This is a genomic window from Staphylococcus sp. CoH_129_LAB_1 (assembly GCF_058191515.1).
Genome location: NZ_JBXWKZ010000007.1, coordinates 1 through 57671 on the forward strand (window position 1 = coordinate 1; position 57671 = coordinate 57671).

The window sequence follows — 57671 nt, forward strand, 5'->3', positions numbered from 1 at the left end:
ATTCAAAAAATTAAAATTGAACGGTTTAGTTAAGTAATGCTTATTTTATTTGTAAATGCTTGACTAATCGTAGGAAAAAGGGTGGGACAGAATTCTTTTTGAATTCGTTGGCCCACCCTGAGTCTTAAACTTCAATATAGAGACTTTCGTTTTAAAAGTCTTTATATTGAAGCACCAGGACTGAAATTAAAAATGTTTTTTTATAATCTTATTTTTAATTCGATCCTTGACTACTAATATGCTAAAAACCTCTGAGATTTCTATTTTCTTCCTAATCTTTACTAATATTATACATTTAATTTCTTTTGATATCTTACTTGTCTTTTAAGTGGATGATATTTACTTAGTTCAGGTAGTTCAAAGTAATCAAATAATGACATTCCAATTTTTTCCATTACTTTTCTAGAGGCTAAATTCCCCTCAGCAGTAAGGCTGTATACTTCTTCTATTCCTTTTTCTTTTGCGTATTCTAAAACACCCTTAGCACCTTCAGTAGCGATACCATTCCCCCATACTTCAGGAATAAGTCGCCATCCAATTTCATATATAGGTAAATTTTCAAAAGGATATTTACTATCCTGTGGTAAGTAGTTTAATCCTATATATCCTAGCCATGCTCCCGTCTCTTTAAGTTCAACAGCAAACAACCCAATTCCTTTTTCTTTTAAAATACCATCCATTCGCTGCATATCTAATTCAGAACGTCTATAACTTAATAGACTTGGAAAATAGCGTCTTACCTGAGGATTTGCATTCATTTTTTGAAAAGATAATAAGTCTTCTTTCTCCCAATCACGCAATCTCAATCTTTCTGTTTCTATATAAACAACCATTTATCCACACTCCATTATCAAAATACAATTATGAAAAAAGTGTGGCATGGAGATTTAACCATAACACACTTCGTATCATTCATTTTGATTAAAAGGTTATTAAGCTTTTGAAATATAACTTATTAATTCAATATGTACTGGAATTTCTTTTAACTTATTACGTTGATTTTTGGGTGCTACAAATGTTGCATCGATATAATCATTACGATGATTAAGTTTAAAAGTAGCTACAAAAGTATCACTTTCTGATTCAAAATTTGGTAAATGTGCTACAACACGTTTAATGTCTCCAGTTGAATTCGTTACTGTACGTCCAGTAATATTTTCAATCTCTTTACCTAATTCTGGAAGTGTAATGTCACGTCCCTCTAGGATTTGAAAATCATATTCATGCATAGTTATCTCTCCAATACTATAAATTATGTGCTAAATTTCATTATTATATTTTTAAATTTTATTTTCAAATATATGGACATTATATTTAAAATGTATTTAAATACTATTACCCTTCTTATTCTATCACCAAACCTGTAGTCATTTAAAACTCGTATTAGTCACTCTCTGCGGAAGAACTAGAACTTGTAGTGTCACTTGATTGTTCGCTATTTGAGCCACTACTTTGTTTTTCAGTACTACTAGAATTTTCATTTGATGAATTCGCTTGATTTGAGTCATCCTTTTTGGCTTTTTCAGTCTCTTGTTTAACTGATTCTTTTGCAACAGAACTATCTACTTCTTTTTGTAACTTTTCTCGTTGTGTATTGAGCTTTTCTTTTTGTTTCTCTAGATTACCTTTTTCCTTTTTTAAATCTTTATTTTCTTTTTCTAGCTGTTTAATATCATTTTCTAAAGACACTCTTTCTTCACTTTTACCACACGCAGTCAACATTAAAGACATTGATAGTAAAAGTACAATCCACTTCTTCATTTATTTCTCCTTTAAATATATATCAATAACATTTATTTTAACATGAAATGTGGCTTGATTCATTTTATTATTTTAAGTCTTTTTTCATTTTAACATGAGTAACACGATATCCTCGTTCATGGTTGATATGAATCATTTGTTCATTATTCATATCAACTGTGCTTTCGATAGAATGAGCACCTTGTTCTATCGCCCATTGTTCTAATGATAATTTTAGGTTTGTGGCTATTCCACTATTTCGAAAATCAGGGTGTGTATATATCATTTCAATAGTTACTACTTTCGTACTCATTTCAATATGACCCCAAATAAAAGCAGCTAGTTTTCTATAATCATGATTTGATTCAATAACGTAAATAATATCTTGATTCATTTTTAATCTTCTCTCAATTATTTCTTGTCTTAAAGCTATTGAAAGTATTGTAGCATGATAGTTTGATACACTTTTTTCTAAATAGTATTCATGTATACTTGCAATATTTTCAATTAATTGATAATCAGTAATTGAAAGAATTCTCATTTCGTATTCTCCCTATTTATACATTATATTCTTTACATAACTATGATATGATTATCCATATTTAATACGTCATAATCAATTTTAAGGGGATAATAAATGAAATCGACTGCAACATTAGCACGTGAAAACAATGTAAAATCAATGCGCTTAAATAATACTGATCGAGAGATTTTTGAAAACTACATGACTTACATTAGAGCAGATTTACGTGTAAATCCTCATGATAGCGAGTTGATGCTCAATCGTATTTTGAAGGAGTTACTAGCTGCGGAGGATGATGGAACTTTAGCTTTGGAATTTTTTGATCATGATCCAAAAGCACACGCTAAAAAACAACTTAAATCCCTGCCAAATGAAACATTTAAAAATATTGTTAAATCTATTTTTAGAAATTTTATTTTTTTAATAGGTATATTCTTTTTCTTTAAGGGATTTATCGGTTTTTTCGTTCCTGATAATCATAATGAAGTATATTTATACACCTTTCCTGTTACGCTCATCATTGGTTTAGCTATTATATTTCTTTTTATTTTAGTCGTTTTTAAAACGGTTCAATTACAGTGTTTTAATGATTCTCATTGGATATGGTGGTTTAATTACTGTATTATCGCATTACTAGTGGTCGCACTGTTTTATGTGTTTTTTATTCCACAGTCATTTTTGGCATATGGACCTAGTATTCAAATCAATAATTGGGCATTTATTATCATCTCACTAATTATTACACCTATTGCTTTCTATATAGAACATCATTTTGTTGATGAAGATTCAAATACCGTTTTGTAGAAGCAATTAAAATATTAAATAAACGCCTGGACCATAATAATAGAAATTTTTAATATGGTCCAGGCGTTTGTACCCAGCTTTTTTCAATTCTAATGGATTCCAAGCAAAGAGACTTTCATAAAGAACGTTTACGTCAACACAAGTTAATATTCGATGCTTGAGTGGGTGATGAATTCAAAATGAATTCTTTCCCACTCTTTATTTTTGATACTTAATCATTTCAATTAACTACTGTATTTTAATATTTGAAGATGTAAACTTTTGGTCTTTGGTGAAAAATATTAAAATCATGCCAATAAAAATAGATAAGGCAGAAACGTAAAAAACATTTTCTAATCCAACCCAATGACTCATTACGCCCCCTAATAAGTTCCCACATAATTGTCCTATAACCATTGCATTAGCGAATAAAGTTGACGCATAACCAGGAAAATCAGGTAATATATCTTGGAAATAACTAATACCAAGTCCTAATAATATCGCTAAGTAAAACGCTAAAAATACTTGTCCTATCATCATCATATATATATTTTCGAATATACCAATACTAAAATAGAATAAACCGCCACTTATGGCTCCAAATATAAGCAAAGTGCGTGTAGATAATTTTGACGCTAAAATTCCCAATATAACCATAAACGGCACTTCTAAACCGGCACATAAACTTGCTAAAGTGCCTACATAACCTTCTTTTTCTTTCAAATATTCTGTAACAAATAACGGCATATTCATTGTATACATCCATTGACCAATATGTAGAAGGATAAAAGCAATAAAGGGGATAAATAAAGTTTTATCTTTTAACATATTAGGTGCTGTCTTTTCAATACTAGCAGTGTCTTTAACCTGTTCGTTGATAGACAGATTTAAATCTTTATAAAAGAATATTTGTAATAACAGCGTAAATAATAAAATTATAACCGTACCACCAAATAGCCCTGCATAGCCCTTAAATTGAATGAGATATGCACCAATGAGTGGGCCAAACAAAAAGCCAAAAGAGAACATCGATCTTAATACTGTATTAGCAAATTTCGCATTATTCCTTGATGAAGATGCATTAATAGATTCTCTAGCAGATGCATATAGTTGAGGCATTGCAGGTGCGAACAATCCTTGAAATACCGCATATACTATAATAAATAGCCATATGTGATGTATGTAAAAATATATAGAAAAACTAAGTGCTCCCATAAATAGCGCACAAATAATAAGTATTTTTCGATTAATATTATGGGTATCAGAAAATCTAGCAACAATAGCATTCATAGTAAATTGACTTACTGCAGCTAAAGCTAAAAGAACGCCAAACTGATTTGTCGACATTCCTAGTTCTTTTGTTGCAAACAAAACAAAGTATGGCACTGTAATGGCAATACCCATTCCTAAAAGCATCATATTAATAAGAAATAATTTATAGTTTTTAATATGCAATAGTGCTGAAAACATATACTATACCTCTATTCTTCTTTTAAATTGCAATATTACTTAACTATTATTTAATAAAATTAAGCATTAAAGACACAAAAGAATCAACTTGTGGTAGTTGCAACATACTACTATCATAACTCATATAAGTTGGGCGAATGAGCGGAAGGCTATCAATGTTTACTTTTTCAAACTCAAATAAGCGATTATCAATATTCTTCATCATTATTTCTGGAAGAATGGTTACTCCTACGCCACTTACTAACATTTCTTTACATGTTGCCACTTGATCTACTGTAATGGTAGCATGATAATCTTTGCCGAATTTTTCACTATACCAATGCTTAATTTGATTAATGTATATTGGGTCTGCTTGAAACTCAATAAACGGCAATTTTGAAAGATTTTCTTGACGTTCTTTTGGATAAATAAAGTAATGTTCATCATCAAATAAATGGATATTCTTTAAATTCATTACTTTATTCCCTCTAGTAATTAAAACGTGATAATCTCTATGATTTGATTTAATTTGTTCTGTTGAACCCACTTGAACCTGTATTTCTACATTAGGAAATTGTGTATTATATAAACTCAATACTTGGGGTAATATCGTTTGTCCAATTAAAGACGAACATCCTATAGATATGGTTCCATTTACTTCACCTATGTGAGCTTGTATTTTATCGAAAAATATTTTCTCTCTCTTCAACATATCACGCGCATGCTCAATAATCATTGCACCTTCTGTAGTTGTAATTAATTGTTTTTTTGTACGAATAAATATTTCTACTCCAAACGCACGTTCAATTGTTTTCAAACGCTGAGTGACTGCTGGTTGTGATATATATAAAATTTCCGCCGCCTTTCTTAATGTTTTCGTTTCATCTAATGTAATTAATAATTGATAATCTTCAATTTTCATAGCTTCCCCCTTATGTTTATCCACGAATATGGCTATGATAGAAAATAAAATTGATACTATTCATTTCTATTTTAGTACTAATAAAATATAACTACGCTTTCTTTTGCTTATTTAGTTTACCTATCATCTTTTTATAACAATGCATAATTCGATGATGCACATCTGAAAAATTTTCATCAATCTCAATCATTAATTGATGAGCGATAATATAGGCTTCATGGTATTGTTTTTTTGTAATTTGTCCATTTTTCAAAGCTAGTTCTAAATCATATTCATCTACTAATTCATATTCACCAGTAGATGGTAAAACCAACACATCTAAAAATAAATCTAATGTTCTCGCATTCCCTTTTTGAGTAATATTTTTAATGTTAATATCAAAATAATACTCTAATGGATTCCCCTTATCATCAAACATTGCAGTAATACTATAGCGCTTTTTTTCTGGTAAAATTTGTAACCATTTGTAGTTATTATCTACTACAACTACATTTTGATCGACCACCGTCACCTCTAAAGGTTCACGTACCTTTTTCATCGTGACCAAGCCAATAATACCTTTAAACCTATTATTATTCACCTTAACTTCTATGTAATCACGTTCAATTAGGCGACGCCAGTGACGTTTATCTATGTATTTGATTTTCATAAAGCCACCAACTCCTTGTCATTATTATATTAAACTAAGTAAACCATGTCATCTTATGGCACACATTATTACTATTAACATATAAATTTATTAATTTTTCAATTTTTATTTTACTATAACTATTAAATTTTTTCGTAAAATTGACAAAAATACTAAGGTTTGATAGTTTAATTCTATATTATCTGAAAATTCTAAATAAAAAAGGAGTTTTATACATGACAGTTAGACCATTTCGAGCGGACCACGTGGGAAGTTTATTACGTCCTAAGCGCCTAAAAGAAGCTAGATTTAAATATAATAATAATGAAATATCTTTAGATGAATTAACACGTATTGAAGATGAAGAAATCGAGCGTATTATTGAAAAACAAATTGAGATTGGTTTACATAGCATTACAGATGGGGAATTCCGTAGAAGTTGGTGGCACTTTGATTTTTTAGAGAATATTAATGGTGTAGAAGGATACACTCCTGATCATGGATTAGATTTTGAAGGTATAGAAACACGTGCGCATAATGTGAGAATTGTGGACAGAGTATCATTTAACCCTAATCACCCACACTTTGAACACTTTAAGTTTCTATATAAAAAAGTAGCTGGTCGAGCGACCGCTAAAGTATCTATACCTAGTCCAAATCAATTATTCCATCCTAATATTTTAAACGAGACGATTTATCCTAATATTGAAGATTTTGCACATGATATTGCAAAAGTTTATCATGATTCTCTACAATCCTTTTATGATTTAGGGGCTCGTTATATTCAATTAGATGACGTATACTAGGCTGGTTTAACTGACGGTACCCAAAAAGTGAGAGGTCGTCAACGCTCTGAAGATGAAAAAATAAAAGCACGTGACTTAGCCTACAAAGTCATTAATAAAGCTATTGAAGGATTGCCAGATGATTTAATTCTTACGACTCATATTTGTCGTGGTAACTATAAATCGACTTGGGCAATTTCTGGAGGATATGAAGCCATTGCCCCTTATCTATTTAAAGAAAATCTAAATGGTTTCTTCTTAGAGTATGATGATGAACGTTCAGGTGACTTTGAACCGCTTCGCTTTTTTAATAACAATGCCTATGCAGTTCTAGGACTTATCACTTCTAAAACAGGTGAATTGGAAAATAAAAAAACGATTCAAGAAAGAATTAAAAAAGCAGAACAATATATAGATATTGACCATATCTGTATTAGTCCACAATGTGGTTTTGCTTCAACAGAAGAAGGCAACACTCTAACAGAACAAGAACAATGGAACAAGTTAGCCTATGTTGTAGAATTAGCTAAAGAACTCTTTGGAACTGCTGAATAATATCAGTGATTTTGTAATATATCTTTTTTTCAAATAAAATATTTCAAAAAAGACACTTCATCAATTCAGTTACGCATAACTAAATTAATGAAGTGTCTAACTATTAATACTCAATTTTTAAAATGCATATTTTTGAATTATTCGGCGATATTGTGGATAGATTTTCATCAACTCATCTTGTGCGAACAATTCAAAGTACTCAAATTCAAATGCAGGTTGACACATACAACCTACCAAACTATAACCTTCCGAATGTGGTACACTCGAAGCAAAAATGGTTCCTTTAGGCACAACATATTGTAATGCTTCTCCATTGTCTACATTTGGACCTAACAAGATACTACGATACTGGCCATCTTCTGTTAACATATGTATCTCTAATGATACGCCAGCATGATAATACCATACTTCATCAGCATCTATACGATGAAAATGCGAGATTTCATCTGATTTTAATAAGAAAAGTATACTACTAAAAGAGGCACGTTCATCTTTTTTGGTATCCTCAGGTCGAATCATTTCTTTATAATATCCACCTTCTGGATGAGGTTTTAATTCTAACGATTGTATCCAAAAAGAAGCAGTCCGTTCCATTATTTTAAGTCCACATTATGGAAAACATTTTGAACATCTTCCAAATCTTCAAGTGCATCAATAAGCTTTTCAAATGTGGCTTGATCATCTGCTGATAATTCAATATCAGTTTGAGGTAACATTTCAAACTCTGCAACTTTAAAATCTTCTACTCCCGATTGACGCAATGCATCTTGTACCTGGGCAAATTGATCTGGTTCTGCATACACAATTGTTAAACCATCTTCTTCAATCACATCTCTGACATCTACATCTTGTTCCATTAAGATTTCTAAAACATCATCTGCTGATTTGCCTTCAACACCAAATGTTGCAGTATGATCAAACATATAAGCAACTGAACCAGATACACCCATATTACCACCATTTTTACCAAATGCTGCTCTAACATCAGATGCTGTACGATTTACGTTATTAGTTAAGGCATCTACAATAAGCATTGAACCACTTGGACCAAAGCCTTCATAACGTAAGTGATCATAATTTTCATCTCCAGCGCCTTTAGCTTTATCGATGGCTCTATCTATAATATGATTTGGAACAGAATATGTTTTTGCTCTTTCTAACACAAGTCTTAATGCCTGATTGGATTCAGGATTTGGCTCGCCTGATTTAGCTGCTACATAAATTTCTTTACCAAATTTTGCATATATTCTACTAGTATTTTTATCCTTTTGGGCTTTTTTTTCTTTAATATTATTCCATTTACGTCCCATAATGTCATCTCGCTTTCTTACTCAATAATATTTATTATATAGTATTAATAATTTATTGTCTAAATTGAAAAAGTTTGTTCCCTATAAAAATAAAAAATACTGACAAAGCATTCCCCCCTGTCAGTACTCCCCAAATTCTTTTAATTAGTTACTTAAAAATCTTTCTACATCATTAAATAAAGCATGAAATTGATCGATATTTGATTTATTCATATAGATAAAAATTTTTCGTTCATCCTCTGTTGAACGAACCTTACTTAATTTTTCTTTTTCTATAAGTCTACGAATAGAAACGAGTAATTTGGTTCTACTCAATTCTAATTCTTCAATCGCAATTTTTAAAAATTCTTGCATTAAGATTTGATCGTCTGCTGTATACTCATACGCTAATTTTAATAAAGCCAAATCATTTAATGTTAGTTTATATTCTTTATCTATATATTCAGACAACGCTTTATATTGTTTATAGATTTTTAGCAAGTGATTTAATTTATCATTACTCAAACATTTGCACCTCCAATAAAAGCGAACAATTCAACTTTTATTATCCGTTACTTTTGGAGTTCTGTCTTTTGCATTTGTTTTGAATTTTTTGTTAAATTTACTAATAAACTTAAATATTGTTGTAAAAAATATTATTTTTTTAAATTTTTATTATTTATATATTTCAATTACGTATAATCCGTTGTAATCTAGTTTAATTTGTAATGCCTCTTCATTAATATCATGTTCCTTAATTTTAAAAGAAGGATGCAAAAGTCGATTTACTTTCTTCAAGAATTGTTTAGACCATTCATAACGATGACGTATATCATCAGTAATTATATGATTAATATTGCCATTGAACTCATCAATCTTTTGAATTTTTATTAAATTTTTTTTTGTTTTTTTATATTTAAAGTCTATATAAATATCTGTTTTTTCATAACTAGCATTGCGTGATTCACTTTCTAAAACACGCCAATCATATATAAATAGTATAAATTTTTTATCATCTTCCATCATTATATAATGATCTTTAACATATTTTACTTGTTTACTAAGCATCATAATATAAGGAATCATAGTACCTAATATTGTTTGAAATCCTTTTTCATCAAATAAATGTAAAGCGTTAAATTGTTGAATATTCTTTCTAAAATCGAAACCGATACCATCAAAATACTGCGCTGACTTAATATTTGTTTCAACAAGTAAAGGGGCACTACTATTTAAATCATTATATTCACTGTTTAAAAAAGCATGATTTTCTACATTTAAAAATATAATCTTTTGGTTCTCTAAATCAATTTGTTTTAAAATCTCACGTATATTTTGATATTGTAATATATTCTTAACTAATAACCGATTATTATCTTCTATTAAATATGGTGATTTCAGTTTTGCGTTATCTATATATAGAAAATGAAAATTCACTCTTTTAATTTGCGATTCTAACGTTTTAAATAGAACAGGGTTATTTAATAATTTACTTATTTCTAACCCAAAAGAAAATCGATTTGTCTTATGTTGAATTTTTAGTATCATACGATAAATCTCTTTCAAATCATTCATATCTATGTCGAAAACAAGACCTAATTCATGGGTCATATTCAATCCAACTTTATTCAGTTCGAGATAATCTAATACATTCTCATATATCATTTCAAGAAAATTAATTAGGCTTAAATCATCTAATTTAAAACTTACATTCAAATTTCTTTTGATAATATATTCAAATATGTATTGAATGTCTTCCAATTTAAAATGTTTTTTTATTTCTTTCATGCCTATGTTTACATAAATCATTAGTGATGGACGATACACATCAAGTACATCTACATATTTTTCTAGAAATAATAGTTTTATTTCTTCAATCGTATTAATTTGAATAACACACTGATATGGCTTAATTGATGTATCTATTTTTGAATCCACGTATATTTTATGTTCTGTTTTCTTTTGATAATGGTTCTGTTGTTGTTGTATTATATCTTTTATATGTTTTAAACTATCATCAATATGGGGTTCATAATCCATAAAAATCATTTTTTCATATTTGTTACACGATCTATATTCATTCGGTGTCATTCCCATATAAGTTTTAAAAGTTTTAGAATAACTTGAAGAATTACTAAAACCTACTTTTTCACTAATTAAACTAATCGTATCGTCCGTTTTCAATAATAATTCAAATGAATTTGCAATTTTTAAAGTATCGACATATGTTTTAAAACTCATATTTAATAGCTGAATAAATTGAGAAGATAAACTAGATTTAGATGTAAATAAATTAGATGAAATACCTTTTAATGTTAATTTCTTTTCAATATTTTCATTAATATAGTCTAATACTTCACTTAATTCCCCATAATACGAATAATTATATTGATCATTAGCAATACTCTTCTCTACACTACCTTGTTTTCCTATTATTTGAACAATATCAATAATGTGCTTATTATCTTTTGAAACAGAAAAATGGTTAATATGATTCATGGCTATATGTAATAGGGCTTTTTTTATTGTATTTATTGATTTAACTAAATTTGTTGAATATTTATATTCGAAGAAATTAAATCCTTCTTCTTCAAACCAATCACTTGCAATATAAATCATTAATGATTTTTCATTTTTAGATATTGAAAAAATATCTTTATTATTGATGATATATATATCATTATTGATAGTAACTTTTTTGGAAAAATGTTGAATTTCTAATGAACCTTCTATTGGGAATAGCAATATGATACCGTCTTGACAACGTGTCATTTGATATTCATGCTTAGTAAGTACGTGAAAATATCCATTAGACATATACTAACCTCTTTCTATTCATGGTAGTCCTTCTTTTAATATTTTTATATAAAAATGCTTATTTATAGGTGTTTAAATGTAAATCTATCACAACATTAATACTAAAGCAAAAATACATATAATTATAAATTAAGTTTGAATTTTCATTAAATTTATACGTAAATTAGAAAAAGATGTTCTATCATCGCTTTCTTACTTTTAACAAAATAAATAGAAGTTTTATGACATTATTTATTTGAAATATTTTGAAAACAACACGAGAACATCTTTTATGACAATGAATATTTAATTTTTAAAACGATTTGCTAAATTCAATATATCTTTTATGATATTTAATAAATTAAGAAATAAATTAAATCCCATTTCTCTCGGAGTAAATCTTCCACGTTTCATTCGATTAAAGTCGAATAATGTATACAATAGAAATAGAACTAAACTGACCATTGTAATGACAGTATGAAATATTGAATTATGGATAAACAATCCTACTAAGCTAGAAATAATAAGAGCAATTAAAGTTACAAATAAATATTTACCTAAGCTAGAAGCATCATTAATAACAAAATATCCTAACATTCCAAATACAATGAACGCTATAATGGCCAACAATATATTTTTATAAAAAACATCTGCGCCTAAATTTTGCAGATACATCGTAAATGTCGCATAAGATAATAAACCAATAATAATAGCATAGATATGTGAGATAATAAGTCCATATTTTCGTGCTCTTTTAATAAATAAAGTTGCTAATAAAATCACGAATAGTGCAATGGATAAGGGACGTCGCCATTCTGTAGGTAAATATTGTCCTAAATAACATCCAATTCCAAAAATAAGCCAATAATACGTAAAAAATAGCCATACTTTACTATATGCATGATTTTGATGTGAGGTATGCTCTGAATGATCGTGCTGTTGTTCACTATTTACTATATTTGAAAAACTTGCCATTTTAAACTCCTCTTATTAAAATTTATCTCTTGATATTGTACATTATTTATTGGAAAAATTAAAAAATTATAACTTTTTTAATTTAGTGGCTTATTATATTGAAACTATCTAAAAGTTGTACTAAATAAAAGTTATTGAAATTAGTTCACTATTTTCTTCTACTCATACTATGTGTTTAACTTATTTCCATTATAAAATGTTACAAATTTATCGTAATAATTATAATTCTCCTTTTAAAATAAACGATAAAAGACTACTGTATCAGTGCTTTTAATTCATTTACAAAAATTAGAATTATTTTTAATAATATTACAAGATAATAACAATGCCCATAATTACATGTTTTTTTGATAGTATGTATACGTGATATAAAGACGCAAATTATACAAATTTAACAATAATTAATTCAAAAAAATAAAATTCAAGGAGGAATTATAGTTTGAAAAAGTTAGCTTTTACATTATCTGTTGCGTCAGGAGCTGTATCAATTTTTTCTCATCACGCTGAAGCATCAACACAATATACTGTTAAATCTGGAGATTCTTTATGGAGTATTGCAAGTAAATACAATATATCTGTTGGAACACTAAAAAAAAGTAATCAATTAAGTGATAATTTAATTTTTCCAGGACAAGTCTTAACAATCGATGGGTCATCAACTACAACATCTAATACTCATTCATCAAGTGGTTCGCCTACGACTTATACTGTTCAAAATGGAGATTCACTTTCTTTAATTGCTAATAAATATGGAACTTCAGTGACTAACTTAATGAATGCAAACAATCTTTCAAATTATTTAATTCATCCTGGGCAAGTATTAAAAATTCCTAGTAGTTCAAATAGTATACGTCCATCATACACTACTTCTTCTCACGATACTGAGTATACTTCACCAACTTTAAACCATCAAAATCTATATACTGCTGGTCAATGTACATGGTATGTATTTAATCGTCGTGCTCAAGCTGGATTACCTATCAGTACATATTGGTCCGATGCGAAATATTGGGCTGCAAATGCCTCTTCGGATGGTTTTACTGTGAATCATACACCTACTGTCGGAGCAATTATGCAATCGACTTACGGTTATTATGGTCATGTAGCATATGTTGAACGAGTAAATCCAGATGGTAGTATTTTAATTTCAGAAATGAATTATACATATGGACCTTACAACACTGACACACGTGTTATACCTGCTTCATTAGTTTCTAGCTATAGCTATATTCACTAGTATAAAAGCACATAAAAGATATAAATAAAAAACAAGCTTGAGACACGAATTGTCTCAAGCTTATTTTACATTTATATCAATTTAAAGAAAAATGTTTAAAATCCAAAATAGAATTGCAGCTAAAACCGCAGAAATCGGTAATGTAATAATCCATGTAATAATCATGCGTTGCGCTGTATTCCATTTTACACCTTTCGCACGATTCGACGCACCTACACCTAAAATTGATGATGATACAACATGTGTTGTTGATAATGGAAAATGTAATGATGAAGCTACAAAAATCGTTAATGCTGAAGATAAATCAGCAGCTGCCCCATTAGCAGGTCGTATTTTCATTATATTTCCACCTACTGTTTTAATAATTTTCCAACCACCAATTGCAGTTCCTAGACCCATTGCTGTTGCACAAGCAATTTTAACCCATAATACTGGTTCAACATTTGATGGATCTTGTAATTTCGCTACAATTAAAGCAAGTGTGATAATACCCATTGATTTTTGAGCATCATTTGTGCCATGTGAAAATGATTGAAGTGCTGCAGTAAACACTTGGAAAAAGCGGAAATTACGATTTGCTCTAGTAAGATTCGCGTTTTTAAAAATAATTTTAACAATTGTATACATTATAAAACCAACACAAAATGCAATAATTGGTGAAATAATTAATACAATAATAATTTTAGTAAAACCTTGATAATGTAATACTGTAACACCTTGCGCAGCTACTGCAGCACCAGCAATAGCGCCAATTAAAGCATGAGATGAAGAACTTGGTATACCATATAACCAAGTAATCAAATTCCAAACAATAGCAGCAATAATAGCTGCTAATACTACTACTAGACCGTTATGTAACTTAAATGGGTCTACGATATCTTTAGTAATTGTTCCAGCTACCCCTGTAAAAGTAAGTGCACCTATAAAGTTCATAACTGCCGCTAGAAGAATAGCTGTTCTTGGTGTCAATGCACGTGTAGAAACCGCAGTAGCAATTGCATTTGCCGTATCATGAAAGCCATTGATAAAGTCAAAGACTAGAGAAAATGCAACGATAGCTATAGTGATGACTAATACATATTCCATAATTTAAAACTCCCTTAGCTATTTTTCATGATAATTGTTTCAAAGTTGTTAGCAACAGCTTGACATTTATCAGCAATATTTTCTAAGCTTTCGTAAATATCTTTAATTTTAATTAAAGTAATTGGATCTGTTTCGCTATTAAAGATATGTTTAATTGATTGTCTTAATATACCATCACAATTTGTTTCAAATTCTTTAATATTAATTGAATGAATTCTCATGTGAGATAATTTTTTATCAACAAGTAAACCCACTGCTAATTTCATTTCAGCTACTGCTTTTTGAATATTTTCAACAAATTCAGCCATATATTCATCAGTATATTCAATTGAATACATTTCAAACATTCCAGATGTTTCTTCCATTGCGTCAAGTACATCATCAATTGCATTACACAATGATAAAATATCTTCTCGTTCAATAGGAGTAATAAATGTTTGGTTTAAGTCAGTAATGACTTTGTGCATAAGTTCGTCACCATGTGACTCGTATGTTTTAATATTGTCAGAATAAGCTTTTAAATCTAAATGTGTATTAAAATCCATTTTCCCGAATTCTACAGCTGCACGGTCCAGATTAAATACCATTTCTTCTAATTGAACCATAAACTTATCCTTTTTCTTAGTGAACATTATAATGCCTCCATTTTAGCGATTGCTATCAATCACACGTTTATTATTTAATTTTAAGACAATTTAAAATCGAGCTACATTTACAATAGATTAATTTAAAATATTATTTAGAAAGCTTTTGTAAAATTTATGTAAATATAATGTTATATCAATTACGATACACTTCCACTTAACACCTAAGTTGTCTCTAATTGAAAATATCATAAATTTTTCATCTCTACAATAAATTTACAAATTCTTTACAAATTCGAAATATTCTCTTTTAAATTGAATGATTGATTGTTCGCTTAGAATGATTATAGGCAATGAATGCAAACATACTATACACTATTGTATAAACAGTCATAACTGTAAAAATAGACGTCTGATTGGTAAACCCTATAAATTTCATAAATACAAGTGCTGCGAAATACGCATGACACAAAGCAATAACTAAAGGTAGTCCGAAGTTAAAAGCCACTTTCAGTTTTAGACCTCTATCCATGTCTTTTTGAGTAAAGCCTAATTTACGTAATATTGAATAATTTTCTAATTCATCTTCAGTTTCATCAATTTGTTTAATGTAGATAATACACCCAGTGGCTATAAGAAATGCAATACCTAAAAAAGAACTTACAAATAACAAAATTCCTGTTAAACTTGAAATTTCACTTGCTATTTCACTTCTAGTTTTTAAGTTTTGATCCATATGGTCTACAATTTTTTCTAATCTAGGTATATCTTTTTTATGTTTTAAATCAAAGCCATGTTGAGAAATGACGTACTTATTTTTTACATGTTGTTTCATATATTGATAATCTTTGTCATTAAGCACGAGTGTCGGTCCACCTAAATCTATACTTTCTTTAAAATAAACTTTATGAATTACTTTTTGAAGTTGAATTTTAGTATGATGTCGTTTCGTCCCAATCATTGTCGTTCCATGTGGTCGATGTTTAGTTAATTCAGGAATAACATCCTCTGGGATAATCAAATCTGCTTGGCCCTTTTTCAAAGAAATATTCGAAAAGTAGTCTTCACTTGTTATAGTCACCGAGTAAGGTTTAGCTGCATTTACATCAAATAAATGATCTTTATATAAATGCGTATACACTACTTGCTTATAATTATAGTTATATGCAATATGTTGTTGCTCTAATTGATATTTTAACTTTTCGGAAAAGGTATCGCTTTTCGTTGTTACTTCATAGGGTGATTCTAATGCAATTTCTTTACTTAAAGAGCCTCGACTAATCGCTGCAAAACATAAAACAGATACAGTAATAGCAGAAATAATAGAAATGACCGTTAAAGAGAAAGCATTCTTTCTAATTCTAAACATTAATGAGGATGTAAAAATAACATCGTTTACAGTTACATTTCCATTTTTAAATAATTTAATTATTTTTAATATTAAAGACACCGAACTTCTGAAAAAGAAGTAGGCTCCAATAACAGTTAAAAATAAAATAATAAAAGGTAATGCGATATCGTCTAGTAATTCGACGAATCGTATAGATAAATAATATCCTACCAAAATAAAAACAATACCTAAAATTCCTAGAATAATTTCTCCAAGTGTAATCTGTTTACCTGTTTCATCTATATATTCTTCAGACTCCATTAATTGAGTAACAGAATATTTATTCAAGAAAATGATGGCTTGAAGAATAATTAAAATATATGCGCTGATTAAAATAAATAAAGTTTGAATGATAGCGTCTACACTAAAAATAAGTGAAACTGAGGTATGTATACCTAATAATTTCAATATAATCATAAGTAAAATTTTAGATCCAACAATCCCTATAATCACGCCTATAACTGCTGTAATTAAAAAAATAAACAATTGTTCTAGCATAAACATATAAATAATGCTTGCTTTATTTAAACCCATAATCTGTAATAGCCCTAGTTCATAACTTCGTCTTTTAATAAAAAGCATATTAGTATACATAATAAAAACAACAATGATAATAAATAAAAAATAACTTCCTATTTTAGAACCTTCTTTAATAATAGCTAAAGACTCATGTATATGTAGATGATGAACATATTTAATCGTAATAAAACTAAAATATAAAACGGTACTAATGACTAATGAAAAAATATAAATAGCATAGTGCCTAATATTTCTTAGGAAATTTCTCCAAATAATATAGCTAAAACTCATAAATCTTGCCACCTAATATACTTTGTGCTCTTAATATTTCTTCATAAAATAATTGTTTGTTATCTTGTCCTTGATAAATTTCAGTAAATATTAAGCCATCTTTCAACATTATAACTCGATTAGAAAAACTTGCTGCAAGTGGGTCATGAGTAACCATAATAATAGTTACATTATATATTTTATTTATTTTTTCGAAACGCGCTAATAAATCTCTAGTGTTCTTAGAATCTAAAGCGCCTGTTGGTTCATCAGCAAAAATAATTTTAGGGTATGTAATAAATGCACGTGCTGCAGACGTACGTTGACGTTGTCCTCCAGAGATTTCAGAAGGATATTTGTCACTAATATCATATATATTAAGTGCTTCAGTAATTTGTCTATAACGTTTATTCATTTCTTTTTTATTTAATCTAAACACTGACAAAGGCAACATAATATTTTCTTTTACAGTAAGCGTATGTAATAAATTGTATTCTTGAAAAATAAATCCAATATCTTTTTTTCTAATTTCTGATAGTTCTCTATTTGATAACTTTTCCAATTGTTTACAGTCTAGCGTTACAGATCCTTGTGATAAATAATCAATTGAACTTAAAACATTAAGTAATGTTGTTTTACCTGATCCAGAAGGACCCATAATTGAAACGAACTCTCCTGCTTCAATACTTAAATCAATTCCTCTTAACACTTCTTGTATCGTTTGTTTTGTTCCATATGTTTTAACAATTTGTTTTGCTTGTAATATTGTCAATTTAGAATGTACCTCGCTATCATTTATTTGATTATACCGTTTTAACTATTGAATGATATAGATAAACCTGAGACGTCATTAGTCTCAGGTTCCGCTCACTTCATTTACCACTTTAACGACATCTTTATGATAGATTTATTGTCTCTTGTGACATTCTTTCTATAACTTCGTTTTGCATAGGGAACGTTAAAATAAATGTTGTTCCTTCTCCCACCGTTGACTCCACCTCTACATCAATTCCTAATGGATGTCTTACACTTTCAACTAAATATAAACCAATTCCAGAAGAAGTTGTCTCATTGCGATTTGCAGTTGAAGTATACCCTCTTTCAAAAATACGTGGTAAATCTTTAGCACTAATGCCTCGACCATGATCAGTAATTTCCAAAGCGATATGGCCTTTTTTATTAAACGATCGAATAACAATATCTTTCCTTTGAGAATATTTTAAAGAGTTAGATAAAATCTGTCTAATCATCATCCGACACCATTTGACATCTGTAAATACTTCTGGATTCGTGTCGAACTCTAATTCATAACCAATACCTTTAACTTGACTGATATGACGAGTAAGTTGAATTTCCTCTATCACTAAACGTTTTAATGGCACTTTTTCGAAATACATATCCCTATTTTTAGATTCAAGACGTGTTAAATATAGTTGCTTATCTAATAATTCATTTACTCTTGACCATTCATAAAGTAATGCCTTCTTACGTTCTATATCTTCAGATTGATCAATTAATAATTTCATTGCTGTAACAGGCGTTTTAATATCGTGAACGAATTCAGTTAACGATTGTTCGGATTCTTGTATATGAATTTGTTGCTCAGTAACTCTTTCTTTTTGAAACAATAATTTACGATATAAATAGTCCACCATTTCCTGTTGGAATGGATTTTCAGCTAATTCTTTATGTTTAATTTCTTCAATTTCCTTATTATTATAAAAATGTTGATATAATTTTACTTCTCTTAAGAAAGTAAAAATGAGAAATATACACGTTAAACCCATATTTAATGAAACAATATACGCTACACTTTCAATTGCCATATCGTAATCTATATATGCCATTCCTAATAACACAAATTGTAAAAAAACAATCCAAAATAGCCAATTACTTCGTGTTTTAAGAAATAGCCAAAACCATTTCACATTACTCATGTGCCATATACCCTTTACCTACTTTAGTTTCAATTTCTGTTTCCATATCAATTTCAGTTAATTTTTTTCTTAATCGATTTACGTTTACTGTTAATGTATTATCACTAACAAATGCTTCATCATCCCATAAAGCTGTAATTAATGTGTCTCTAGTCACAATTTGATTTTGTTTTTGGATTAACATCTCTAAAATAATCATTTCAGTTTTAGATAAATAGATAACTTTATCACCTTTTTGAATACTATCTTTTGAAAGATCTACTAACGCATCTTGCCAATTCAATGTACGTCTTTCTTCTGCGCCAAATTGATACACACGTCGATAAATTGCTTGTAACTTCGCAATTAATACATTAGTATAAAAAGGCTTTTGCATATAATCATCTGCACCTAATTCCATACTCATCACTTGATCCATAGGATTATCGCGTGATGATAAAAATAAAATAGGGACATTAGATACTTGTCTAATTTGACGACACCAATAGAATCCGTCATATTTAGGTAATTGCACATCCATTATAACGATTTCTGGCTGTACATTATCATATGTTTCCATTATATTACTAAAATCATTTACACCATATACAAAAAAATCCCAATTTTCTAATTCTTTCTTTAGTTCCTGAAAAAGTGTCTGATCATCTTCTACTAATAATATTTGCATAAGTTTTCATCCTATCACTTTGTATATTTCATTTTTTCTCCTGATTGCACGCGTCCATTGAAATGTCTAATACGACAATCAATTTCAAACCCTCTCATAATTAACCCTTGTACAGGCGCTTGGAAAAAATAATAAAGTGGCCATAGCAATTTAGGAATATAATCATATAGTTGAACAATCACTAAACGTGTTCCTTTAATTTGGCGAAATTCTAATTTGCCTTGTTTTTTAGAACTTTTTTTTATGATTGAACCATCTACTAAATTAAATGTAACCAGACCATTATCATTTTTTTCTTTCTCCATTACTAATAGAGGCTTAAACTCATTACGAGCATATATGATATATTGATTTTCTATATGTTTCGTGTGTAAAAATGTACCACGTGTATCATTTAACCATTTAAAAAAATAAGCAACTAGCTGCTCTAAAGTCCATTTCCCAGGTAATATCATTCTTAATGCTGTACGTATATCGTTATATTTAGACACTTGTAACTCTACGTTAATATGAGAGCGCTTGATATAGGTTTCAGTCGTTTCTACAGGGACACCATAGCTTTTTAAACACTGTATGGTCTCGTTATCAAAGCGACTACCACTTACGTACAAAATTTTATTTACATTTTGTTGTGCTGCTGCTCTTGCAAAATTATCCGCTGCAATGATATTTAAATCACGTGCAGTTGCTTGAGTGAGCTTGGCAGAATTTTTATTAGGATCTAAATAAAAGACTGCAATATCCATATCTGACATTGCTGATTTAACATCTTCATAATTATATATATCTTTTTTTAGCCATTCTATATTACGATTAAACTCTTTCTTTGTATTTGGATATTTGGATAAAGCAAACAAATTTGCATCGTTTTTTATTACACTACTAATATTCTTGCCTATATATCCGCTACCACCAGCTAATAATACATTAGGTTTCATCATTTTATTACTCCTTTTTAAAATTCTAAATATGTATATTTTTAAAATAATTGGTATAATATATGTTATATTACTATCTCAGGAGGAAGCCGAATGGCTCATATTATTCGTGAAATTAGTATAAAAGATACCGAAGCTTTTACAACATTATTAACTAAAGTATATGACGAATCTGATTATACCCTTTATAATCCTGGAGAATTTACCCCTAGTGTTTCTTCTATAAGCAAACTACTAGAGCGTATCATCACTTCTCCGAGAAATACAATATATGTAGCTGAAGAAGATAACCAACTCGTTGGATATATACTAGTTACTACTGAAAAATACGAACGCACACAACACGAAGCAGTCATTACACTTGGCGTTACTAAATTGTATCAAAAAAAAGGTATTGGACTTGCTTTAATTAATGCTGTTGAAGCTTGGTCCCTTAACCATGATATTAAACGTCTCCAAGCTTCAGTCGTTCCCGAAAATTCACGCGCAATTATGCTACTTAAAGGCGCTGGATTTAATATTGAAGGGGAACTAAAAAACAAATTACTTATCAATAATCAATATTTCAATAAATATATTATGGCTAAATTACTACTTTAATTACAATATTTATTATACGCTACGTTCAAAAAGCAAAAAAGCAATTCGTGCTATTGATAGCACGAATTGCTTTAGACTGTCTATGAGTTATTTAACTTCGTAGGCAGTTTTTTAATAGATTACCCATTACATTAATTTTAAGCAATATGATCTTTATTATCACTTTTACGTAAATAATATTTAATAAGAACTGCTACAACGATAAATAATCCAACTACGCCCATAATGTTATATAAGAAGTTGATTAAGTCTGCAAAACCAACGAAACTTAAAATAAAGGCTGCAATCATCATAATGATAATAAATATATGATATTTTTTACTGTATGGCTCAGTGAAACGTGCAGCAAACGAATAAGACAATCCTAAAATAGTATTATACATTACTGCCAACATAATCACTGTTAAAATTAATCCAAGCCAAGGATGAATTTCACCCGCCAATTTTAAAGTTGGAATTTGTTCATTTTTAATTTGTGGATATTCTGATTGTAGTGCAAAGTTAATAAGTGCAAGTAAAACAGTATACACTACACCGCCAAATAAAGCACCGGCACCAGATACTTGACGTTTAGATGCATCTCCACCGATTGCAACAACTGTACTAAATCCTACAGCGAAAGCTAATCCACCATACATTAACCCTCTAATGATACCTAAGAATAAACTTGGATGATCTACTGTACTATTAACTTTATTAATAGGAATACTTCCAGCAAATAGATAATATACAGCAATAAGAACTACCATTACAATTAAGAACGGTGTAACTACACCTAATGCTCTTACTATCTTATTAAAGTCTAATAATAATGTTAAATAAATAATGACTGTCATAATTAATGCACCAAGCCATGTAGGTATACCAAAACTCTCTTGGAATGTTGAACCTGAACCTGCAATCATTGTTACAGCAATTCCGAATAAGAAAAAGACTAAAATATAATCAAAAATCTTACTAAATTTTTTACCAAATATATATTGTAATGTTGATTCATGGTTTGTTGCTTCAAAAGCCGTTCCAATCTTAGCAACTTGACGTCCTATAAATCCTAAGATTAGTCCTGATATTAATACGCCAATATATGACCATAAACCATAAGGCGTGAAGAATTGCATTACCTCTTGCCCAGTAGAGAATCCTGCACCTACTACAATTCCCACATAAGCAAAACCTATTTTTATGGATTCCTTATTTAACCCCATTTATTGATTAACCTCCTTATTTTTGACACATTGAGCATTATAACGTACTACTAATAATATGCAATAGTGCATAAACGTTGAGAGACAACACTTATCGCTTCTAAGTACTAGTCTTGATACCTCTACAAACAATTTAAAAATTTAAAATTTTTTTAATTTGTCACAAAAAATTATATTTGAGTTACTAAGTAAATCTTTATAAAAAAAGAGTTAGATAAAAATGAATAACCATCGTTGTCTATTATCTAATTCTTATATGCCACTATATTACTTTGAACTTCCAAATCTTTTTAATTCATCAAAATCTACTATAACATTATCCATACGTTTAGCTGAATCTTTTAATACATTTCTTGCTACACGATTATTAGGATCTAATTTTAAAATTTGTTTAGCTACTTTAAACGCTTCAGAATCAGAAATAACTGGTTCTGGTATAGCATACAATAATAGCATTTGTAGCAAACTTTTTACTTCTTTACCATTTGTTAATTGAATAGAAGCATCTGCGTGATAATACGCCGCTTCTAATGCTCCTTCCACTTCACTCAAAGGATAGACTAATAATAAAAACGCTAAATCATGTAATTCGGCTGTTTCGTTAGATTTCATCATATCTAGTATACAAGTATAAAACATAATGTTTTCTTGCTCATGAGCACATGATATATATGCTTCTTCGAATTCCATAAAATCAGTATTGGACATTATATTTTTAACTTCTTCAAAATTGCCGTTAAGAACGTAAAGTTTAATGTCTTCTTGTAGCATAATGTCCACCTACTTTCATTATCAATATTACGCTATTTATTTTACCATATTTATTTTAAAGAATCATTTTATAATATTTATTTTATATAAAAAATTGTCATAATTTACAATTACTTATTTATTTAAAAGCTGTAGATTTAAATGAAGCTCTATTTACTTCTTGAATTGCTTCATTAACAGTTTTACCAACAGCTAAAGACATTGCTGCTGTAAAGCTCCCTTCTACAATAGGTGCATTTACTTTGTAAATATGATACTTACCTGTATACATATCAATTGCTAAATCTATATTCATTTCTGATGATCCTAAATCATAAAAACATAATGCATCATCATCTAACTGGTTAATTAATTGTTCGATGTCATCATACGACGTTCCAATATCACCGTTTACTCCACCATAAGCAATCACATTTATGCCATTTATCATTTTATTTAATAAACCTTTAGTTCCCTTTGCTATATCTTCACTATGACTAATAATAACTATAGATGTCATCATTTCAACTCCAGTAAATAAATTAAATAACGAACTAAATCTTTCAAACAGTAAGAAGTACTCATCGATTTTTATTAAAGTAAACTTTAATCAGTATTTGTTTTCATTATAAGATAACTGATATGAAAGAGCGAATATTTACGAGCTAAACATAACATTATTAGAATACCATAACAAAATCCATCTGGAACTTAGTCATTGATTGTCTATACATTAAAAATGCCTGAGACAATGCGTCTCAGGGTCATAATAATTGAAGTTATTTTGTTGAATTTATAAGTTAACCTCACTCTTTTTTAATTAAATTATAAGTTACTAAAAGGGGTTTTCCTGTTCTAGGATCTTCTCCTAACACAGCATCTATATTAAACACACTTTCTAATATCTCCTTAGATAATACTTGGTCAGTGGATCCGTTATCAATAATTTGTCCTTCTTTCATGATTAACAAATGGTCTGAAAATCGAATTGCCTGATTAATATCATGTAAGACCATAACGATAGTACACCCTAGTTCTTCGTTCAAATGTTGCACCAATTCTAAAATTTCTAACTGGTGAGAAATGTCTAAGTACGTTGTGGGTTCATCAAGAAAAATAATATCTGTTCTTTGCGCTAAAGCCATTGCTATCCATACACGTTGTCTTTGTCCTCCACTTAAATCATTAATCGATTGATGGCGAAATTCTATAGTACCTGTTACGTTTAATGCCCATTCAATTTCATTTTTATCTTTCTTAGATAATCTTCCAAATCCTTTTTGATGTGGAAAACGTCCATATGAAACTAATTCTTCTACTGTTATACTATCAGTAACTTCTGGAGTCTGCGGTAAAATTGCAATTTTTTTGGCTACTTCTTTGGTAGATTGATGTTGAATGTTTTGATTATCAAGTAACACTTCTCCGTTTTTTACTTCAATCAATCTTGAGAGTGCTTTTAATAATGTAGATTTCCCACAACCGTTCGGTCCAATAATTGATGTGACTTTACCATCAGGTATTTGAACATCTAATTCTTTTATAATTGTCGTATTTCTATATCCTATATCTACGTGTGATGCATTTAAACGATTCATATATAGGCCCTACCTTTGTATAAAAATATTTGCGATTTTTAATGATAATCGTTCTCAATCATTATTTCTAGTATATCATCTATACATATTTTTGCCTATTCTTTTTAACATTATCTGATTATAAAAAACAACTCTAAAAATCCAAAATATAAATAAAATATCTCAAATTTTTAGAGACTTATTTTTATTATTCATCAATTAAAAAACCATTACCATAAACATCACGCACATCATGAATAACTAAGAAAGCATTCTCATCTATTTTTTTTATAATTCGTTTAGCACGTGTCACTTGAGTTTTAGCTACAACGACATATAAAACATCTTTTTCTTCTTTACTATAGTAACCGTGCCCATCTAATATCGTAAGACCTCTTCCAACTTGTTCATCAATAGCCTTAGCTACTTCTTCAGGCTTGCTCGAAATAATTGTCATTGCTTTTTTAGTGTTAAGCCCTTCAATAACATAATCCATCACTTTCGTTCCAATATATAAAGAAATCACAGTCATTAATGCTTTACTTAATGGCAAAACAGTTAGAGAAATTGCTACTACAATAAGATCAAAAAATAATAGTGCATACGCTGTACTAACATCTAAATATTTATTAGCTATTCTTGCTAATATGGTTGTTCCAGCTGTAGTGCCGCCTGCTAAAACAATAATTCCAATACCTAAACCAACACATATTCCTCCAAAAATGGCATTGACTATGATATTTTCAGTATTTACATGCCATGATTCAGTAAGACTTAAAAATACTGAAATAAGTACAGTAGCAATGATAGTTAGTACCGTGCTTTTCTTACTTAAAAATTTATATCCAATAACAATAAGTATCGCATTGGTAACAAAATTTGTAAGGGCCGGTGAAATATGGAAAGCATAATATAAAACAATAGCAATACCAGTCACACCACCCTCACCTAAATTCCCTGAGATAGTAAACGCATTTACACCAGCTGAAAATATAAATGATCCAAGTATAACTAGAAGTATATTTTTTATGTTTTTATTCAATAATACCTACCCCTTTTACAATTATGATTATTAAAATGTTAGCATACTCTCTTAATTCACTACAATATGCATTTTAAAAATAAATATATTAATAAATTTTAAATAAATTAAAATATAAGGAAATAATTTAATTATGATATACATAGACAGCTGATAGTTATGTATATCAAAAAATAAGTTCAAATTTTCTGAATTTTTCGTTTACTTATACACTTTAATTTGCTATACTATGTATAACTTCTTAATTACAAGAAGTTATCTCCTTTGTGTTGTTTATAGTAACAAAACAAATTTTGCTCGAAGTACTGTGACAGTACCTAGTCCTTACCGTTACAAGTACATTAATATTCATTTCCCATAAAAACCAAGTATATAAAGTGTTTCCTCACTTTGCATACTTGGTTTTTATTCCTACAATATAATAAATAATAAAATTAGGAGTGACCTAGAATTCATTTCAAATTCAATCGTCACTCCTAATTATTTATTATAAAATGCTTTAAGATTTTACCATGCAAATAAACCAACAAATGCTGCAGTAAGTAGTGAAACTAAAATACCTGATAATAACATCATTGGTACATATTTTGAAACAAAGTCTGATGTCTTCTTATCAACAATTCCTTTTAACGTACCTACAATCATTCCAATTGTAGAGAAGTTTGCAAATGAAACCAAGAATGTTGATATGATTGCACGACGATGTGCGCTATATGTGTCAATTACTTTTGTAATTTCTCCCATAACTACAAATTCGTTTGTGACGATTTTTTTGGACATCTGTTGTGCCACGATCCATGCCTCACCCCATGGTAAGCCAAGCAATAAAGCAAATGGATACATAAAGACGCCTAAGATTTGGTTTAAACCAAAACTACCTTTCAGACCCATCCAACTGCCTACTAATCCAGTAATTAAATTAATAAAGCGATCTAATAAATCAGCTAAAGCTACAAAACTAATAACGAATGCAATAATAATTAATACTAATTTACCCGCATTTAATACTGAATCTCCTAGGAAAGAGAAGAACGGTTGACGTTCAACTTTCTCTCCATTATTAATACTATAAATAACATCCTCTTTTTCTTCAACAGTAACAGGATTTAGAATTGAAGCCACAATAATTGCGTTGATAATATTTAAAGGAATAGCAGTTAGTACTAATTCACCAGGAATCATTTGAACGTAAGCACCTACAATAGCACCAGAGATAGAACTCATTGACATCATTGCAACTGTTAATACACGCATTTCATTCATACGTTTAAGTTGTTCGTTAGAAACTGCAAGTGCTTCTGTGTTTCCTAAAAACATCATTTCAATACCAAAGAATGATTCAAACTTAGGTTGACGTGTAATTTTTGCTAGTACGAAACCAATTCCACCAATAATTTTAGGAAGAATATTAAAATACATAAGAATATCAAATAGTGGAACAACTAATAAAATTGGGAATAAAGCACTTACTGCCATATCCATTTGTTTACCACTTGTAAAACTGCTGAATGCAAAGCCTGTTCCAGTGTGAGCTGATTGAATGACCCAAGCAATAGCAGCCGCTAAACCTTCAACAATTGATCTTCCAATTTGGAAATATACAAAGAACCATGCTAAGAATAGATTCAAAAGAACGAGAATTAATACAGATTTCCATTGAATATGTTTGCGATTTCTAGAAAATAAAACTGCCATTCCTAAAAATACAAGTAATCCAATGATATTTATTAGTAAAAACATAAGACACCTACCCACATTTTAAAATTAATATGTATCATATCATCTTTAAATAGAACCGTACTATTTTTACGAAAAAGCACCTAATGTTCTGTAAAAAGTATATTAAACATTATACCATGAGAAAATGTTCGTTAAAATATCATATTAAATAAAAGAGTTATCTATTTTTCTTTTTTAATATGATTCATTATAACTACTATTTAAATCTAATACTTTTATACAAAAAAGAATGGGAGAAAATGAATTTAAAGTAAATTCCCTCCCACTCTTTATATCATTGATTTTATGATTCATGTTTATGAATATCGTTATTGATATAGTCTGCTATAAATTTAGAAGATTGGCCTTTTTCAATTGAACAAAAATTATTATAGAATGCTTCAATTTTATCTTTATATTTTTCTTTATGCATATCTAAGTGTTTTAATTCTTCTGCAAGTTTATATTCATCTGTAATAATTTCCCCCGGTAAATCTTCCATATAATTCATATAGAAGCCACGAAGACCTTTATCATATTTTTCAATATCATAAGCAAAGAAAAATTGAGGACGTTTCAAAATACCATAATCAAACATAACAGACGAATAGTCAGTAATGAGAGCATCAGATATTAAGTATAATTCTGAAATATCATTATAATTTGAAACATCAATAGCAAAGTCATCATATCCAGTTAAATCTAATGCATTTGCAATAAGATAATGCATTCTTAGTAAAATGACATAGTCATCTCCAATTTGCTCTTTTAAATTAGCTAAATTTATTTTCAAATCAAATAAATATTGGCCTTTTTTAACAAATTCATCATCTCTCCAAGTTGGCGCATACATAATAACCTTTTTATCTTTCGGTAAATTTAAATCTTTTTTAATTTGTTCTATATATTCTGTGTCATTTTGTCTTGTAACTAAAACATCATTTCTCGGATAACCAATTTCCCAAATTCTCTCTTCATCCATCCAAAATGCTGATTTAAATATATTTGTAGAATATCGGTTTGGAGATACTAAATAATTCCAACGAGATGATTCACTATAAAAATTCTTTTTATAATTTGCTGTTGTCGTTCCTGGCATTCTTACCACTTTCATGTCATTTGCTAAACGTTTTAATGGTGTGCCATGCCAAGTTTGAATATACACTTGATTGTCTTTTTTATTTAAATACAACGGTAATCGAGCATTTGAAATCCAATATTTTGCTTTAGCATAAGCTTCATAGTATTCTTTGGAACCTTTTTTTACTTTAGTTGCATTTCCAGGAATAATGTTGTTATCGGGTTTAGAAAAGACCCAAATATAATTATATTGTGGATAGTGTTGTTGCATATATTCATATATATACTTTGGACTATCACTGTAATTTTTGCCACCAAACGACTCAAATACAATCGTATGTGGATCTACCATATTTTCATTATCTGTAAGTTGATATTTAGCACGTTCTTTCATCTTACTATTTGTAAGAATACTTTTAAATAAACGTGTTTTTTTACGTAATTCATTCACATATCTTGCATTTTCAATATCATCCATAGATAAAAATATGATTTCAAGATTATATAACAACTTACCATCTTTAATAATATTCCATTTTAGTGCTTTTACTACTTTAACTAGAGTGTGCTCTAAAGCAATATATCTTGCTTTAATATCTCTAAGTGAGGGATCAAAACCTTTTTTAATTTCATTTTTCATTCTTTGAACTAAAAATTTCTTAACTTCTTTATTTGTAGTTCTTTGCATAGCATCAAAGAAACTATTTGTGTAATCTTCAAATTTATAAATAAAATCTTGATCACTTAATGTATTACCATTAAATGGATCATATACTTCACCGCGATAATAAAATGGGAAATTAACTATTCTAACAAAATTTTCAGCATATTTTAGATAATCTAATACAAAAGAAGTATCAATGAAAATATTTAACTCTTCATTAAATTTAATGTTATGTGCTTTAATAATTGCATTTCTAAATAAAATATTACATGCAGTTTCTTTTCTTAAAATTGAATTAGGATTTGAATGATGTGAACGGTATTGCAAACGTATTTTATCTTTGTCTACATATTGAGGACGTTGCATTGTAAATTTGTGTATTGGCGCAATCAATGTATCTAAACCATTAATATGATTTAAATAATATTCAATAGCATATGAAGCTAATTGATCATCCGCATCTAAAAACATCACATATTGACCTTCTGCTGAGTCTAAAGCTATATTTCTAGCATGTGCATGACCAGTATTTGTCTCAAGTTGAATAAACGTCACATTTTTATCATAAGATGCTAACGTTGTATTTAAGATTTGTGTTGAATTATCCGTAGAACCATCATCTACAATAATGACATCAAAATCTTGATTCCTTTGATTTTTTAAGCTATTAATACAGTCTTCAATATATTCTTCACTATTAAAATACGTAATAATTACTGATAGTTTATTCAATATCATTCTCTCCAATTTTATTTATGTTTATTCAATTAGTTTTTAAGTAATGTATTTGTGTACTAACTATATCTTATTCACTTAAGATTTTATTCTAATCTACTTCTACAAAGTAAAGTTTCATATTAATATATCATCAAAAAGTTTAGATGTTCAATATTCATTATTTATTTAAATTTTGTGTAGTCACAAACTGATGATATTTTTCATGATGATGCATTAATTCATCATGTGTACCTTCACCAGTCACTTGTCCTTGATCAATAAAAATAATTTGACCAGCCTTCTTAATAGTAGATAGACGGTGGGCAATCACTATCGTTGTTCTACCTTTCATCAATACTTCTAAAGCTTCTTGAATTTTTTGTTCACTTTCACTATCAAGATTCGCTGTAGCTTCATCAAGTAATAATATATCTGGATTTTTTACAAAACTTCTAGCAATATCAATACGTTGGCGTTGACCACCGGACAATTTTAATCCACGTTCACCTACTAATGTATCGTATCCTTCCTCAAATTGCATAATAAAATCGTGACAATTCGCTAGTTTTGCATATTTGATTAACTCTTTATCTGACACCTTACGATTAATACCATATAAAATATTGTCTCGGATAGTTCCAGTCATCATAGAATTTGACTGCATGACATATCCAATTTTGCTACGCCAATTTGTAATTGGAATATCATAAATACTTTCATTACCATATGTAATATCCCCATTATCGATATCATACATACGTTCAATTAAATTAAAAATGGTACTTTTTCCGGAACCAGAAGGGCCAACAAAAGCACTAATGTCGCCTTGAGGTATACGAAATGATACGTTATCAAGAATTGTTTTTACATCATACTTAAATTCTACGTTGTTAAATTCAAGTGCTCCATTCTCAATATGTCTATTAGCAATAGGTTCTAACTGTTCCATTGGTTCAATAGGCTCTTGCAAAATTTCATAAATACGCTGACTTGCGCCTACCGCTTTTTTATAATCAGTCATAAGTGTGGACAAATTCATAAGAGGCATAGATAATTGCATCACATAAAAAATCATAGCAATTAAAGTACCTGCTGTGATAGCACCCGTAGCGATTCTAATTGCTCCAAAACCTAAGATGACTGCTATCATTAATAACATAATGACACTTGAAATAGGTTGAATAATTGCTGTGATTTTTGCTTGTCGTAAACCCAATTTATAAATTTCATTTAAGTTATAATGTGCATTATTTAATTCTTTTTGTTCAGTATTTGAAACTTTTACTAGACGCATTTCTGTCAAAACACGACCTAATAATCCACTAAAATTAGCAATTTCTGATTGTGTATGTCTTGAAATTTTTTGCATACGTCTTCCAAGAGGAATCATAATGCCCATAAATATTGGAATAGCTATAAAAGTTAGCAGAGTCATTTGCCAATCCATTATAAATAACATAATAATAGATCCAATCAATGTAATAATAGCTGGCAATAATTGGGGTAATTTTTGAGAAATAAAATCATTGATTACTTTCGTATCATCAGTAAGACGACTCATCAACTGACCGCTTTCATTTTTGTCAAAAAATGGCATTTTCAGTTTAATAATATGTTCCCATAATAATGAACGGATACCAAAAATCATTTTCTCCCCAATTTTACTCAGTAGATAAATACCTAAACCACTAAGTAACGCATTCACAATAAATATACCAGCAAATAAAACAACAATATTCCAATTAATATTATTAGTAGAAAACTTGTCTACTAAACGCCCCGTAAAGAGAGGAATTAATAGACCGCTAAGACTTCCTAAAGAAGAAATAATAACAGCAGCTACAATTAAACCGTATGGCCAAGACAATCGTTTAAATAGAAAAAATAAAGGATTTTCTTCTTTCATATATATACCTCTTTAGTTGTCAATTTACATTTTAATATCTTATTTTATGCTTATTTTAATTTTAAAAATAGTTAAGCATAATTTAACTATTATGGTGCTAATTAGTGTTTAGTATAACATGTTATCTCAATTATTTTGTCACATGAAAATAGGAGTGTCCCAGAATTCACTTTGAATTCGTTGTTCACTCCCATAAAAATCCATAAAGAAACGATAATTCAAATCAAATTCATTATCCTTTCATTTTCAATTCAGTCAATTATTGATACATAGATCAATTAAAACATCTCATACATATCTTTGACCATCAAATTATTTAGCATCTTTTCCGTATAACTCTTGTTTAATTTTAGTGGTTGAAATCCCTTCAGTACGTTTGAGATATACGACTTCACATTTATCTTTTAGGAAATCAAACTCACCTTCCCAGTCATGGCCCATGACAAAAACATCAACATCATAACGATCAACATCTGTTTCTTTCTGACCCCATCCATCTTCTGGAATTACTAAATCTACGTAACGAATAGATTCTAGCATCATTTTACGTTGTTCAAAATCATAATACGATTTTTTATTTTTTATTTGATTAAATTCATCTGTTGATAAAGCTACAATTAAGTAATCGCCCATTTCACGAGCTCTTCTCAACAATTCTATATGACCATAATGTAATAAATCATATGTACCATATGTAATGACTCTTCTCATAATCTCTATCTCCTTTACAATTTTTTAACATTTATTAATAATCTTAATTTAGCATAAATATATTTTACATACCATTAATTTTATTATTTAAATTATACTTTATCATTTACTTATTTATCATACGTTTCAAAGATTGCTTTCCACTGAATGCTAATTTCTTAGGCATCACTTGTGCTTGAAAACGTAAAAAGCCAGGACGCCCAATTCCTACATCAATAAGTGTACGTCTCCATAACTCATATGTTTCACGTGTCCAATGCTTCGCACTTTGCTCTACAGCTTGTATGATTCTAAACAAAGCTTCTCCAGAATAGTTTGTATGTTGCATATCTCTGATATATTGAGTTATTTTTTCTATAATTTGATATGTTACTTTACTGTATTTAATTAAATATGCTTGAATGAGATAACTTACAATTAAGTCATCCATTCTATAACTATAATATGCCTTTTCGTTTACAAGTAATAACATATCCATTACTTCACGTCGAACTTTTCTAGCATCTTCTAAATAAGATGTAAACGTATCTGCACGTTGATCTGTAATGGAACCTTCTCGTTCATTGTACCCATACACTATAAAAGGAAGTAACTGGATATCCCTTGCCATCAAATAAGCGCGAGTGACAAATGTATGTTCTTCGCAAAATACTACATCTTCATCAAATCTTAATGTATTAAATTTGGCTTTAAATAGCTTTCCGCCTGGTCCAATAGATTGAAGTATTTCTGGTGCTTCTGCTAAAGAAACAGTTGCTTCACGATGAATGTCTTCATGCGTTGAAATGACTTTCCAGTCACCATTTACTCCTCTACCTATTTGCCCAATCACGATATCTAGATGGTTATTTTTCTCATAATATTGAATCATTTGATCCATTTTCCCAGGTAAAAATTGATCATCTGCATCTAAGAACATAAAAGCATCGATATCATCAGACATTGCAGAAAGACCTATATTTCTACTTTTGGCCGCTCCTTGATTGTCTTGGTGATAAACAATAAGATGTTTAACTTCTTTTTGCAATTCAGTTAACACTTGTTTTGTATGATCTGTTGATCCATCGTTAATACAAATAATTTCTACATCATGTGTTGTATCAATCGATTTAATTGCTTTTCGAATTGTATTTTCAGCATTGTATACTGGAATAATAACCGCTAATTTCATTATTTCACCAACTTTTCAATAAATTTCAATACGTTTTCTAAGCTTTTTTCATCGTTATATTTATGCCAATTTTTAAATAATGGTTTTATTTCTTCTTCGTTATATTTAATCTTAGTCATTAATTCATCTATATGTCTCGTTTTATAAAATGATGGGATATCACGATAAAATTGGTTCAACCCACGAATCTCTTCATACTCATTTTCGTCAAACACATAAAATAATGTTGGTTTATTGAGTAAGCTAGCTTCTATTGGTAGTGAGCTATAATCACTAATAATTATATCAGCCATCATCATTAACTCTGATGTTGTCGCAATATGTTCACTATTAGGAATCGATGGATGAAGTTGATTGATTAGAGTATAGTTAGGTAATTGCTTTTCAAAATATGCTTTATCAATTTGACGATTATCCGCTTGATTTTCACGATAAGTAGGAACATATAATGCTAATTTATTAGGAATATTATAATATTTTTTTAATTTTTTTTGCTCCGTCTTAAGGTCTAATGTAAAGTATTTGGTTAATCGTGGTAAACCAAATTTAAGCATTTGAGTTTTTTTTGCATCAAAAGCACTTTCAAAACATCTGCTCATTTCTTCTCCGCCAACTAAATAATAATCTGTAGCTTTATAAACGCTTTTATATTGTTGAACCATTTTTTTATTATTCAAATCTACTTGATGATCCGTTAAACCAAAATTTTTCAAAGCACCGGAGGCATGCCACGTTTGGATAATCGTCTGTTCTTTTTTCTTACGATACCCACCGAGCATAAGATAATACGTATCAATCACAATCACTTTTGCTGTACTTATCGTCTTGATATGTTTCACTATATATTTATTTCCAGCTGGGACAAAAGATACATTTTTAAATTGCTTTAGCTTTGTCCATTCTTTTTCTTTAGCAATTACTGTTAGTTCATAACCTTTCTGACTTAATTGCTCAATTATTGGCATAACGTCCTCGGGAAATGTCATTAAAACAGCAATATGATTAGATTTTAGTCGTTTAAATCGAAAAATCTGGTTTACGATAGTAATAAGTATCATATAAATATTTTTTATCACTACTCTTATCATCATTTAATCCCCTTACTCGTTAATAAAATAAATTTTAACATTTATAAAGAAAGAGTAGGACAGAAATACATTGATTTTGTCTCTACTCCTTATCATTTTCACATACATCTTTGTCGAATCAGTCTATATTTTACCTTTATTTTTGATATATATGCTAAAGAGCTTGAAATGCAATCTAATACATTTCAGGCTCTCTACTAAACAACGTAAGTGTTAATTTATCAAGCTCTTATTTTATAAGAAATCTGCAAAATGATCTCGATATCTACGATGTAATATAGATCCTAATACAAAAAATACTATAATAATAACAATATTATAAAGAAGCAATCTCCAGTGCTCAATAAAGTACCATTGATGAAACAAAATGGCTGCACGGTAAGATTCAGCTAAAAAGTATACAGGATTAAATTTCATAATATCATTAATAACGCTACTAATCCCAGTATCTTTTGGTATCCATAAAATAGGAGACATATAGAATAAAATTCTTAATAATGCTTGCATAATCATTTGTGTATCACGAACAATAATTCCAAGCGTTGATGTAAAAAGTGCTACAGAAGCCACAAAGAAAAATGTTAGCGGCACGTAAATTAATAATTGTACAATATGAATAGAGGGCATGATGCCATTTCCCATACAAATTGCAATAATCAGTGCTAACAAGCCAATATGACCGTAAAATTTACTTGTTACAATATACGTTGGAATAATCGATAAAGGAAAATTCATTTTCGCTACTTGATTAAACTTCGTAGATACTGATTTCGTACCTTCAAGAATTCCTTGATTAACAAAGAACCACATACTAATTCCTACTAGTAACCATAAAATAAATGGAATGCCGTGTATCGGTTGATTGCTACGAATTCCCATACCAAAAACAAACCAATACACCATAATTTGAAGTGCCGGGTTAAGTAATTCCCAAGCCATACCTAAGTAATTATTTGTATTTACTATTTTTATTTGAAATTGTGCAAGTCGTTGCACTAAATAAAAGTTTTTTATATGCTCTTTAAAAACAGTTCCTACTGCCGACATTGAAATAAACCACACTTTCAATTGTAGATTCATAATGGCTTTTAATTTCTTTAACTATTGAATAAAATCGTTTTGTTATAAAATTTCTAAAGCAACGTTTAAAATGATTCAAATGTATTCATTGTATATTCACTTAACTTATTAGTCAAAAATTTTATTAGGATAGACTTAATATAGAAAAGAAAGTAAAATTAATATATTGTTTACAAAAAAGATACAAAATCTCATATACACTTTACACTAGGTTAATAAATTTAACAACTATTGAGTGATGTATTATAATCTATATAATAAATTATAAGAAAGGAAAAATCATGAGCGTATCTGTTAACATAAATCATGTAACAAAAGAATATCGAATATATCGTAATAATAAAGAACGTATCAAAGATGCATTAATTCCTAAAAATAAAAATAAAACTTTCTTTGCTTTAGATGATGTATCCATCACTGCTTATGAAGGCGATGTTATTGGTTTAGTAGGTATCAATGGTTCAGGAAAATCCACATTAAGTAATATGATTGGTGGCTCATTATCTCCAAGTTCTGGAAGTATAGATCGTCATGGTGAAGTAAGTGTAATCGCGATTAATGCCGGGTTAAACGGAAGACTTACTGGCATTGAAAATATCGAATTTAAAATGCTTTGTATGGGGTTTAAAAAGAAGGAAATTAAAAGACTTATGCCTCAAGTTATCGAATTTAGTGAGCTTGGCGAATTTATCTATCAACCCGTTAAAAATTATTCAAGCGGTATGCGTGCGAAACTCGGCTTCTCCATCAATGTAACTATTAATCCTGACATTTTAGTTATCGATGAAGCACTATCTGTTGGTGACCAAACGTTTACTCAGAAATGTTTAGATAAAATATATGAGTTTAAAGAAGCAAATAAAACTATTTTCTTTGTAAGCCATAATATCAGACAAGTGCGTGAATTCTGTACTAAAATCGCTTGGATTGAGGGCGGAAAGCTAAAAGAATTCGGTGAATTAGATACAGTCTTGCCTAAATACGAACAATTTTTAAAAGATTTTAAGAAAAAATCTAAAAAAGATCAAAAAGCATTTAGAAAACAACTTGATGAAAAACGTTTTGTTGTAAAGTAAAAGAGGTAAAGACCTAAGCCATTCGTGTGCTTAAGTCTTAGCCTCTTTTATTTTCCTTCTTATTTTGCAATCTCCAAACTTTAAACATAAATTTAGGAATATTCTTTATACGACCGATCCGCTTCCAGTCGATAAGTAATCGATATACCCATTCAATATTTAAATTTCTAAAAATTCGAGGTGCTCTTTTTTTAGTACCACTAAATACTTCTAACGATCCACCTACCCCCATCATTACCGTATGCTTAAAATGACTTAGGTTTTTTTGAATCCACTCTTCTTGCTTTGGAAAACCCATTCCAACAAACAAATAATCAGGATTAAAACGTTGAATTCTTTTCACCACGGTTTCATCAGACAAATCAATATACCCATGATGATACTCAAAAGTAACATTAGGATATTTACGTTGTAAATTGTCTTGTGCTTGGGCAACAATTTCATTTTTTGAGCCTAATAAATATACTTTTTGACTTTGTTGGTGTGCAAGTTTAATACATTCTTCCATAAGTTCAATGCCTGGTACACGCCGTTTTAATGGTTGCTTCAACCTATTTGAAGCTTTAACTACACCTGTACCATCCGCAATGATATAATTTGCACTGTTTATAAGCTTTCGATAGGTTACATGTTCAGAAGCATACACTACGATTTCAGGATTAGCAGTTACAATAAACAAATTATCATTTGTATTATTTTTAAGAAAATGTTTAACATTTTCAATCATATCCAACATTGTCACATTATCAAATTGCACGCCTAATATATCTACTTTATTATTTTTTTTCTTTTTTGGACTATACATTTACGTTAACTCCTTGTTTTCTTACTCTCTTTATATGCAGTAATTCGTAATAATTTCAACTAATTAATCGTATATTATTTTTGCCATTTTATTAAAAAATACATCTAAAGTCTAAACGACCAATTCACCTTAATGTTTTATAATAGAAGTTATACTATTAACGTGAGGTTGATTATGGATTATTTGCAACAATTTTTAACTACGAATATTATCTTAAATATTTATTTAATCATTATTATAGCAATATTCTATATAATTATTCATCAAAATCGACACCGTTCTTTTAATCAATATTTAGATATTTATCTAAATTATATTCCAGTACTGACTCACGAAATGGGTCATATTCTATTTAATAAGTTAAGTGGAGGGCATGCTAAAGATATTGTCATTATTGTACGCCCTAGTGAACGTAAAGAAACGTCACAACAAGGTTATGCCATTACACAATCTAAATCAGTTATCGGACAAGCTTTTACTACATTAGGTGGATATGTCATGCCACCAATCATGTTAATAATAGGGTTTGGTACAATTCATTTTAATTACCCAAGCTTATTTTTAATAATATATAGTTTGATATTTATATATTATCTTATTTTAACGTCTCGAAAATTGTCTCCCATTATTGTTTTAATGATTTTTATTTCGCTATTGTATTTTTTATTGCACGCCAATAATCAATTCGTTATTATTTATATCGTTATCACCTTATACCATCTCATCTTAGGAGTACTATTAGGAGAAGTTCTACAATCTAGTTGGACAATAATATCATTAACATTACAAAAAAGAAAAACACGTTGGGATGGTAATGCTTTAGCTGAATTGACACATTTACCGACGTTATTTTATAGTCTATTTTGGATTATGATTAACGGTATCTCATTATATTTAATATACAAATTTATGATTTAAGAACGGTTCATCAGATTCAAAATGAATAGATGACCGTTCTTCTTTAATTTTTTTCTACAAACATATTCATTGCATTATCATAACTTAGAATTGTCATAGCCGTATTACTTTTTATAATAATGACTTTATTGGTTTTATCTTTGGATACTATTTCAATATTGTCTTCAATTGAAATATGCTTACTTGATAGATAAACAAGTAAGTCCGTTTTATCACGGACACGTTTAATTTTTACTATGTCTCCCGCATCATATTCAAGTAATGAATGATTATATTTTTCTTTATAAATATGATTTCTGGGAATGGTTCCCCCATGTGGACAAGTTTCAGGGTAATTTAAAAGTTTATCTATCCTTTGTACAAATAAGTCAGAAATTTTATGCTCTAAAATCTCTGCTTCTTGATGTACTTCTTCCCAATTGTAATGTAGCACTTCAATTAAAAATTGTTCTAATAAGCGATGTCTTTTTATAATATCGAGTGTATGAGAGAGACCTTCTTCAGAGAGCTTTACCCCTTTATAACGTTTAGTTTCAACAAACCCAGCTTTTTCTAAACGACTTACCATTTCACTCACAGAAGGTGGTTTTATATCTAAATATTGAGACAGTATTTTATTTGAGACAAAAGAGCTATCGCCACCATTAGTTAGAATTGCTTTGAGATAATCCTCTTTTTCTTCAGTTAACATGATTTCACCTCATAAACAGTTTCATCTTATTGTATCACGAATGATTAAGTAATGTGATTGTCTTCCATTAACTTAAAAGAAGTAGGATAAATCTTAAATTTTAATTTCAAATCTTCCACTGATATTCAAAAAACCTGAGACATAGTAAGTTGTCTCAGGTTTTGTATTCATCATTATGAACAATTAAATTAATCAGTTAAACTGTCTACAATGACCATTTCATCATAGTTAATTGATTCACGTAATTTTAAAGCTGTTGCTTCTGTAATCTCTTCATTAGTAATAAGTTCAGTTAAAATACGTCGTTGTTCTCTTAATGCATTCAACTTAATTTTGGTGATTGAATCTTCAGAACGTGTGTTAAAGAAGTTAGAGGGCGATAAGTTATCTATTCTCATCAAATATCCATCACATATCATACCTACTTCTAATTTATTGTCTTCATTTGCTTCTTTAACAAGTCGGCTTACTACATTATAGTGAACTCTTTTATTAATTTTAGAAAGTTCCATTAAGTTTTCAGTCACACTTAATGATGAAGCAGCATTTATACGTGTACGAATATGACGTTTTAAAAGTAATCCTCTGATTCCAACAATAATACGACGAATGAGTGAAGCTTGTCTATAAACTTGTGTTCGTTCAGCAAAACGCATGTAGTTTTCTAACATACTTTCAGTAATTTCGCCTTCATTTGCTAATTTTTCGAGCGTTTTTGTTTCTACATTAAAAGCAATTCGTTGTAATCGTTCAAGTTCTTTTGAGTTCTCATCATCTTTTTCTACCGATTTTAGGAAAGTCAATTTATCATGATACTCTTTAATGACATTTCCATAACGATAGCTTGTCTCATATGATGATCGTTTATTTAAGTAGTCAATCACATGTTCTAAAATGTAAATTCTTGCTTCTTTAAAATTCATACTTCCTATTTTAGGTTTAGGTGCATTTTCCGTTAAAAATGGTAACACAACTTGTGCAATCACTAAACTTAAAATTACCATGCCCGAAGAAATAAATAGTAAATCATTACGATATTTGAACGCTTCATGGTTTGCAAGATAATAAGGTAAAGTCAAAGCTATAGCAAGGGAAATGGTTCCGTGTACTCCGCAAAATGTCATAATCAGTGCATACTTACTACGTTTAGGTGGTTTTTCTTTTGTACTATGACCGTCGTCATTCATAAGTTTTTGGAAAGGACTGACTGACAAATAGAATAAAGGATACAATACATAAACCCATATAAATCTAAATAGATAAACTGCCAACGCTACTAATAAAGTAATACCCACTAAGAAAAGTAAGTTATGTGGCTCACTTTTAATAATCTTTTCAATTACTTCAGGTACTAAAAATCCAAGTATAGAGAAAACGAACCCATTTAGTGCATAGCCTAAAATATTCCATGTGTGGTTATAACTCATTTGCAGACGTGTACGTGTTTGCGCAATACGATCACGTTCAAAACCATGAACAAGACCTGCAACTACAGCAGCTATAATACCTGAAGCATGGAATAGCTCCGCTACAAGATATGTTACAAAAGGAGTTAATAACTGTAAGAAAGTAAACATATTAATATTTTCAATACCGCGTCTTGTTAAAGTTAAACGGAAACGAACAAGTAAGACTCCTATTAATAATCCAACAATTGCTCCTCCTAATGAAGCGATTAAGAATTGTTGAATTGCTTCAAATAATGAGAAAACACCAGTCACTAATATACCTACTGCTATTTTAAATGAAATGATACCTGCAGCATCATTTAATAACGATTCACCTTCTAAAATCGTCATTGCACCTTTAGGTAAGACTTTACCTTGAGTAATAGCTTGAACTGCTGGTGCATCAGTAGGACAAAGAATTGCGGCAATCGCAAATGCTGCACCAATCGGTAAATCAGGCCATACTAAATGAATAAATAACCCCACCCCTATAACCGTAGTGATTACTAAACCTAATGCCATTAACATGACGGGTTTAATATATCTACGTAAATGTACCCTAGAAACATGGACGCCTTCCACAAATAATAGCGGCGCTATTGTTGCTAGCATAAAGAGTTCTGAATCAAAATTGAATTCTACTGGTACGGGTAGTATAAAGAGGATCATGCCTAATATAATTTGAATAAATGCAAGAGGCACCTTAGGAATAAAAGTATGAACAAAGGAGCTAATAATTACAATAGCTAGAAATATGAGAATGGTTTCAAATATTTCCAAACTTTCACCCCATCATTTCATATTTAATTTGAGAAATAAGATATCGATACACTAATTAACAATAAAAACAACATTTACCATTCTTATAATCTCAATTTAATATTTATTTTACCATTAATAAATATTCATATTAACTAACTTGCACTTTCAAAATAATTCACTTAAAAATTACTAAGATATGCAGTTATTCTTCTAAATCTTCGATATTTTTATCACCTTGTTGTTTTCTTTTTTCAGCTCTATGGTTCTTAATATCATAATACAGTTTTTCTCGTTGTTCTTCTCTTTTTTTAGCACGACTTTTTAACTCATCTGTTGTATTAAATTCTTTTGAACTTAATAAAATGGAAGATTGTCTTGGTGCATCATCTTTTCTATACATGTATGCTCCAGTTCGATAAGCTGCTCTAGCAACAAGGTGCATACCAACAGGAGATGTTAAATTAATAAAGACAATGGATAGTAATAAACGAACACTAAAGAAACTTTGCACCGTCGTAAAGTATATTAATACCCCGATTAAAGTAAGTAATACAGAAAGCGTTGAGCTTTTCGTAGAAGCATGACTACGTAAAAAAACATCTTGAAATTTTACAATGCCTATTGCACTAATCACTGCAATAATACTTCCTAGAAAAATAAGAATAGACGCAATCAACTCAGTGACGCTTTTTATGAGTTCCATTGAATACCCGACCTCCTCCAATAAATCTAGAAATAGATACAGAGCTTACAAATGAAATAATCGCAATTAACATAATTGAATCTAAGTACGCATCAGTATCATAAATCACGCTAACCACCCCAACAATGCACATAATTACAGCACTGGCTGCATCAAATGCTACGACTCTGTCTGCCGTTGTAGGACCTTTAATCAAACGAAACAATCCAATAATAAATGCAATACCAAATAATATTAAAGCTCCTGTACTAAAAAAGTTAGTCATTGCTTGGATCATCGTGACACCTCCATAATTAAACGTTCATATTGTTTAATACTTTTTAACAAATTAGCTTTTTCATTTTCAGAAATGTCTATACTATGAATAAAAAATTTATTGGTTACTTTTGAAATTCTAATCACTGTAGATCCAGGCGTAATAATAATTAAAATGGTTAAAAATGTAATGGCCCAATCACTTTTTAACTCTGTTTCATATGTGAGAAGGCCAGGATTCATATCTTTTGTTTTAAATAAAATATATTTAATGATACTAAGACTTGAAGTAATTAACTGATACAAATATACGGCTAAAAACTTAATAGCTACCCATATTTTTACTAAATAAAATTCTTGACCAAAGAATCGGTGAAGTATATAAATAACAATTAATCCTATAAGATAGCCAGCTACAAAGGTAGAGAATAAAAAAGAACTTTGGTCTTGAAAGAGTACCCATAGAAAAGCAATTAAGATATTCAATACAATTTGTCTCATTTATTCTCCTCCTTTAAATGCGGATTAACTAAGTGATGGAAGTAAGCATCATTTGTATTTAACTCTGTTGCATTTTTAGTAACATTCATAACAATGGGTGCCGCAAGACCCATAACTAGTACAACTACAGTTAGTATGCCAATCATACCTTTTCGATGAGCAGGTAATGGGTTGTAATCAACTTGCTCGCCATCTGTATCTCCAAAGTACATAATAAATAGTATTCTAAATAGACTATACATTGCTAAAAGACTTGTTAAAATCATTAGTGCTAATCCAATATAATTACCATTTTGAACCGCACCTTGGAAAATAAGCACTTTACCAGGGAACCCACTAAATGGAGGAACCCCGCCAATTGCGAAAATCATAACGATAAATGCTACGCCAAAGAAAGGCTCTCTCTTTGCCAAACCATATAAATACTTATATTCTCTATAACCAGACATATAAACTAAACTACCAATAATAAAGAATAATAATGTCTTTACTACAATATCGTTTGTTAGATAAAAAATAGCACCATGAATTCCAGCAAATGTATTTGATCCTAAGCCTAAAATAATAAAACCAATTGATAAAATAACTTGATATGCTGCAATTTTCTTTATGTCTTTAAATGCAATAACTCCAAAAGCACCAATAATCATTGTAATACAAGACATAAATACAAGTATTGGGTGTGTAATATTTGGATGTTGATCAAATAATAAAGTAAAGAAACGAATTAAAGCATACGCTCCCACTTTCGTCATTAAAGCTGCAAATAAAGCTGCGAGCTCAGTATTTAATACTGCATAAGCTTTAGGTAACCACATAAATAAAACTAATGATGCTTTTGAACCAAATGCAATCATAAATACAATTGCAATGACAACTACCATTTCATTATTGTGAACATCGTCTAAGCGTAATGCAACTTGAGAAAAGTTTAATGTCCCTACTAATTTGTAAAGTAAACCAATACCTAATAAAAATAACCACGAACCAATAATATTTAAAACAACATAGATAATGGCTGCTCTTAATTGTTCTACTGATTGTCCTAATGTTACAAGCACAAATGATGCAAGTAACATAATTTCGAACATAACATAGAGATTAAATAAATCAGAAGTTAAAAAAGCACCAATCACACCGATAGTTAAAAATAAAATAAATGTTGGTAAGTAATAGCGATTCACACGTTTTTCAGCAGGTCCAAATCCATATGCCATAATTAAAGTCACTACAAAAGAAGCGACTGTTACCATAAGTAAACTTAAAGTATCACCTAAAAATTGAATACCAAATGGTGCTTTCCAACCACCAAAATCTAAAGTGATCGGTTTATGATTCATCACATAAATCAATAAAGCTAGTGAAATAAGCGTATTAACCGTCATTGTTCCAATATATAAAATCTTCGAAACTCTATTTTTATTCTTCGTAAATACAAGTAATAATGCACAAAGAAGTGGTAAGAGAATCGGAAGGATTAATAAGTTACTGTTCATCATCTTCATCCTCCCTAAGCACATCAATTTCTGATTCTTTTGTAACACGATATGTTCGATAAACTAATACAAGTAAGAAAGCTGTCATACCAAATCCAATAACAATTGCAGTTAAAACAAGTGCTTGCAATAATGGATCGACATAGTTGGTATTTGAACCACGAATAAGCGGTTCTGTTACGTGGTCACTATAATGACCCATACTCATAATAATCAAATTACCAGCATGCGTATAAATCGAAATCCCTACAATAATACGAATTAAATTTAAAGATAATATCATGTATGTCGCTAAGAATACGAGAAATCCTATGATAAGTAATAAAATAAGATTCATGATTTACCCCCACTCAATGCCAACATAATTGTGACAATTACACCCACTACTGAAAGTACTATGCCTAATTCGAAAATCGTCACTGTAGTAATATGCATTTCATTAAATATTGGTAAATGAAGTGTAAATTCACTTTGATATAAAAATGATTTGCCAAAAAAGGTGGGCGCAATTGCTGTGATTAAAGAAATAAGCGCTCCAATAATCATTAATTTTCTAAAGTCGATAGGTAAACTATCCAATACTTTTTTTACATCGAAAGCTAAAAACATCAAGATAAAAGCTGAGCTAAAGACGAGACCACCAATAAATCCCCCTCCTGGATTATTATGACCCGCTAAATAAATATAAAAACCAAAAGTAAGTAAAATGAATACAACAATTTTAGTTACTGTTTTTAAGACTACGTCATTTTCTTTCATCTTGACCCCTCCGATCTTTGTAATTTAATAATGTATAAATACCTAAACCAGCAATAATTAATACCAAGCCTTCAAACATAGTATCAAGCGCTCTAAAATCACCTAAAATAGCATTCACAATATTTTTACCACCTGTGAGTTCTTTTGCATTCATATAATATTTAGAAATTGTTTCTAAACCATCACCTTGTTGTGCCATAAACACAAGTGTTACCACTGCGCCTGCAAAAATGAATGCCACAACAATTTTCATAATTTCTTTTTTCTTATCTGCTTTCTTACGTGAAATATTTGGTAAGCGTGAAAAACTAACAATGAATAATATTGTAGTCATCGTCTCTACCACAAGTTGTGTTAAAGCTAAATCAGGTGCTCTCATGATTAAATAAAATAATGCAACTGAATAGCCAATAATTCCATTTAATATTACCATCGTTAAACGTTGTCTTATAAAGACAAGTGCTATACCAACAACACTGATTGAAATAGCAAGCAGTACTTCTAAAGGTCCAAAGTCAGTAACATGCATTAGATGTAGTTTAGGAAACCCTACTCTTAAAAAGCCATACGCTACAAATAGTGAAAACACTAAAAGCGTAATCACATTGTAGTAGTTTAATCGGTTAGTCATTACACCACGAATACTACAGCCAGCATAATGTTCAAATACGCTATAAGCTTTACGATAGGAATTTGTAATAGATGCTGTTTTGATTAAGCGATGCGTTAATACTTTCCAATTTACTTTTGTTGCTAAAATAATTCCTAAAATAATAACAATGATACTAAAAATAAGCGGTAAATTAATGCCATGCCACTGGGATACATGTGGCGCTATCTTATCAACTTGGATACCTAAATTTGTGACATTTCTTAATGCAGGCAAAACAATAGGATGCGTAAAGGTATTTGGAATAAAGAAGATAACAGGTAGCATCACAGCAAAGATTATTGCTGGTAAACTGAACAACCACGGCTCATGAATATGCTTTTTAGGAACTTCTTTTTCATTAAATTCTCCCCAATATGTTTCTTTTAGCATGTAAACTGCATAGACAAAAGTGAATATACTTGCAATCACGCCTAATGCCACAATTATGATTGTTAAAGTTAAACTAAATTGCTCTAACTCAATAGATTTAACTAAAGAATCAAAAAACATTTCTTTACTTAAAAAACCATTTAAAAATGGTACTCCCGCCATTGATAATGCTGCAAGCGTCATACTCACATGCATTTTAGGAAAGAATTTTCTCATACCATTTAATTTTCTAATATCTCTTGTGCCCGCTTCATGATCAATAATACCTACGCCCATAAATAACGTACATTTAAATAATGCATGATTCATGACATGGAACAACCCTGCAAATAAAATTAATGTGTAAATTTTAGCCATTGGTCCGCTTGGATGTTGCGCAATGCCTCCACCTAAACCTACCATTGTCATAATCATACCAAGTTGACTAATCGTTGAATATGCTAAAATTCCTTTCAAATCATATTGTCTCAATGCTGTTAGAGAACCAAATATCATTGTAATTAACCCAACGAAAGTCACAATATAAATATAACTATTACTTAAACCTAAAACTGGTGTAAATCTAAAAAGTAAGAATATTCCTGCTTTAACCATTGTAGCTGAATGTAAATAAGCACTTACCGGTGTAGGCGCAGCCATAGCCTTAGGTAACCAAATGTGAAATGGGAACTGAGCAGATTTTGTAAAAGCACCAATAAGCATCATTATAATCATCGGCATAAATAATGGGTGCGTGCTAATACGTTGGCTTTGCGATAGAATCTCAGTAATTGTATTTGTACCAGTTATGATATATAACATGATGAAACCTATTAATAATGCTAATCCTCCAAATACTGTAATCATAAAGGATTGTATTGCACCTAACTGACTGTTCGCATTACTATACCAATAAGAAATTAATAAGAAAGAAGCTACACTTGTGAGTTCCCAGAAGATATACATCAGAATAGTATTATTAGAAACGACTATACCTAACATGCTAAACATAAATAAAAGTAAGTAAGTAAAAAATCTAGGTAAGTTATCTCCATTAGGAGTTAGATATTGTGTTGCATAGAAGAAAACAGCAATACCTACAATAGAAATTATTAAAGCAAACATTAGCCCAAGTCCGTCTAGCCTTAAATCTAAATTCAAGTCAATTGCTGGCATCCAAACTAGTTTAAAAGAAATAATTTTCTGATGAAGTACATTAGGAATTTGGGACAAAAAGTAAATCGAAGCAATCACTGGAGCGAATAGTGAAATATATCCTGCATAACGTCTTAAAGGTTTAATAAATAAGGTAATTAGAACAATTCCTATTATTAGTAAGAGTGCCCCTAATATATAAATTAAACTCATCAAAACCCTCCTTTTTATAAATTTAAAGCAATAATTGTATGCTGTTCTTCCTTAGGTGATAAACCAATAAATTTCAAAGTTTCATGTGTTGTTTGGTGTCCTAAATACTTTTGAATAATAGCTATAGACACACCTGATTTATAGGCATGATATGCAAAAGTTTTCCGAAGAGTAGTCAACCCAATATGTAAAAGGCCTAATTCTTCGGCTGCGTGGTGAATAATTCGATAAGCTTGTTGACGTGAAAGTTCTTTATGTGTGCGAAGGGACTGAAATAAAAAATGATGATCTTTCAACTGGTTTTCATAAATATATGTATCAATTTCATTTCTAAGATCAGAAGGAATCATAATTTTGATAAATGGGACGCCTTGTTGAATCCACGCTATCTTTATTTCTTTATTTTCTTCATTCTTTACATCTTCAACTTTAAGATGTAACAAGTCAGCGAGTCGCATACCTGTATGTATAGCCAATTTAAACAAAAGATAATCTCTAACAGATTTCGTTTTTAACACTTGATACATCTTTTTAATATCATTCTTTTTCTTAATAGGTTCTACATAATTCATTTCTCCACCTCAAAAAAGTTTCTTATTTAATGATATATCATATTTTAGTAACATTAAAACATTCTGCTCAATTATTTTTAATTTTAAGTTACTTTTTTAAAAAATAATTTCGATATATATAGTGTAAGGAGGTGAAAATAAGATGAACGAAATTACTCAGTTATCAGTTATTTGTACTCACATTACACATGATACAAATGGAAAAGCCAAGGAAATTAAACGTCGATTTAATAATATTAATACACATGCTTCTGAAGCAGATATCAAATCATTTGTATCAACAATTTCCAATTTAATTGAAGAAACTTTCGATAAAGTTGAAATTGTAAAAACACAAGGCTTAGTATAATGAATTTTTAAGCAACTCAGTAAAAAGGAGGTATGAACAATGTCCAAAACTTTAGAACTTATATTTAAAACAAATCTAAACAAAACAGCTAAATTACAATTACCACAAATTTCATCATCAATAACGGAAGCTAATGTACAATCAGCGATGGAAAATATCATTAAGTTGAATGTTTTAAGTTTTAACAGTGGCGTTCCAAGTAAGGCAGCTTCAGCTCAAATTGTAGATAAAACAACAACTGTTTTATTTAATTTAATTAATTAACTTAGAAGACATACATTACAGTTTTGAATTTTACATCATGTCTTCTAAACAGTATATTGAGAATGGATGAAGAGTTCTAAAAGAATTCTATCCATTCTCTTTTTTAATATAGAATTTTTTTATAAATATACGTATAATAATCGTATTTGATAGTAAAAATACTGGAGGAATTAAATTTGCTTTTTCTATTTGCACTTGGAATTATTGCTGGTATGATGGTACCTATTCAAACCTCGATAAATTCTAGATTAGGTCGATTTACAGAATCATCTTTTTATGCCTCTACGATTTCTTTTTTTGTAGGAACTTTATTTTTATTAACACTTAATATTATTTTTAATATCCAAATGTTCTCAAACTCGTTTTATGCTGGTCAATCTATTGATTATCATTGGTGGGTTGGTGGCTTACTCGGCGTATGTTTCTTAACAGGTAATTTATTACTTCTTCCAAAATTGGGTGCTGCTCTTACGGTTGTAATGACAGTTGCAGGTCAAATCATAATGGGCGTTATTATTGACACATTGGGGTTACTTGGAGCCAGTCAAACCTCTTTTACTTTTTTTAAAGGTATAGGAATCATTGTTTTATTATTTGGAATTCTTCTTATGAACCACATACCTAAAAATAAACTTAAAGATAAAAGAAATATCTCACTTTACATTTGGTTATTAATTGGATTTATCTTTGGATTTGCCCCCCCGCTACAGACCACAATCAATAGCGGTCTTTCAAAGCAAATGCATTCTTCTTTATTTGCTGCTCTAGTGTCTTTTACAGTTGGAACAATTGCATTGTTTATTCTAACAATCGTCTTTAATAGAAGTTTGAAAATTAAATTAACACAACCTCATCTTGGTCGTATTAAGCCTCTTTATTTTATTGGAGGGATTTTAGGGGTCGTATTTGTTACATCTAATATTATTTTAATGCCTTATTTAGGTGCTGCTCTTACAACCATTGTTGCAATGCTTGGTCAAATGTTAATGGGTGTCATTATTGATCACTTTGGCATTGGTGTACCTAAAAATAAAATGACTTTCCGCAAATTTCTAGGATTAATCTCTATAGCAATTGGTATTATCTTATTACGTTTATTTTAATTGTTGCTAAAATTAAACTTTTATTTAAAATTTCGTCTTCTTAATGAATAATTGAGAAGACTTTTTTGATATCATCATTTAATTATGTTCTATCTAATTCCAAACTTGTATAATAAATGTATATTATTTTTAGAGGTGATGATATTTGAAAAAGTTTTTATCCCCCTTACCGATAATGGTAATCTTCCTTCTTCTCCTTATTTTTTTGTTTGGAATTTATATTTATACTAAGTTGCCTAAAACTACTCATTTAAACAAAATAGAAACGATGACTGTAAAACCACATTACTCTTTTTCTTTTCAAGGCGTTCAACAAGCAAAACAAAGTTACACACTTTATTATGATCCATCATTAGGTATTAGTTCAGATATTTTAATAAAAAATAACGAAACTATATCTAAAGACACGCCGATATTTAAGTACTATAATTTACAAATTGAAAAATATATTATTTCAAAAAAGAAACTTTTATCTTCAATACAACACTCAAATAAAATATCCTCCGATAACTTAAATCAACAATTTCAATTATCTAATGACATACTCAATTTACAACAACACCTTCAAACATACATTTATGCCCCTATTAAAGGCAGAGTTACTATACTTCATTCTTTTCCTTCAAAACCTCATACTGAAATCTTGCAAATTAATAGTGATGAACGAATCATTCGTGCTACAATCAATGAATCTCAACTTAAACAAATTAAAAATAATCAACTTGTTCAAGTTGCTATTAAACATTCTAAACAATTTGAAGGGAAAGTTTTATCTATTTCCTCTATTCCCTATAAAACAGAGCCTTCTTCCTCTTATTATTATGTAGATATTTCTACAGATTCTTCTTACCCTATTGGATATCATTTTGACCTTCATTTAGGAGCAACAGAATATGAATTACCCGATAAAGTTATTTACAATAAAAATTATGTTCTAGTTATACATAATAAAAAAATTATAAAAAGAAACATTAAATATATTAAAAGTAAAAAAAATGGGTATATTATGGTATCCAATGGATTGAATATTGGAGATAAAATTGTTACGCACCCGTCTTCATCATTATTAGAAAGCACCGAATAATCTTTTGTTTTAGTATATTAAACTTTAATTTTATATTATGGGGTGTAATAATAATTGTTCTTAATTAAATCATTTATAAAATTTCCTTATTTTTGCAAAAAAAGTATTAACTAATCAAAACATTGTTTTATTAAGTACATTTTCATTTACTTTCTAATTTTATTTAGTTATAATTAAATAAATAATATAGAATTAAATTAATTTATTTAATCTAAATTATTAATAGCTTTTTTAAACTAATAAATATCGTTATATATAAATAGATTTAACGGATGCAAAAAATAGAGAGAATATTAGTTGGGGAGGTCTTAAAATGGCTATTTCAAAAATTAGTGACTGCTTTGAATTATTAGCAATGATTACTTATGCTGATAAATTAAAAAGTATAATAAAAAAAGAATTTTCAATTAGCTTTGAAGAATTTGCTGTTTTAACTTATATTAGTCAAAGTAAAGAAGAAGAATATTATTTAAAAGATATTATTAATCACTTAAACTACAAGCAACCTCAAGTAGTAAAAGCAGTGAAAAATTTATCTCAAGAAGATTACTTCGATAAAAAACGTAATGAGCATGATGAAAGAACAGTATTAATTCTTGTAAATGAAACACAACGTACAAAAATTAATGAGCTACTGAATAGAGTTAACGAACGAATTGAAGAAGCAAATAAGAAAACAGAATTATAATAGAAAACCCTAAAGAGACTAGGAATCAAACCCTAGAATAATCGAGTCCAAGACATAATTCCTAGCAAAATAGCCAGTAAATGAGTTTATTATAAATTCATTTACTGGCTTCTTTATTTACCATACTACGTATTGTTGGCTCGCTTTCTTAGATGATAGATTCAGCCTGTAGTCTTCAGCTTGTTCTGTTCCCACAAGAGTCTCACCAAAATACTTTGTGTTTATATGTAATTTTACATTGAAATACTTAAAAAATAAGATCCTTTCGTATAATTTAATAAATATCACTCAATTAAATTAACAAGGTTCCTTATATATAAAGAATATCACATGACTCAGCTTACTCTACTAATAGCACTCAATATAAGAAAACGAGCAATCCAACGAGTTGAAAATAATCAAAAATTTATAAAAAAGACAAGTTCTATATTATTTCAATAGAATTTGTCTTTTTTCACTTATCCAAAAACTTTATGTCACAGCCTCTTCTTTTATAGCCATAATTCATATTGTATGATTTTATTTTCTATGGGACAATTTCAACCTAACACTTACTGTATTGGTGAAAACTGTTAACTAGTTTCATGTCTAGAGTCCTTAGCTTTAGCTTATTCTGTTTTCTCAAGTGTTCTATTGTAAATACTTTTTACTCTGTGTTTCCAATTTTAAACCAACAGATTTGTAGTATTAGACGAATCATTTTTTTCTAAAAAGTTTAAATATAATGTCAAAAATTTCTCTTCTTCTTCTATATGAGGTGCATGACCTGACTCATTAAATAAGACATATTTTATATTCTTAAATTGATTTTCACTCTGTTGATTCTCTTTATTAATAATAATTGGGTCATAACGTCCATCTACTATCATTGTTGGGACATTAATAGTATGTGTGACTGTTTTTGAATGATTTTCTGTATCTAATAAAGCTCTAGAAGCTACTGCACTATCTTCATCATCTTGTTTATTATATAAGTGTTGACGTTGCAACCATTTCATCGCAACATCGCTTTTCTTATAAATATATGGAAATAATATAAGTAACGCTTCAGATTTATTAAACCCGGCAATTTCATCTTGGTGCTCAATCATTAATTTTGTAAAACCATGAACAATGTCTTCAGATTTAGAAGATATAATTGTTAAAGATAGTACTTTATCTTTATATTTTTCGGTAAAGGCTTGTGCAATAATTCCACCCATATCATGCCCTAATAAATGCGCATTTTTAATATCTAATTGTTGCATTAACATATTTAAATCATTGATGTGATCGTTTAAATTATAACTAATAGGGCGTGTAGATTTTCCATGACCTCTCACATCATAAACAATGACTCTATAGTATTTTCTCAACTCTTTTTTTAATGAGTAAAACGCAGCTAAATTACCATCTAAACCATGGATTAAAATAATGGGAATGCCAGTACCTACATCTTGATAAGCTATCTTTATTTGATTAGACGTTTCAATTTTTTTCATATCGGCACCTCCCTTAATATTTACTATACCCACTAAAAAATATTTAACGCTATAAATATGTATACAATTAATTATTTTTTTATTTTAAAATTTTTATATATTTTGAATATAAAAACTCAACCATATTTGATTATGGCTGAGTTGAAATAATATATTTGATTAAATACTTTTTCTAGATGATAGTCGTATAGTATACGTAACAATTAGTACGACAATAATAATCCAAATGATAAGTGAAACAGTTTGAGCGACATTTGAATTTACAATAACAGCATCAATCGTCTTTTGAGAGAATAATAAACCTACTGCTGTGTATTCTAGTCTTTTGAAAATAACCCCACATAAACTCATCACAAGTCCCATAAAGAAAACAAATTGATGACTGTACATGGTAATAGGTACAATGCCTACAGTTAGATTAAACGCGCGCATGATAATAAGAATTAAGGCAATAATTGCAATCATATAACCTATAATTATTTCTGTGCGATTACTATATAAATATTTTTTCCGAGCAATTTGTATATTAATAAAAATAGTAATCGGAAAAATAACAATACAATAAAACAAAGACAATATGGTTGCAGCTTGGAATGGAACGTATTGCTTATCATACAAATATGAAATTAAAATAAAATTAATAATAAAAAATATAATTGGATTTAATTGTAAACCAAATAAGTTTCGTTGAATAATCAGAATAATTTGAGCCGTTGCTTTTTCCCTAAAATCTAGATAATCTTTCTTTTTTTCTTCAGATTTTTTAAAGTCGTTACGTATATTTTCTTTAATGTCATCGATAAGTTTAGGGGGCATACCTTTATGAGTAAAATAATCATTCACATTTTCAAGTAATATTTTATCGTTTGATCGCATATGTTGCTCCTTTATCGAATGTAAGTTTTAAAATACACTCAATTTATTCATTTCAACATTTTATCATAGATTTCACTTGATTTCTTATAATAAAAAAGTGGGATAATGAATTCAATCTTGAATTCATTATCCCATTTCTATATATTTTTATTTCTTAAGTAAAGTAAATCGTAACTCCGACTGATTATTTAACTACATTATTTATTAATATCAATACGATATAATCTTAATACTTTGTCTTTAGGTGAGCTTGAGCCAAATTGATAGCTTGTTTTACCATTTTGAATATAAGCAAAATTACCACTTACACTGTTATATTGAACACGTTTAATAGCGTTTTTACCTACACCTTGTGCCACTTGTTGATAAGTTGGGCCATTTGCTTGATTATACGTCATTGACACTCTAGTTACATAACCAGTATTTTTTTTACCAATTGCAGTAACAACTAATACACCTTTATTTGTATGAAATTCATAGTATTTTTCTTGATTATTTGGATTATAAGAATAAATAGGGGTACCATGTTGTTTTATAACATTTTTAATTGATTGACCTATTGTCACATTTTCTAATGTTTTTTGACCTTGAGTTAATTGTTGTACAGTTTGAATTGAATTACCACTAGCTGCTTCGGCATGATTATAGCCTACTCCTGTCATTACTAATCCTGAAACTAATAGGGCTGTTGCTAACTTTTTCATAAGCACTCGCTCCTTTTCTTTTTCTGCTTAATTAAAGTATACTCCATTTATTACCAAAATAACAGGATTATTACAAAAATATTACAAAGATTTTTATTTTATATAACAAGTTAATATTTATACATCCATATATTTAGTGTTGAGGCATGTATCTTTTTATAAAAGGGGTCACTTCATGGATAAACTTCTCTTGTTCCTCTTCAAAAGGATACATACTTGACTGTGAATACACTTCGAAATGTACCTCTCCTATTAAATCGGCTACTTCTTTAGATTCAATAGAGGTTACTCTTTCTCCATACTCACTCGCAACTATAAATGTAGGTTTAGTGATATATTCGAACACTTCTGCAATTCCTCTTTGTTTAAACACTTCATCTACCGCTTCTGTTTCTTCTTTAGTAGAAATTGAATTAGTATCTTCAACATTTTTTAAGAATTTATTAACTTTACGGGGTTTATAATAGCGATGTTTATCTAAAAACTTCTCTTGTTTATCTTCATTCCAATTACGAATTTTATGAGCATATTTTCTAAACAAACGTTCTTCTGGTAATTCTCCTTCAATTGATGTTGGATTGATCATTGTTAAAGAAGATACATATTCTGGATATTGCTTTGATAAATGAGCAATAATTGTAGCACCCATTTCATGACCAATAAAAGCCGCTTGATCTATATAGAGATAATCTAATAATAAGATAATATCATCTGCAAATTCATTAAATTTAATATATCGTGGTTTATCTGAATAACCATGTCCACGTAAATCCAATAATACGACTTGGAATGTTTTTGAGAGCGCGTGAGCTAAATTTTGAAAAATCGAAGCATTTTCAAACGCAGTATGTACAAGCACTACTGGATATCCTTGCCCCATAGTACTATAATTTAATGTCAATCCACCTTTTCTAGTAAATAATTCCATTTAATTATCTCCTTTTTCTTTTTTATTTATGGGTAAAATCGTTAAGAGTTCTTCAATTGTTGTAATGATAAAATCCACTTCTTCTTCTAAAGGTTCTAATTCGGCGTTTTCTTGTTTATACCAGACACTTACCATTCCCATAGCACGCGCAGGAGCCACATCATTTAACGCATCATCTCCAACATACATAATTTCTTCTGGTAATACACCTAGTTGATCAATCATATCTTCAAAAATACGTGGATGTGGTTTGCGATAACCTACAGTTTCAGAAGTTGACAAATAATTAATCACGTGTTCTATTCCTAATGAATAAATTCGAAATTGTTTAATCTTTGACTTTCCATTTGCAATAACACCTAATAAATAATCATGCTCCGATAACTTTTCAAGTGTGTATAAAGTATCATAGTATGGAAATACATATCGATAGAAATGCATTTCAAAATCATGAAATAAATCTTTCCATTTCAATCTATCTATGTGAAATTGTTTTATTATCTCTTTATATACATAAGGTTTATCATTATCTTCATCATCATCTAATTCTATAAATTTATGTTTAAAATCAGCAAGTTGTATATGTACAAAATAATCATGAAAACGCTCATATTGTTCTTCTATAAATTTATCTCGAGACTTAGTTCTATCCAGTAATGTCCCCTCTAAATCGAACACAACTGCTTTTATTTGGCTTAAGTCCATTTTTATTTACCTCTTATCAATATAATTATTCTTATTATTTTAATAATTTTTATTCACTAACGAGTTGCATTAGACTGAGTAACTAAAATATAAAATAATATGGGTATTCCAACAAGCGATAAAATAATACTTGCTGGAATTTGTACTGGATTGATAACAATCCTTCCTATAAAATCAGCGAATAGCATCGTTAATGCACCTATCATTATATTTAATGTCATTTGTATAGCAAGACCATATTGAAAATAATATCGTCTAATTAATTGAGGTACAATGATACCAATAAAACCTATAACACCTACAAATGCGACTGCTGTGGCTGTCATAATAGATGTTAATGATAATACAATGAATGTCATCCATTGCACATTTAACCCTAGAGATTTGCCTTTAATTTCTCCTAATTGCATGAGCTTTATAGGTGTAACTAAACTATATATCACAATGATAATCGGTACAGAAACAATTGTAATATAAATGAGTTCATTCATTTCGGCATTCGCAAAGCCTCCGAAATAATATGCTAACATACGATTCATACGTTCTGGTTTAATTAGTGTAAGTATATATATTAATGCATTGAAAAATGCGCCTACCATGAGTCCAGATATAATGAGCACTTTAGTAGGAAAACCTCTAGACAATACAACTGTCATTATAACAACAATCAAAAGTGTCATGATACTAAAAATGATAGAAAAAATAGGTATAAATAAAAAAGATACACCTAA

58 protein-coding genes and 1 pseudogene (1 of these 59 running past the window's edge) are annotated in these 57671 nt (G+C 29.4%); 11 read left to right on the forward strand and 48 right to left on the reverse strand.

Features of this window, described 5'->3' with window-relative positions; genetic code table 11:
• Nucleotides 1-287: 287 nt before the first annotated feature.
• The 4 genes from AC2FB1_RS03515 to AC2FB1_RS03530 form a co-directional block, all read right to left on the reverse strand.
• A complete protein-coding gene (locus AC2FB1_RS03515; protein WP_490673901.1) occupies nt 288-833 on the reverse strand; it encodes a GNAT family N-acetyltransferase in 546 nt (181 codons plus the stop codon).
• Between the two features lie 99 nt (nt 834-932).
• Nucleotides 933-1229, reverse strand: a complete 297-nt coding sequence (locus AC2FB1_RS03520) for a hypothetical protein (protein WP_490673902.1) — start codon at nt 1227-1229, stop codon at nt 933-935.
• A 154-nt stretch (nt 1230-1383) separates the two neighbouring features.
• Nucleotides 1384-1761 carry an SA0632 family lipoprotein gene (locus AC2FB1_RS03525; RefSeq protein WP_490673903.1) on the reverse strand — a complete coding sequence of 126 codons (378 nt, stop codon included), beginning with the start codon at nt 1759-1761 and terminating at the stop codon, nt 1384-1386.
• A gap of 67 nt (nt 1762-1828) precedes the next feature.
• Complete coding sequence (locus AC2FB1_RS03530; RefSeq protein ID WP_490673904.1) at nt 1829-2281, reverse strand: GNAT family N-acetyltransferase; 453 nt, start codon at nt 2279-2281, stop codon at nt 1829-1831.
• 96 nt (nt 2282-2377) lie between these two features.
• Here AC2FB1_RS03530 and AC2FB1_RS03535 point away from each other — a divergent pair, with 96 nt between their 5' ends.
• The gene (locus AC2FB1_RS03535; RefSeq protein WP_490673905.1) at nt 2378-3067 is read left to right on the forward strand and encodes a DUF1129 family protein; all 690 of its coding nucleotides are present in this window, start codon (nt 2378-2380) and stop codon (nt 3065-3067) included.
• 228 nt (nt 3068-3295) lie between these two features.
• Here AC2FB1_RS03535 and AC2FB1_RS03540 read toward each other — a convergent pair whose 3' ends face one another.
• From AC2FB1_RS03540 to AC2FB1_RS03550, 3 genes are all read right to left on the reverse strand, one after another.
• The gene (locus AC2FB1_RS03540; RefSeq protein ID WP_490673906.1) at nt 3296-4516 is read right to left on the reverse strand and encodes a sugar efflux transporter; all 1221 of its coding nucleotides are present in this window, start codon (nt 4514-4516) and stop codon (nt 3296-3298) included.
• Between the two features lie 46 nt (nt 4517-4562).
• Complete coding sequence (locus tag AC2FB1_RS03545; RefSeq protein WP_490673907.1) at nt 4563-5417, reverse strand: LysR family transcriptional regulator; 855 nt, start codon at nt 5415-5417, stop codon at nt 4563-4565.
• 91 nt (nt 5418-5508) lie between these two features.
• Nucleotides 5509-6066, reverse strand: a complete 558-nt coding sequence (locus AC2FB1_RS03550; RefSeq protein WP_490673909.1) for a ribonuclease FAU-1 family protein — start codon at nt 6064-6066, stop codon at nt 5509-5511.
• 215 nt (nt 6067-6281) lie between these two features.
• Here AC2FB1_RS03550 and AC2FB1_RS03555 point away from each other — a divergent pair.
• A pseudogene (locus AC2FB1_RS03555) lies at nt 6282-7385 on the forward strand (5-methyltetrahydropteroyltriglutamate--homocysteine S-methyltransferase).
• Between the two features lie 117 nt (nt 7386-7502).
• On the opposite strand, the gene AC2FB1_RS03560 reads toward AC2FB1_RS03555, so the two are convergent.
• The 5 genes from AC2FB1_RS03560 to AC2FB1_RS03580 all read right to left on the reverse strand — a co-directional run bounded on the left by AC2FB1_RS03560 (nt 7503) and on the right by AC2FB1_RS03580 (nt 12445).
• Nucleotides 7503-7979 (reverse strand): cupin domain-containing protein, encoded by a 477-nt coding sequence (locus AC2FB1_RS03560; protein ID WP_490673910.1) that lies wholly within the window; start codon nt 7977-7979, stop codon nt 7503-7505.
• Complete coding sequence (locus tag AC2FB1_RS03565) at nt 7979-8695, reverse strand: YebC/PmpR family DNA-binding transcriptional regulator (protein ID WP_490673912.1); 717 nt, start codon at nt 8693-8695, stop codon at nt 7979-7981. The genes AC2FB1_RS03560 and AC2FB1_RS03565 overlap by 1 nt, the downstream gene beginning before the upstream one ends.
• Nucleotides 8696-8839: 144 nt before the next feature.
• Complete coding sequence (locus AC2FB1_RS03570; protein ID WP_490673913.1) at nt 8840-9199, reverse strand: transcriptional regulator, SarA/Rot family; 360 nt, start codon at nt 9197-9199, stop codon at nt 8840-8842.
• 150 nt (nt 9200-9349) lie between these two features.
• Nucleotides 9350-11491: a helix-turn-helix transcriptional regulator gene (locus AC2FB1_RS03575; protein ID WP_490673914.1), complete on the reverse strand. Its 2142-nt coding sequence runs from the start codon at nt 11489-11491 to the stop codon at nt 9350-9352.
• A gap of 285 nt (nt 11492-11776) precedes the next feature.
• Entirely contained in the window at nt 11777-12445 is a 669-nt protein-coding gene (locus tag AC2FB1_RS03580) for a Bax inhibitor-1/YccA family protein (protein ID WP_490673915.1), read from the reverse strand.
• A gap of 439 nt (nt 12446-12884) precedes the next feature.
• Between AC2FB1_RS03580 and AC2FB1_RS03585 the strand changes: the two genes are divergently transcribed.
• Nucleotides 12885-13682, forward strand: a complete 798-nt coding sequence (locus AC2FB1_RS03585; RefSeq protein ID WP_490673916.1) for a LysM peptidoglycan-binding domain-containing protein — start codon at nt 12885-12887, stop codon at nt 13680-13682.
• Between the two features lie 81 nt (nt 13683-13763).
• On the opposite strand, the gene AC2FB1_RS03590 is transcribed toward AC2FB1_RS03585, so the two are convergent.
• The 7 genes from AC2FB1_RS03590 to AC2FB1_RS03620 form a co-directional block, all read right to left on the reverse strand.
• Nucleotides 13764-14768: an inorganic phosphate transporter gene (locus AC2FB1_RS03590; RefSeq protein WP_490673917.1), complete on the reverse strand. Its 1005-nt coding sequence runs from the start codon at nt 14766-14768 to the stop codon at nt 13764-13766.
• 14 nt (nt 14769-14782) lie between these two features.
• The gene (locus tag AC2FB1_RS03595; RefSeq protein WP_490673918.1) at nt 14783-15400 is read right to left on the reverse strand and encodes a DUF47 domain-containing protein; all 618 of its coding nucleotides are present in this window, start codon (nt 15398-15400) and stop codon (nt 14783-14785) included.
• 262 nt (nt 15401-15662) lie between these two features.
• Nucleotides 15663-17552: an FtsX-like permease family protein gene (locus tag AC2FB1_RS03600; RefSeq protein WP_490673919.1), complete on the reverse strand. Its 1890-nt coding sequence runs from the start codon at nt 17550-17552 to the stop codon at nt 15663-15665.
• Nucleotides 17542-18303: an ABC transporter ATP-binding protein gene (locus AC2FB1_RS03605; RefSeq protein WP_490673920.1), complete on the reverse strand. Its 762-nt coding sequence runs from the start codon at nt 18301-18303 to the stop codon at nt 17542-17544. Before AC2FB1_RS03605 ends, AC2FB1_RS03600 begins: the two co-directional genes overlap by 11 nt.
• Nucleotides 18304-18427: 124 nt before the next feature.
• A complete protein-coding gene (locus tag AC2FB1_RS03610; RefSeq protein ID WP_490673921.1) occupies nt 18428-19468 on the reverse strand; it encodes a sensor histidine kinase in 1041 nt (346 codons plus the stop codon).
• A complete protein-coding gene (gene graR / locus AC2FB1_RS03615; RefSeq protein ID WP_490673923.1) occupies nt 19461-20135 on the reverse strand; it encodes a response regulator transcription factor GraR/ApsR in 675 nt (224 codons plus the stop codon). The genes AC2FB1_RS03610 and graR overlap by 8 nt, the downstream gene beginning before the upstream one ends.
• 14 nt (nt 20136-20149) lie before the next feature.
• Nucleotides 20150-21073, reverse strand: coding sequence for an NAD(P)H-binding protein (locus AC2FB1_RS03620; protein WP_490673964.1), 924 nt, complete (start codon nt 21071-21073; stop codon nt 20150-20152).
• 93 nt (nt 21074-21166) lie between these two features.
• On the opposite strand from AC2FB1_RS03620, the gene AC2FB1_RS03625 reads away from it, so the two are divergent.
• On the forward strand, nt 21167-21673 hold the full coding sequence (locus AC2FB1_RS03625; RefSeq protein ID WP_490673924.1) for a GNAT family N-acetyltransferase: 507 nt from the start codon (nt 21167-21169) through the stop codon (nt 21671-21673).
• 137 nt (nt 21674-21810) lie between these two features.
• Here AC2FB1_RS03625 and AC2FB1_RS03630 read toward each other — a convergent pair whose 3' ends face one another.
• The 12 genes from AC2FB1_RS03630 to AC2FB1_RS03685 all read right to left on the reverse strand — a co-directional run bounded on the left by AC2FB1_RS03630 (nt 21811) and on the right by AC2FB1_RS03685 (nt 36350).
• Nucleotides 21811-22878, reverse strand: a complete 1068-nt coding sequence (locus AC2FB1_RS03630) for a YkvI family membrane protein (protein WP_490673925.1) — start codon at nt 22876-22878, stop codon at nt 21811-21813.
• Between the two features lie 267 nt (nt 22879-23145).
• Nucleotides 23146-23649 (reverse strand): hypothetical protein, encoded by a 504-nt coding sequence (locus AC2FB1_RS03635; protein ID WP_490673926.1) that lies wholly within the window; start codon nt 23647-23649, stop codon nt 23146-23148.
• Between the two features lie 118 nt (nt 23650-23767).
• A complete protein-coding gene (gene dhaM / locus AC2FB1_RS03640) occupies nt 23768-24148 on the reverse strand; it encodes a dihydroxyacetone kinase phosphoryl donor subunit DhaM (protein ID WP_490673927.1) in 381 nt (126 codons plus the stop codon).
• Between the two features lie 286 nt (nt 24149-24434).
• Nucleotides 24435-25226, reverse strand: a complete 792-nt coding sequence (locus AC2FB1_RS03645) for an ABC transporter ATP-binding protein (RefSeq protein WP_490673928.1) — start codon at nt 25224-25226, stop codon at nt 24435-24437.
• A gap of 187 nt (nt 25227-25413) precedes the next feature.
• On the reverse strand, nt 25414-26247 hold the full coding sequence (locus AC2FB1_RS03650; protein WP_490673929.1) for a YitT family protein: 834 nt from the start codon (nt 26245-26247) through the stop codon (nt 25414-25416).
• A gap of 507 nt (nt 26248-26754) precedes the next feature.
• Nucleotides 26755-27987 carry a NupC/NupG family nucleoside CNT transporter gene (locus AC2FB1_RS03655; RefSeq protein ID WP_490673930.1) on the reverse strand — a complete coding sequence of 411 codons (1233 nt, stop codon included), beginning with the start codon at nt 27985-27987 and terminating at the stop codon, nt 26755-26757.
• 283 nt (nt 27988-28270) lie between these two features.
• On the reverse strand, nt 28271-30442 hold the full coding sequence (locus tag AC2FB1_RS03660; RefSeq protein ID WP_490673931.1) for a bifunctional glycosyltransferase/CDP-glycerol:glycerophosphate glycerophosphotransferase: 2172 nt from the start codon (nt 30440-30442) through the stop codon (nt 28271-28273).
• A gap of 163 nt (nt 30443-30605) precedes the next feature.
• On the reverse strand, nt 30606-32333 hold the full coding sequence (locus AC2FB1_RS03665) for an ABC transporter ATP-binding protein (protein ID WP_490673932.1): 1728 nt from the start codon (nt 32331-32333) through the stop codon (nt 30606-30608).
• 312 nt (nt 32334-32645) lie between these two features.
• A complete protein-coding gene (gene tagD, locus AC2FB1_RS03670) occupies nt 32646-33044 on the reverse strand; it encodes a glycerol-3-phosphate cytidylyltransferase (protein ID WP_490673933.1) in 399 nt (132 codons plus the stop codon).
• Nucleotides 33045-33150: 106 nt separating this feature from the next.
• Nucleotides 33151-34215, reverse strand: a complete 1065-nt coding sequence (locus tag AC2FB1_RS03675; RefSeq protein ID WP_490673934.1) for a glycosyltransferase family 2 protein — start codon at nt 34213-34215, stop codon at nt 33151-33153.
• Nucleotides 34215-35300: a teichoic acid glycerol-phosphate primase TarB gene (tarB, locus tag AC2FB1_RS03680; protein WP_490673965.1), complete on the reverse strand. Its 1086-nt coding sequence runs from the start codon at nt 35298-35300 to the stop codon at nt 34215-34217. The genes AC2FB1_RS03675 and tarB overlap by 1 nt, the downstream gene beginning before the upstream one ends.
• Nucleotides 35301-35537: 237 nt before the next feature.
• Entirely contained in the window at nt 35538-36350 is an 813-nt protein-coding gene (locus AC2FB1_RS03685; protein WP_490673967.1) for an ABC transporter permease, read from the reverse strand.
• Between the two features lie 314 nt (nt 36351-36664).
• On the opposite strand from AC2FB1_RS03685, the gene tagH reads away from it, so the two are divergent.
• Nucleotides 36665-37459 (forward strand): teichoic acids export ABC transporter ATP-binding subunit TagH, encoded by a 795-nt coding sequence (gene tagH, locus AC2FB1_RS03690; RefSeq protein ID WP_490673935.1) that lies wholly within the window; start codon nt 36665-36667, stop codon nt 37457-37459.
• A gap of 37 nt (nt 37460-37496) precedes the next feature.
• On the opposite strand, the gene tarA is transcribed toward tagH, so the two are convergent.
• Nucleotides 37497-38264, reverse strand: coding sequence for an N-acetylglucosaminyldiphosphoundecaprenol N-acetyl-beta-D-mannosaminyltransferase TarA (tarA, locus tag AC2FB1_RS03695; protein ID WP_490673936.1), 768 nt, complete (start codon nt 38262-38264; stop codon nt 37497-37499).
• Nucleotides 38265-38438: 174 nt separating this feature from the next.
• Between tarA and AC2FB1_RS03700 the strand changes: the two genes are divergently transcribed.
• Nucleotides 38439-39182: a M50 family metallopeptidase gene (locus AC2FB1_RS03700; RefSeq protein ID WP_490673937.1), complete on the forward strand. Its 744-nt coding sequence runs from the start codon at nt 38439-38441 to the stop codon at nt 39180-39182.
• A gap of 43 nt (nt 39183-39225) precedes the next feature.
• Here AC2FB1_RS03700 and AC2FB1_RS03705 read toward each other — a convergent pair whose 3' ends face one another.
• The 10 genes from AC2FB1_RS03705 to AC2FB1_RS03750 all read right to left on the reverse strand — a co-directional run bounded on the left by AC2FB1_RS03705 (nt 39226) and on the right by AC2FB1_RS03750 (nt 48758).
• Nucleotides 39226-39873, reverse strand: coding sequence for a metal-dependent transcriptional regulator (locus AC2FB1_RS03705; RefSeq protein ID WP_490673938.1), 648 nt, complete (start codon nt 39871-39873; stop codon nt 39226-39228).
• Between the two features lie 188 nt (nt 39874-40061).
• Nucleotides 40062-42101, reverse strand: coding sequence for a cation:proton antiporter (locus AC2FB1_RS03710; RefSeq protein ID WP_490673940.1), 2040 nt, complete (start codon nt 42099-42101; stop codon nt 40062-40064).
• 184 nt (nt 42102-42285) lie between these two features.
• Nucleotides 42286-42786 carry a Na+/H+ antiporter subunit G gene (locus AC2FB1_RS03715; RefSeq protein WP_490673941.1) on the reverse strand — a complete coding sequence of 167 codons (501 nt, stop codon included), beginning with the start codon at nt 42784-42786 and terminating at the stop codon, nt 42286-42288.
• A complete protein-coding gene (mnhF2, locus tag AC2FB1_RS03720; protein ID WP_017176022.1) occupies nt 42761-43063 on the reverse strand; it encodes a Na+/H+ antiporter Mnh2 subunit F in 303 nt (100 codons plus the stop codon). The genes AC2FB1_RS03715 and mnhF2 overlap by 26 nt, the downstream gene beginning before the upstream one ends.
• Nucleotides 43060-43542, reverse strand: a complete 483-nt coding sequence (gene mnhE2 / locus AC2FB1_RS03725) for a Na+/H+ antiporter Mnh2 subunit E (protein WP_490673942.1) — start codon at nt 43540-43542, stop codon at nt 43060-43062. Before mnhE2 ends, mnhF2 begins: the two co-directional genes overlap by 4 nt.
• Nucleotides 43539-45038 carry a Na+/H+ antiporter Mnh2 subunit D gene (gene mnhD2 / locus AC2FB1_RS03730; RefSeq protein ID WP_490673968.1) on the reverse strand — a complete coding sequence of 500 codons (1500 nt, stop codon included), beginning with the start codon at nt 45036-45038 and terminating at the stop codon, nt 43539-43541. Before mnhD2 ends, mnhE2 begins: the two co-directional genes overlap by 4 nt.
• Nucleotides 45028-45375: a Na+/H+ antiporter Mnh2 subunit C gene (mnhC2, locus tag AC2FB1_RS03735; protein WP_002448875.1), complete on the reverse strand. Its 348-nt coding sequence runs from the start codon at nt 45373-45375 to the stop codon at nt 45028-45030. The genes mnhD2 and mnhC2 overlap by 11 nt, the downstream gene beginning before the upstream one ends.
• Nucleotides 45372-45797: a Na+/H+ antiporter Mnh2 subunit B gene (gene mnhB2 / locus AC2FB1_RS03740; RefSeq protein ID WP_002455676.1), complete on the reverse strand. Its 426-nt coding sequence runs from the start codon at nt 45795-45797 to the stop codon at nt 45372-45374. Before mnhB2 ends, mnhC2 begins: the two co-directional genes overlap by 4 nt.
• Nucleotides 45784-48186, reverse strand: a complete 2403-nt coding sequence (locus AC2FB1_RS03745; RefSeq protein WP_490673943.1) for a DUF4040 family protein — start codon at nt 48184-48186, stop codon at nt 45784-45786. Before AC2FB1_RS03745 ends, mnhB2 begins: the two co-directional genes overlap by 14 nt.
• Before the next feature lie 14 nt (nt 48187-48200).
• Nucleotides 48201-48758: a tyrosine-type recombinase/integrase gene (locus AC2FB1_RS03750; RefSeq protein ID WP_490673944.1), complete on the reverse strand. Its 558-nt coding sequence runs from the start codon at nt 48756-48758 to the stop codon at nt 48201-48203.
• 142 nt (nt 48759-48900) lie between these two features.
• Here AC2FB1_RS03750 and sroA point away from each other — a divergent pair, with 142 nt between their 5' ends.
• From sroA to sarA, 5 genes are all read left to right on the forward strand, one after another.
• Nucleotides 48901-49107 (forward strand): sigS mRNA-stabilizing protein SroA, encoded by a 207-nt coding sequence (gene sroA, locus AC2FB1_RS03755; protein WP_490673945.1) that lies wholly within the window; start codon nt 48901-48903, stop codon nt 49105-49107.
• Between the two features lie 39 nt (nt 49108-49146).
• A complete protein-coding gene (locus tag AC2FB1_RS03760; RefSeq protein WP_490673946.1) occupies nt 49147-49371 on the forward strand; it encodes a DUF2922 domain-containing protein in 225 nt (74 codons plus the stop codon).
• A gap of 176 nt (nt 49372-49547) precedes the next feature.
• Nucleotides 49548-50474, forward strand: a complete 927-nt coding sequence (locus AC2FB1_RS03765; protein WP_490673947.1) for a DMT family transporter — start codon at nt 49548-49550, stop codon at nt 50472-50474.
• A gap of 268 nt (nt 50475-50742) precedes the next feature.
• Nucleotides 50743-51558 carry an efflux RND transporter periplasmic adaptor subunit gene (locus tag AC2FB1_RS03770; protein WP_490673948.1) on the forward strand — a complete coding sequence of 272 codons (816 nt, stop codon included), beginning with the start codon at nt 50743-50745 and terminating at the stop codon, nt 51556-51558.
• Nucleotides 51559-51871: 313 nt separating this feature from the next.
• Complete coding sequence (gene sarA / locus AC2FB1_RS03775; protein ID WP_490673949.1) at nt 51872-52246, forward strand: global transcriptional regulator SarA; 375 nt, start codon at nt 51872-51874, stop codon at nt 52244-52246.
• A gap of 665 nt (nt 52247-52911) precedes the next feature.
• Here sarA and AC2FB1_RS03780 read toward each other — a convergent pair.
• From AC2FB1_RS03780 to AC2FB1_RS03805, 6 genes are all read right to left on the reverse strand, one after another.
• The gene (locus AC2FB1_RS03780) at nt 52912-53727 is read right to left on the reverse strand and encodes an alpha/beta fold hydrolase (RefSeq protein WP_490673950.1); all 816 of its coding nucleotides are present in this window, start codon (nt 53725-53727) and stop codon (nt 52912-52914) included.
• 159 nt (nt 53728-53886) lie between these two features.
• On the reverse strand, nt 53887-54603 hold the full coding sequence (locus AC2FB1_RS03785; protein WP_490673951.1) for a hypothetical protein: 717 nt from the start codon (nt 54601-54603) through the stop codon (nt 53887-53889).
• Between the two features lie 197 nt (nt 54604-54800).
• Nucleotides 54801-55307 (reverse strand): SA0570 family protein, encoded by a 507-nt coding sequence (locus AC2FB1_RS03790; protein ID WP_490673952.1) that lies wholly within the window; start codon nt 55305-55307, stop codon nt 54801-54803.
• A 133-nt stretch (nt 55308-55440) separates the two neighbouring features.
• Nucleotides 55441-56235, reverse strand: coding sequence for an alpha/beta fold hydrolase (locus AC2FB1_RS03795; protein WP_490673953.1), 795 nt, complete (start codon nt 56233-56235; stop codon nt 55441-55443).
• Entirely contained in the window at nt 56236-56940 is a 705-nt protein-coding gene (locus tag AC2FB1_RS03800; protein WP_490673954.1) for an HAD family hydrolase, read from the reverse strand.
• A gap of 56 nt (nt 56941-56996) precedes the next feature.
• A protein-coding gene (locus AC2FB1_RS03805; RefSeq protein WP_490673955.1) for a FecCD family ABC transporter permease crosses the window boundary here: on the reverse strand, nt 56997-57671 show its 3' portion. 282 nt of this gene lie beyond the right edge of the window; the window shows 675 of its 957 coding nt (coding positions 283-957); the start codon falls outside the window, past its right edge — the gene reads right to left on this strand; it ends in the stop codon at nt 56997-56999.

Excerpts from the sequence above, each read along its gene's own strand:
- AC2FB1_RS03515 (WP_490673901.1), bottom strand. The coding sequence starts at position 833 with ATGGTTGTTTATATAGAAACAGAAAGATTGAGATTGCGTGATTGGGAG.
- AC2FB1_RS03520 (WP_490673902.1), bottom strand. The coding sequence starts at position 1,229 with ATGCATGAATATGATTTTCAAATCCTAGAGGGACGTGACATTACACTT.
- AC2FB1_RS03525 (WP_490673903.1), bottom strand. The coding sequence starts at position 1,761 with ATGAAGAAGTGGATTGTACTTTTACTATCAATGTCTTTAATGTTGACT.
- AC2FB1_RS03530 (WP_490673904.1), bottom strand. The coding sequence starts at position 2,281 with ATGAGAATTCTTTCAATTACTGATTATCAATTAATTGAAAATATTGCA.
- AC2FB1_RS03535 (WP_490673905.1), top strand. The coding sequence starts at position 2,378 with ATGAAATCGACTGCAACATTAGCACGTGAAAACAATGTAAAATCAATG.
- AC2FB1_RS03540 (WP_490673906.1), bottom strand. The coding sequence starts at position 4,516 with ATGTTTTCAGCACTATTGCATATTAAAAACTATAAATTATTTCTTATT.
- AC2FB1_RS03545 (WP_490673907.1), bottom strand. The coding sequence starts at position 5,417 with ATGAAAATTGAAGATTATCAATTATTAATTACATTAGATGAAACGAAA.
- AC2FB1_RS03550 (WP_490673909.1), bottom strand. The coding sequence starts at position 6,066 with ATGAAAATCAAATACATAGATAAACGTCACTGGCGTCGCCTAATTGAA.
- AC2FB1_RS03560 (WP_490673910.1), bottom strand. The coding sequence starts at position 7,979 with ATGGAACGGACTGCTTCTTTTTGGATACAATCGTTAGAATTAAAACCT.
- AC2FB1_RS03565 (WP_490673912.1), bottom strand. The coding sequence starts at position 8,695 with ATGGGACGTAAATGGAATAATATTAAAGAAAAAAAAGCCCAAAAGGAT.
- AC2FB1_RS03575 (WP_490673914.1), bottom strand. The coding sequence starts at position 11,491 with ATGTCTAATGGATATTTTCACGTACTTACTAAGCATGAATATCAAATG.
- AC2FB1_RS03580 (WP_490673915.1), bottom strand. The coding sequence starts at position 12,445 with ATGGCAAGTTTTTCAAATATAGTAAATAGTGAACAACAGCACGATCAT.
- AC2FB1_RS03590 (WP_490673917.1), bottom strand. The coding sequence starts at position 14,768 with ATGGAATATGTATTAGTCATCACTATAGCTATCGTTGCATTTTCTCTA.
- AC2FB1_RS03595 (WP_490673918.1), bottom strand. The coding sequence starts at position 15,400 with ATGTTCACTAAGAAAAAGGATAAGTTTATGGTTCAATTAGAAGAAATG.
- AC2FB1_RS03600 (WP_490673919.1), bottom strand. The coding sequence starts at position 17,552 with ATGAGTTTTAGCTATATTATTTGGAGAAATTTCCTAAGAAATATTAGG.
- AC2FB1_RS03610 (WP_490673921.1), bottom strand. The coding sequence starts at position 19,468 with ATGAGTAATGTGAAATGGTTTTGGCTATTTCTTAAAACACGAAGTAAT.
- graR (WP_490673923.1), bottom strand. The coding sequence starts at position 20,135 with ATGCAAATATTATTAGTAGAAGATGATCAGACACTTTTTCAGGAACTA.
- AC2FB1_RS03620 (WP_490673964.1), bottom strand. The coding sequence starts at position 21,073 with ATGAAACCTAATGTATTATTAGCTGGTGGTAGCGGATATATAGGCAAG.
- AC2FB1_RS03625 (WP_490673924.1), top strand. The coding sequence starts at position 21,167 with ATGGCTCATATTATTCGTGAAATTAGTATAAAAGATACCGAAGCTTTT.
- AC2FB1_RS03630 (WP_490673925.1), bottom strand. The coding sequence starts at position 22,878 with ATGGGGTTAAATAAGGAATCCATAAAAATAGGTTTTGCTTATGTGGGA.
- AC2FB1_RS03635 (WP_490673926.1), bottom strand. The coding sequence starts at position 23,649 with ATGCTACAAGAAGACATTAAACTTTACGTTCTTAACGGCAATTTTGAA.
- dhaM (WP_490673927.1), bottom strand. The coding sequence starts at position 24,148 with ATGACATCTATAGTTATTATTAGTCATAGTGAAGATATAGCAAAGGGA.
- AC2FB1_RS03645 (WP_490673928.1), bottom strand. The coding sequence starts at position 25,226 with ATGAATCGTTTAAATGCATCACACGTAGATATAGGATATAGAAATACG.
- AC2FB1_RS03655 (WP_490673930.1), bottom strand. The coding sequence starts at position 27,987 with ATGTTTTTACTAATAAATATCATTGGATTACTTGTATTTTTAGGAATG.
- AC2FB1_RS03665 (WP_490673932.1), bottom strand. The coding sequence starts at position 32,333 with ATGAAAGAAGAAAATCCTTTATTTTTTCTATTTAAACGATTGTCTTGG.
- tagD (WP_490673933.1), bottom strand. The coding sequence starts at position 33,044 with ATGAGAAGAGTCATTACATATGGTACATATGATTTATTACATTATGGT.
- AC2FB1_RS03675 (WP_490673934.1), bottom strand. The coding sequence starts at position 34,215 with ATGAAATTAGCGGTTATTATTCCAGTATACAATGCTGAAAATACAATT.
- AC2FB1_RS03685 (WP_490673967.1), bottom strand. The coding sequence starts at position 36,350 with ATGTCGGCAGTAGGAACTGTTTTTAAAGAGCATATAAAAAACTTTTAT.
- tagH (WP_490673935.1), top strand. The coding sequence starts at position 36,665 with ATGAGCGTATCTGTTAACATAAATCATGTAACAAAAGAATATCGAATA.
- tarA (WP_490673936.1), bottom strand. The coding sequence starts at position 38,264 with ATGTATAGTCCAAAAAAGAAAAAAAATAATAAAGTAGATATATTAGGC.
- AC2FB1_RS03700 (WP_490673937.1), top strand. The coding sequence starts at position 38,439 with ATGGATTATTTGCAACAATTTTTAACTACGAATATTATCTTAAATATT.
- AC2FB1_RS03705 (WP_490673938.1), bottom strand. The coding sequence starts at position 39,873 with ATGTTAACTGAAGAAAAAGAGGATTATCTCAAAGCAATTCTAACTAAT.
- AC2FB1_RS03715 (WP_490673941.1), bottom strand. The coding sequence starts at position 42,786 with ATGGAACTCATAAAAAGCGTCACTGAGTTGATTGCGTCTATTCTTATT.
- mnhF2 (WP_017176022.1), bottom strand. The coding sequence starts at position 43,063 with ATGATCCAAGCAATGACTAACTTTTTTAGTACAGGAGCTTTAATATTA.
- mnhE2 (WP_490673942.1), bottom strand. The coding sequence starts at position 43,542 with ATGAGACAAATTGTATTGAATATCTTAATTGCTTTTCTATGGGTACTC.
- mnhD2 (WP_490673968.1), bottom strand. The coding sequence starts at position 45,038 with ATGAACAGTAACTTATTAATCCTTCCGATTCTCTTACCACTTCTTTGT.
- mnhC2 (WP_002448875.1), bottom strand. The coding sequence starts at position 45,375 with ATGAATCTTATTTTATTACTTATCATAGGATTTCTCGTATTCTTAGCG.
- mnhB2 (WP_002455676.1), bottom strand. The coding sequence starts at position 45,797 with ATGAAAGAAAATGACGTAGTCTTAAAAACAGTAACTAAAATTGTTGTA.
- AC2FB1_RS03745 (WP_490673943.1), bottom strand. The coding sequence starts at position 48,186 with ATGAGTTTAATTTATATATTAGGGGCACTCTTACTAATAATAGGAATT.
- AC2FB1_RS03750 (WP_490673944.1), bottom strand. The coding sequence starts at position 48,758 with ATGAATTATGTAGAACCTATTAAGAAAAAGAATGATATTAAAAAGATG.
- sroA (WP_490673945.1), top strand. The coding sequence starts at position 48,901 with ATGAACGAAATTACTCAGTTATCAGTTATTTGTACTCACATTACACAT.
- AC2FB1_RS03760 (WP_490673946.1), top strand. The coding sequence starts at position 49,147 with ATGTCCAAAACTTTAGAACTTATATTTAAAACAAATCTAAACAAAACA.
- AC2FB1_RS03770 (WP_490673948.1), top strand. The coding sequence starts at position 50,743 with ATGACTGTAAAACCACATTACTCTTTTTCTTTTCAAGGCGTTCAACAA.
- sarA (WP_490673949.1), top strand. The coding sequence starts at position 51,872 with ATGGCTATTTCAAAAATTAGTGACTGCTTTGAATTATTAGCAATGATT.
- AC2FB1_RS03780 (WP_490673950.1), bottom strand. The coding sequence starts at position 53,727 with ATGAAAAAAATTGAAACGTCTAATCAAATAAAGATAGCTTATCAAGAT.
- AC2FB1_RS03785 (WP_490673951.1), bottom strand. The coding sequence starts at position 54,603 with ATGCGATCAAACGATAAAATATTACTTGAAAATGTGAATGATTATTTT.
- AC2FB1_RS03790 (WP_490673952.1), bottom strand. The coding sequence starts at position 55,307 with ATGAAAAAGTTAGCAACAGCCCTATTAGTTTCAGGATTAGTAATGACA.
- AC2FB1_RS03795 (WP_490673953.1), bottom strand. The coding sequence starts at position 56,235 with ATGGAATTATTTACTAGAAAAGGTGGATTGACATTAAATTATAGTACT.
- AC2FB1_RS03800 (WP_490673954.1), bottom strand. The coding sequence starts at position 56,940 with ATGGACTTAAGCCAAATAAAAGCAGTTGTGTTCGATTTAGAGGGGACA.